General features: G+C 43.5%; 45 protein-coding genes, 21 tRNA genes, 1 rRNA gene, 1 riboswitch and 1 other annotated feature. Of the genes, 19 read left to right on the forward strand and 48 right to left on the reverse strand.

All coding sequences use genetic code 11. The annotated features are described in order from the left end of the window. The 4 genes from ACIQ0C_RS20080 to ACIQ0C_RS20095 form a co-directional block, all read right to left on the reverse strand. The coding region (locus tag ACIQ0C_RS20080; RefSeq protein WP_403063185.1) for a S8 family peptidase at window positions 1-2747 on the reverse strand (2747 nt) is incomplete at its 3' end. A gap of 336 nt (window positions 2748-3083) precedes the next feature. Continuing rightward, a complete protein-coding gene (leuS, locus tag ACIQ0C_RS20085; RefSeq protein WP_402840619.1) occupies window positions 3084-5498 on the reverse strand; it encodes a leucine--tRNA ligase in 2415 nt (804 codons plus the stop codon). Between the two features lie 54 nt (window positions 5499-5552). After that, window positions 5553-5783: a binding site (T-box leader), on the reverse strand. A gap of 153 nt (window positions 5784-5936) precedes the next feature. After that, window positions 5937-6200, reverse strand: coding sequence for a DUF2524 family protein (locus tag ACIQ0C_RS20090; protein ID WP_252278845.1), 264 nt, complete (start codon window positions 6198-6200; stop codon window positions 5937-5939). Between the two features lie 96 nt (window positions 6201-6296). Continuing rightward, entirely contained in the window at window positions 6297-6803 is a 507-nt protein-coding gene (locus tag ACIQ0C_RS20095) for an SMI1/KNR4 family protein (RefSeq protein WP_158226206.1), read from the reverse strand. A gap of 168 nt (window positions 6804-6971) precedes the next feature. On the opposite strand from ACIQ0C_RS20095, the gene mnmL reads away from it, so the two are divergent. The 3 genes from mnmL (at window position 6972) to ACIQ0C_RS20110 (ending at window position 9033) form a co-directional block, all read left to right on the forward strand. Then, a complete protein-coding gene (gene mnmL, locus ACIQ0C_RS20100; protein ID WP_402840625.1) occupies window positions 6972-7931 on the forward strand; it encodes a tRNA modification radical SAM protein MnmL/YtqA in 960 nt (319 codons plus the stop codon). Next, window positions 7928-8500 (forward strand): tRNA 5-(aminomethyl)-2-thiouridylate-methyltransferase MnmM, encoded by a 573-nt coding sequence (gene mnmM / locus ACIQ0C_RS20105; protein ID WP_403063190.1) that lies wholly within the window; start codon window positions 7928-7930, stop codon window positions 8498-8500. Before mnmL ends, mnmM begins: the two co-directional genes overlap by 4 nt. A gap of 137 nt (window positions 8501-8637) precedes the next feature. Continuing rightward, window positions 8638-9033, forward strand: coding sequence for a hypothetical protein (locus tag ACIQ0C_RS20110; protein ID WP_403063193.1), 396 nt, complete (start codon window positions 8638-8640; stop codon window positions 9031-9033). Between the two features lie 66 nt (window positions 9034-9099). Here the strand turns inward: ACIQ0C_RS20110 and ACIQ0C_RS20115 are convergent, their stop codons facing one another. Continuing rightward, complete coding sequence (locus tag ACIQ0C_RS20115; protein WP_403063196.1) at window positions 9100-9903, reverse strand: alpha/beta hydrolase; 804 nt, start codon at window positions 9901-9903, stop codon at window positions 9100-9102. A gap of 210 nt (window positions 9904-10113) precedes the next feature. Between ACIQ0C_RS20115 and ACIQ0C_RS20120 the strand changes: the two genes are divergently transcribed. Next, window positions 10114-10632: a gamma carbonic anhydrase gene (locus ACIQ0C_RS20120; protein WP_403063281.1), complete on the forward strand. Its 519-nt coding sequence runs from the start codon at window positions 10114-10116 to the stop codon at window positions 10630-10632. Between the two features lie 186 nt (window positions 10633-10818). On the opposite strand, the gene metK is transcribed toward ACIQ0C_RS20120, so the two are convergent. After that, window positions 10819-12012, reverse strand: a complete 1194-nt coding sequence (gene metK, locus ACIQ0C_RS20125; protein WP_403063199.1) for a methionine adenosyltransferase — start codon at window positions 12010-12012, stop codon at window positions 10819-10821. A gap of 163 nt (window positions 12013-12175) precedes the next feature. Beyond that, a riboswitch (SAM riboswitch) is annotated at window positions 12176-12337 on the reverse strand. Window positions 12338-12766: 429 nt separating this feature from the next. Between metK and pckA the strand changes: the two genes are divergently transcribed. Beyond that, complete coding sequence (gene pckA / locus ACIQ0C_RS20130) at window positions 12767-14353, forward strand: phosphoenolpyruvate carboxykinase (ATP) (protein WP_253512638.1); 1587 nt, start codon at window positions 12767-12769, stop codon at window positions 14351-14353. Window positions 14354-14821: 468 nt separating this feature from the next. Here pckA and ACIQ0C_RS20135 read toward each other — a convergent pair whose 3' ends face one another. The 3 genes from ACIQ0C_RS20135 to ACIQ0C_RS20145 are packed head-to-tail and all read right to left on the reverse strand — an operon-like array spanning window position 14822 to window position 18710. Then, window positions 14822-16123, reverse strand: a complete 1302-nt coding sequence (locus ACIQ0C_RS20135) for a nucleotide sugar dehydrogenase (RefSeq protein ID WP_403063203.1) — start codon at window positions 16121-16123, stop codon at window positions 14822-14824. 41 nt (window positions 16124-16164) lie between these two features. Beyond that, window positions 16165-17481: a glycosyltransferase gene (locus tag ACIQ0C_RS20140; protein ID WP_403063206.1), complete on the reverse strand. Its 1317-nt coding sequence runs from the start codon at window positions 17479-17481 to the stop codon at window positions 16165-16167. 23 nt (window positions 17482-17504) lie between these two features. After that, on the reverse strand, window positions 17505-18710 hold the full coding sequence (locus ACIQ0C_RS20145) for a glycosyltransferase family 4 protein (RefSeq protein ID WP_402840646.1): 1206 nt from the start codon (window positions 18708-18710) through the stop codon (window positions 17505-17507). A 196-nt stretch (window positions 18711-18906) separates the two neighbouring features. On the opposite strand from ACIQ0C_RS20145, the gene wecB reads away from it, so the two are divergent. The 3 genes from wecB to ACIQ0C_RS20160 all read left to right on the forward strand — a co-directional run bounded on the left by wecB (window position 18907) and on the right by ACIQ0C_RS20160 (window position 20912). Next, window positions 18907-20043, forward strand: coding sequence for a non-hydrolyzing UDP-N-acetylglucosamine 2-epimerase (wecB, locus tag ACIQ0C_RS20150; RefSeq protein WP_403063209.1), 1137 nt, complete (start codon window positions 18907-18909; stop codon window positions 20041-20043). 219 nt (window positions 20044-20262) lie between these two features. Then, a complete protein-coding gene (locus ACIQ0C_RS20155) occupies window positions 20263-20442 on the forward strand; it encodes a Fe3+ hydroxamate ABC transporter substrate-binding protein (protein WP_403063212.1) in 180 nt (59 codons plus the stop codon). Between the two features lie 332 nt (window positions 20443-20774). Continuing rightward, window positions 20775-20912 (forward strand): hypothetical protein, encoded by a 138-nt coding sequence (locus ACIQ0C_RS20160; RefSeq protein ID WP_403063215.1) that lies wholly within the window; start codon window positions 20775-20777, stop codon window positions 20910-20912. A gap of 27 nt (window positions 20913-20939) precedes the next feature. On the opposite strand, the gene ACIQ0C_RS20165 is transcribed toward ACIQ0C_RS20160, so the two are convergent. The 4 genes from ACIQ0C_RS20165 to ACIQ0C_RS20180 all read right to left on the reverse strand — a co-directional run bounded on the left by ACIQ0C_RS20165 (window position 20940) and on the right by ACIQ0C_RS20180 (window position 23533). Further along, window positions 20940-21710: a sulfite exporter TauE/SafE family protein gene (locus tag ACIQ0C_RS20165; protein ID WP_403063218.1), complete on the reverse strand. Its 771-nt coding sequence runs from the start codon at window positions 21708-21710 to the stop codon at window positions 20940-20942. Between the two features lie 42 nt (window positions 21711-21752). After that, window positions 21753-22217, reverse strand: a complete 465-nt coding sequence (locus ACIQ0C_RS20170) for a 2-thiouracil desulfurase family protein (protein WP_402840720.1) — start codon at window positions 22215-22217, stop codon at window positions 21753-21755. Between the two features lie 234 nt (window positions 22218-22451). Then, entirely contained in the window at window positions 22452-22694 is a 243-nt protein-coding gene (locus tag ACIQ0C_RS20175; RefSeq protein WP_101225571.1) for a DUF2584 domain-containing protein, read from the reverse strand. Between the two features lie 50 nt (window positions 22695-22744). Beyond that, window positions 22745-23533, reverse strand: coding sequence for an alpha/beta hydrolase family protein (locus ACIQ0C_RS20180; RefSeq protein ID WP_252267928.1), 789 nt, complete (start codon window positions 23531-23533; stop codon window positions 22745-22747). Between the two features lie 133 nt (window positions 23534-23666). Between ACIQ0C_RS20180 and ACIQ0C_RS20185 the strand changes: the two genes are divergently transcribed. The 3 genes from ACIQ0C_RS20185 to ACIQ0C_RS20195 are packed head-to-tail and all read left to right on the forward strand — an operon-like array spanning window position 23667 to window position 26247. Next, the gene (locus ACIQ0C_RS20185) at window positions 23667-24668 is read left to right on the forward strand and encodes an ABC transporter substrate-binding protein (protein ID WP_403063222.1); all 1002 of its coding nucleotides are present in this window, start codon (window positions 23667-23669) and stop codon (window positions 24666-24668) included. Window positions 24669-24695: 27 nt separating this feature from the next. Continuing rightward, window positions 24696-25466 carry an ABC transporter ATP-binding protein gene (locus ACIQ0C_RS20190; protein ID WP_403063225.1) on the forward strand — a complete coding sequence of 257 codons (771 nt, stop codon included), beginning with the start codon at window positions 24696-24698 and terminating at the stop codon, window positions 25464-25466. Further along, window positions 25456-26247, forward strand: a complete 792-nt coding sequence (locus tag ACIQ0C_RS20195) for an ABC transporter permease (protein ID WP_402840662.1) — start codon at window positions 25456-25458, stop codon at window positions 26245-26247. Before ACIQ0C_RS20190 ends, ACIQ0C_RS20195 begins: the two co-directional genes overlap by 11 nt. Window positions 26248-26303: 56 nt before the next feature. Here ACIQ0C_RS20195 and ACIQ0C_RS20200 read toward each other — a convergent pair whose 3' ends face one another. The 3 genes from ACIQ0C_RS20200 to ACIQ0C_RS20210 all read right to left on the reverse strand — a co-directional run bounded on the left by ACIQ0C_RS20200 (window position 26304) and on the right by ACIQ0C_RS20210 (window position 27382). Next, the gene (locus tag ACIQ0C_RS20200; protein WP_403063228.1) at window positions 26304-26447 is read right to left on the reverse strand and encodes a hypothetical protein; all 144 of its coding nucleotides are present in this window, start codon (window positions 26445-26447) and stop codon (window positions 26304-26306) included. Further along, window positions 26448-26918, reverse strand: a complete 471-nt coding sequence (gene ytkD / locus ACIQ0C_RS20205) for an RNA deprotection pyrophosphohydrolase (protein WP_402840664.1) — start codon at window positions 26916-26918, stop codon at window positions 26448-26450. A 113-nt stretch (window positions 26919-27031) separates the two neighbouring features. Beyond that, complete coding sequence (locus ACIQ0C_RS20210) at window positions 27032-27382, reverse strand: hydrolase (protein ID WP_403063231.1); 351 nt, start codon at window positions 27380-27382, stop codon at window positions 27032-27034. 227 nt (window positions 27383-27609) lie between these two features. On the opposite strand from ACIQ0C_RS20210, the gene ACIQ0C_RS20215 reads away from it, so the two are divergent. Then, the gene (locus ACIQ0C_RS20215; protein WP_370020242.1) at window positions 27610-27876 is read left to right on the forward strand and encodes a DUF6154 family protein; all 267 of its coding nucleotides are present in this window, start codon (window positions 27610-27612) and stop codon (window positions 27874-27876) included. Window positions 27877-27972: 96 nt separating this feature from the next. On the opposite strand, the gene ACIQ0C_RS20220 is transcribed toward ACIQ0C_RS20215, so the two are convergent. Then, window positions 27973-28413: a Dps family protein gene (locus ACIQ0C_RS20220; protein WP_403063234.1), complete on the reverse strand. Its 441-nt coding sequence runs from the start codon at window positions 28411-28413 to the stop codon at window positions 27973-27975. Between the two features lie 124 nt (window positions 28414-28537). Here ACIQ0C_RS20220 and ytzI point away from each other — a divergent pair, with 124 nt between their 5' ends. After that, the gene (gene ytzI, locus ACIQ0C_RS20225; RefSeq protein ID WP_403063237.1) at window positions 28538-28693 is read left to right on the forward strand and encodes a YtzI protein; all 156 of its coding nucleotides are present in this window, start codon (window positions 28538-28540) and stop codon (window positions 28691-28693) included. A 37-nt stretch (window positions 28694-28730) separates the two neighbouring features. Here the strand turns inward: ytzI and ACIQ0C_RS20230 are convergent, their stop codons facing one another. Next, a complete protein-coding gene (locus tag ACIQ0C_RS20230) occupies window positions 28731-29204 on the reverse strand; it encodes an S-ribosylhomocysteine lyase (protein ID WP_137019600.1) in 474 nt (157 codons plus the stop codon). A 208-nt stretch (window positions 29205-29412) separates the two neighbouring features. Between ACIQ0C_RS20230 and yidD the strand changes: the two genes are divergently transcribed. Together yidD and ACIQ0C_RS20240 are read left to right on the forward strand one after the other, a co-directional pair. Next, window positions 29413-29634, forward strand: coding sequence for a membrane protein insertion efficiency factor YidD (yidD, locus tag ACIQ0C_RS20235; RefSeq protein WP_402840723.1), 222 nt, complete (start codon window positions 29413-29415; stop codon window positions 29632-29634). Window positions 29635-29755: 121 nt separating this feature from the next. Further along, a complete protein-coding gene (locus ACIQ0C_RS20240; RefSeq protein WP_403063240.1) occupies window positions 29756-30796 on the forward strand; it encodes a metal ABC transporter solute-binding protein, Zn/Mn family in 1041 nt (346 codons plus the stop codon). Window positions 30797-30844: 48 nt separating this feature from the next. Here the strand turns inward: ACIQ0C_RS20240 and ACIQ0C_RS20245 are convergent, their stop codons facing one another. After that, complete coding sequence (locus ACIQ0C_RS20245) at window positions 30845-31909, reverse strand: DctP family TRAP transporter solute-binding subunit (RefSeq protein ID WP_403063243.1); 1065 nt, start codon at window positions 31907-31909, stop codon at window positions 30845-30847. A gap of 140 nt (window positions 31910-32049) precedes the next feature. Here ACIQ0C_RS20245 and ACIQ0C_RS20250 point away from each other — a divergent pair, with 140 nt between their 5' ends. Further along, window positions 32050-33660 (forward strand): ATP-binding protein, encoded by a 1611-nt coding sequence (locus tag ACIQ0C_RS20250; protein WP_403063246.1) that lies wholly within the window; start codon window positions 32050-32052, stop codon window positions 33658-33660. After that, entirely contained in the window at window positions 33653-34348 is a 696-nt protein-coding gene (locus ACIQ0C_RS20255; protein WP_403063249.1) for a response regulator, read from the forward strand. The genes ACIQ0C_RS20250 and ACIQ0C_RS20255 overlap by 8 nt, the downstream gene beginning before the upstream one ends. 45 nt (window positions 34349-34393) lie before the next feature. On the opposite strand, the gene ACIQ0C_RS20260 is transcribed toward ACIQ0C_RS20255, so the two are convergent. The 7 genes from ACIQ0C_RS20260 to ACIQ0C_RS20290 form a co-directional block, all read right to left on the reverse strand. Next, a complete protein-coding gene (locus ACIQ0C_RS20260; RefSeq protein WP_156319616.1) occupies window positions 34394-34540 on the reverse strand; it encodes a hypothetical protein in 147 nt (48 codons plus the stop codon). 428 nt (window positions 34541-34968) lie between these two features. Further along, a complete protein-coding gene (menC, locus tag ACIQ0C_RS20265; RefSeq protein ID WP_403063284.1) occupies window positions 34969-36072 on the reverse strand; it encodes an o-succinylbenzoate synthase in 1104 nt (367 codons plus the stop codon). Next, window positions 36069-37550, reverse strand: a complete 1482-nt coding sequence (locus tag ACIQ0C_RS20270) for an o-succinylbenzoate--CoA ligase (protein ID WP_402840682.1) — start codon at window positions 37548-37550, stop codon at window positions 36069-36071. Before ACIQ0C_RS20270 ends, menC begins: the two co-directional genes overlap by 4 nt. Window positions 37551-37636: 86 nt before the next feature. Continuing rightward, window positions 37637-38449 (reverse strand): 1,4-dihydroxy-2-naphthoyl-CoA synthase, encoded by an 813-nt coding sequence (menB, locus tag ACIQ0C_RS20275; protein WP_370029151.1) that lies wholly within the window; start codon window positions 38447-38449, stop codon window positions 37637-37639. A gap of 7 nt (window positions 38450-38456) precedes the next feature. Next, window positions 38457-39278, reverse strand: a complete 822-nt coding sequence (menH, locus tag ACIQ0C_RS20280) for a 2-succinyl-6-hydroxy-2,4-cyclohexadiene-1-carboxylate synthase (RefSeq protein ID WP_403063252.1) — start codon at window positions 39276-39278, stop codon at window positions 38457-38459. Beyond that, entirely contained in the window at window positions 39275-41026 is a 1752-nt protein-coding gene (gene menD, locus ACIQ0C_RS20285; RefSeq protein WP_403063256.1) for a 2-succinyl-5-enolpyruvyl-6-hydroxy-3-cyclohexene-1-carboxylic-acid synthase, read from the reverse strand. The genes menH and menD overlap by 4 nt, the downstream gene beginning before the upstream one ends. Next, a complete protein-coding gene (locus ACIQ0C_RS20290) occupies window positions 41019-42428 on the reverse strand; it encodes an isochorismate synthase (protein WP_403063259.1) in 1410 nt (469 codons plus the stop codon). Before ACIQ0C_RS20290 ends, menD begins: the two co-directional genes overlap by 8 nt. A gap of 299 nt (window positions 42429-42727) precedes the next feature. Between ACIQ0C_RS20290 and ACIQ0C_RS20295 the strand changes: the two genes are divergently transcribed. Continuing rightward, the gene (locus ACIQ0C_RS20295; protein ID WP_402840691.1) at window positions 42728-43648 is read left to right on the forward strand and encodes a 1,4-dihydroxy-2-naphthoate polyprenyltransferase; all 921 of its coding nucleotides are present in this window, start codon (window positions 42728-42730) and stop codon (window positions 43646-43648) included. A 145-nt stretch (window positions 43649-43793) separates the two neighbouring features. Next, window positions 43794-44543 carry a TraR/DksA C4-type zinc finger protein gene (locus ACIQ0C_RS20300; RefSeq protein ID WP_403063263.1) on the forward strand — a complete coding sequence of 250 codons (750 nt, stop codon included), beginning with the start codon at window positions 43794-43796 and terminating at the stop codon, window positions 44541-44543. A 62-nt stretch (window positions 44544-44605) separates the two neighbouring features. Here the strand turns inward: ACIQ0C_RS20300 and ACIQ0C_RS20305 are convergent. The 22 genes from ACIQ0C_RS20305 to rrf all read right to left on the reverse strand — a co-directional run. Further along, window positions 44606-44677 (reverse strand) — tRNA-Glu (locus tag ACIQ0C_RS20305). Window positions 44678-44680: 3 nt separating this feature from the next. Continuing rightward, a tRNA-Ser gene (locus tag ACIQ0C_RS20310) sits at window positions 44681-44771 on the reverse strand. Between the two features lies 1 nt (window position 44772). After that, window positions 44773-44847: transfer RNA gene (locus ACIQ0C_RS20315), tRNA-Asn, on the reverse strand. A 12-nt stretch (window positions 44848-44859) separates the two neighbouring features. Beyond that, window positions 44860-44936 (reverse strand) — tRNA-Ile (locus tag ACIQ0C_RS20320). Between the two features lie 5 nt (window positions 44937-44941). Further along, window positions 44942-45015 (reverse strand) — tRNA-Gly (locus tag ACIQ0C_RS20325). A 4-nt stretch (window positions 45016-45019) separates the two neighbouring features. Then, window positions 45020-45095, reverse strand: a tRNA-His gene (locus ACIQ0C_RS20330). 17 nt (window positions 45096-45112) lie between these two features. Beyond that, window positions 45113-45188: transfer RNA gene (locus ACIQ0C_RS20335), tRNA-Phe, on the reverse strand. Window positions 45189-45211: 23 nt separating this feature from the next. After that, a tRNA-Asp gene (locus ACIQ0C_RS20340) sits at window positions 45212-45287 on the reverse strand. 6 nt (window positions 45288-45293) lie between these two features. Continuing rightward, window positions 45294-45367: transfer RNA gene (locus ACIQ0C_RS20345), tRNA-Met, on the reverse strand. Window positions 45368-45470: 103 nt separating this feature from the next. After that, window positions 45471-45563 (reverse strand) — tRNA-Ser (locus ACIQ0C_RS20350). 22 nt (window positions 45564-45585) lie between these two features. Beyond that, window positions 45586-45662: transfer RNA gene (locus ACIQ0C_RS20355), tRNA-Ile, on the reverse strand. Window positions 45663-45672: 10 nt separating this feature from the next. Beyond that, window positions 45673-45749 (reverse strand) — tRNA-Met (locus ACIQ0C_RS20360). A gap of 28 nt (window positions 45750-45777) precedes the next feature. Beyond that, a tRNA-Ala gene (locus ACIQ0C_RS20365) sits at window positions 45778-45853 on the reverse strand. A 17-nt stretch (window positions 45854-45870) separates the two neighbouring features. After that, window positions 45871-45947, reverse strand: a tRNA-Pro gene (locus ACIQ0C_RS20370). 11 nt (window positions 45948-45958) lie between these two features. Next, window positions 45959-46035 (reverse strand) — tRNA-Arg (locus tag ACIQ0C_RS20375). Between the two features lie 10 nt (window positions 46036-46045). Further along, window positions 46046-46134 (reverse strand) — tRNA-Leu (locus ACIQ0C_RS20380). A 12-nt stretch (window positions 46135-46146) separates the two neighbouring features. Next, window positions 46147-46221: transfer RNA gene (locus tag ACIQ0C_RS20385), tRNA-Gly, on the reverse strand. Window positions 46222-46229: 8 nt separating this feature from the next. Beyond that, window positions 46230-46311: transfer RNA gene (locus ACIQ0C_RS20390), tRNA-Leu, on the reverse strand. 7 nt (window positions 46312-46318) lie between these two features. After that, window positions 46319-46394, reverse strand: a tRNA-Lys gene (locus ACIQ0C_RS20395). Window positions 46395-46414: 20 nt separating this feature from the next. Further along, window positions 46415-46490, reverse strand: a tRNA-Thr gene (locus tag ACIQ0C_RS20400). A gap of 10 nt (window positions 46491-46500) precedes the next feature. Next, window positions 46501-46576 (reverse strand) — tRNA-Val (locus tag ACIQ0C_RS20405). Window positions 46577-46587: 11 nt separating this feature from the next. After that, window positions 46588-46691 (reverse strand): 5S ribosomal RNA (gene rrf, locus ACIQ0C_RS20410); the annotation flags it as partial.

Below are 46691 nucleotides of genomic sequence, written 5' to 3' on the forward strand. Positions count from 1 at the left end.
ACGGTTGAACCGATTTCGGCTTTACCTGTTACTTTTGTTGCTTTATCGCTTACTTCATTCACTTTCGGTGCATCCGGGGCTGTTTTATCGAGAACAGTCACGGTTGCCGCCTTGCTTTCACGTTTTGCTAAGTCTGTAGCCGTTACTGAAAGCTTGGTGCCCGCCTTTTGCTTGCTGATTTTCACTTTGAAATTCCCTTTGCTGTCCGTGTTACCTGAACCAATCACTTTTTTGGCACTATTTATGATCGTGATTTTCATGTCCGCTTGCGATTGACCCGTTACATACGTATCTTTGTCACTTAAAGCTTTTACAGTTGGCTTGTTAGGGGTTTCACCCTTATTCACGTATACTTTGATTGAAGATACTGCTAGTTTGGAAGAATCAGAGATCTTCACAGTAAGCAGCTGCTCAGCTTTTTGGACCGGAATGTTAACGGTGAACGTTCCATTAGCTGCCGCCGTTCCTTTACCGAGCGTTTTGTTTCCGCTTTTCACTTCGATTACTGAACCTTTTTTAGCTGAACCAGTCAGTTTTGTTTGCGTATCCATCACAGGATTGACTTTAGCTTGTAAATCCACTGCACTAAGTGCACTGTACGCATTCAGCCTTCCATATCCAGAGACTAAATCTTTTCCGACAGGCAGTTCTTCTTCCGGGATTATGATTTCGCCATCCTCAGGTAGATAGTCCTCATCAGGAACTGCATTATCTTCTTCTTCAAAAGCGACATATTCCGATGTCCCATGAAGGATTTCCCTTACTTCATTCACTTTCAACCCAGGATTTCCGGATAATAACAAGGCTGTAGCTGCCGCAACATGCGGAGCTGCCATTGAAGTACCATCCATGTAGGTAACATTCCCATTAGGTACAAGGCTCGGGATGCCTGTCCCTGGAGCGACCATGTCCAACTTCGATCCATAATTGGAATAATCGGAAACTAAATCAAGGGCATTGGTTGCACCGACGGAAATGGCATATTTAGATGATGCAGGATAAGAAAGACCTTCCGTCCCATCATTACCGCTTGCTACGACAACCATTACATTCTTGGCAGCGGCATGTTTCAAGGCATATTCAATTGTCCTGCTATATCCTCCGCCCAGGCTAAGGTTTATGACCTTTGCACCATGGTCCACGGCATACTTAATGCCTAGTGCAACTTTCTCCATGTCTCCAGATCCTGAAGAATCCAAGACCTTTACAGGCATGATTTTAGCTGCTGGATTGATTCCTTGCATGGAATATCCATTATCGGCTTTGGCAGCGATGATTCCGGATACATGTGTACCATGGCCATTGTCATCGACTGCATCTACTTTCTTATCAATGAAATTCTTGCCTAAGTCCATGCGGACCGTATCTTTCAAATCGGCCAGTGAATCATCGACACCTGTGTCGATAACCGCTACCAATGTATCTTTTAAATTACGTTTCTTAATAAGGTTCTGCAGTTTTTCGTTATCGATGTCCGCTCCCTTTATGCCTTCTTCCCCACCGGCGTTATCTAAAGACCATTGATACGGTGATTGAATGTCGGCAGAAAGTGCTTTGTACGTTTTTACCGCTTCGATATATTCCACTTCTGGAAGGTTTTCAATACTCGATAGAGCTGCTGTGCTCATTTCAGCTTGATTCTTTAACTCTACAACATACATACCATCATACAGAACCTCTTGTTGCTTAGGTACCGATAATGTTCCATATCCCTTTCCGCTTACCTTGGATTGGACAGAGCTTAATGACTTCCCAGGTTTAAGTTTGACGATATATTTGTTCTTTACATTTTTCGAAGCCGGAAGTTCGATTCCCGCTTTGCTTGCGATATCGACGATTCTCTCGCCTGCAAGCTTATCAAGATTGATTTTCTTTGCAATGCCGTTCATATCCTTTTTCAATCCAGCTGGAGCGACGCCTGCCGCCTTGTTGAATAAAGCTTTAATCGCTTCTTGCTGCTTGTTGCTAATGACCGCCGTACTGCTTGCTCCATTTTCATTAAGATCCTCAATAAGCGGCTTAATCTCGACTAAGTGATTATAGACAGCTTCCCTTGCCGTTTTATTACCAGCAAGATGAATGGCCAGGAATGGCGAAGCCTTATAGTATAAAGAAGAAAGGGTGCGTCCCTCAGGCGACTTCGTGAGAACTTCATCTCTAAACACACGGAGTGTTTTCAACATCGATTCTCCCGTTTTCTTATCGTTGACACTTAGTTCAACCGGGCATGATTCGAGGTCCTCCCCTTCGTCCCCAGAAGATGGCGGCAATGTCACTGAATGCGCATTGATGGAGTATTCAGCTACATTTTCCGCATCCGGGATGGGATTTCCCTCATCATCCGTATCGCCGAAATATTCAACTTTAACATAATATGTGCCTTCCCAAGCATATGGGAAATCGATAACAGCTTTTTCATCCGGCTTAGAAGAGACCAAATAATTGCTCTCATCTTTTTCTGCTTTTTCTTTATCTTGATATACGGAGATATTCAAGATTTTGTCCGAATTGACTTCGAACTCAATATGGGAGAACTTTTGTATTTCTTCTGTTGTGGGACTGATTTGGTACCATTGAACATCAGGTTTTTCAAACTTTCCGTCCAGAGTGTCACCATTTTTAATCGTTTTTACATTTTCAATGGGTGTTACAGCTGCAGCTTGAGAATTCAGTGGAACCATCAAGCTGAAAATCAGTGCAAAAATTAGTGCACACGCTGTAATTTGACTCACATTCTTAAATTTCACGGTTTTCCCTCCAATATTTGGTTAAAAAATAACAGTACTATACCAAACTATCACACTGTAAAATTTTATCAACCAATTTTTTCCCTTTTTTATGTCAAATGCTTGATTTATTTGACCATAGAGCCGAAAAATGATTCTCATGTACCAATTAAGCAAGATATTTGCGTTCCGATGGTCCTCTCATGACGATAGTAGATGTCCAATTGGCAGATTGATCGTTAATAGATTTAAATCGGTGAGAATCCTAACATGACCTAATTCCTATGGCCAGCCAATGCCACGAAAAAAAGCTGTCCCAGCAGTAAAAATATGCGGGACAGCTTCAATGATTTTCATTTAGTTTGCGACGATATTGACTAATTTGCCTGGTACGGCAATCACTTTACGAATGGTTTTCCCATCGATTTGTTCTTTGATGGAGTCATCACCCATTGCGATTTCTTCCAGTTTTTCTCTCGTAGTGTCAGTCGGCACCATTAATTTCGCTTTGACTTTCCCGTTGATTTGGATGACGATTTCGACTTCGTTATCCACCAACTTCGCTTCGTCGAAAGCCGGCCATGTTCCGTACGTGATGCTCTCGGAATGGCCCAGTTTAGACCAAAGCTCCTCGGCGATGTGCGGTGCAACTGGTGCAAGCAGCTTTACGAAGCCTTCGATATACACCTTAGGAAGCGAATCCGCTTTATAAGCATCATTAATGAATACCATCAATTGTGAAATCGCCGTATTGAATTTCAATTCCTCATAGTTCTCGGTCACTTTTTTAACCGTTTGATGATAGACTTTTTCGAGCTTGCCCGTGTCATCCGTCTCTGTCATCTTATCTGTGATCGTACCGTCATCGTTGACTAATAAGCGCCAGATACGGTCAAGGAATCTGCGAGAACCGTCCAATCCGTTTGTGGACCAGGCAATCGAAGCATCCAATGGCCCCATGAACATTTCGTACATGCGAAGTGTATCGGCACCATGGCTTTCCACGATATCATCCGGGTTCACGACGTTCCCTTTGGATTTACTCATTTTTTCATTATTCTCACCAAGGATCATTCCTTGGTTAAATAGGTTCTGGAACGGTTCCTTCGTTGGCACGACACCGATATCGTACAGGAATTTATGCCAGAAACGAGCGTAAAGCAAGTGAAGCACCGCATGCTCGGCGCCGCCAATATAAATGTCGACCGGCATCCATTCTTTTAATTTTTCAGGATCTGCAAGTGCTTCTTTGTTATCCGGATCGATATAACGAAGGAAGTACCAGCTGCTGCCTGCCCACTGTGGCATAGTGTTCGTCTCACGGCGTCCTTTTCGTCCGTTTTCATCCGTTACATTCACCCATTCCGCTATGTTCGCAAGTGGTGATTCGCCTGTACCCGAAGGCTTGATGTCCGTAGTTTTCGGTAAAATCAATGGAAGTTCTTCTTCCTTCACTGGAGACATCGTGCCGTCTTCCCAATGGATGATTGGAATCGGTTCACCCCAGTAACGCTGACGGCTGAATAACCAGTCGCGAAGGCGGTATGTTATTTTCTTCGTGCCGATTTCTTTTTCTTCGAGCCATTTGATCATTGTCGAAATGGCTTCTTCCTTATTCAACCCATCAAGGAATTCCGAATTCACATGAAGTCCATCGCCTGTATATGCTTCACTTGTCACGTCTCCGCCAGCTACGACTTCCTTGATCGGCAAGTCGAACTTGACTGCAAATTCATAATCACGCTCATCATGGGCGGGAACGGCCATGATTGCTCCTGTTCCGTAGCTGATCAGCACGTAATCGGCAATCCAGATCGGCATTTTTTCGCCGTTTACCGGGTTAATGGCATAAGCCCCCGTGAACACGCCTGATTTATCCTTTGCCAAGTCCGTTCTTTCCAAGTCGCTTTTATGTTTCACTTCATCTAAATAGGCTTCAACTGCCGCCCTTTGATCATCCGTGGTAATTTTATCGACAAACTGATGTTCAGGTGCCAATACGGCATATGTTGCACCGAATAACGTATCCGGGCGAGTCGTGAACACCGTGAATGTTTCATCAAAGCCATCGATATTGAATGTAACCTCCGCTCCCTCGGAACGGCCAATCCAGTTACGCTGCATATCCTTGATGTTTTCCGGCCAATCCACATCATTCAGATCGTCGATTAAACGGTCTGCATACGCCGTGATGCGAAGCATCCACTGTTTCATTGGGCGGCGCTCAACAGGATGGCCTCCACGCTCACTTTTCCCATCGATGACTTCTTCATTCGCCAATACCGTGCCAAGTGCCGGACACCAGTTAACGGCCACTTCATCAATATATGCAAGGCCCTTTTCATATAATTTCAAGAAGATCCATTGTGTCCATTTGTAATAGTCGGGATCTGTCGTGTTTATTTCACGATCCCAGTCATAAGAAAAACCAAGGGCTTTGATTTGGCGGCGGAACGTGTTGATGTTGTGCTCCGTGAATTCAGCTGGATCATTTCCCGTATCGATCGCATATTGCTCTGCCGGAAGTCCAAAAGCGTCCCAGCCGATCGGATGAAGTACATTATACCCCTGTGCCCGTTTCATCCGTGCCAGGATATCACTTGCCGTATAACCTTCCGGGTGCCCAACATGAAGACCGGCCCCTGAGGGATATGGGAACATATCCAGCGCGTAGAATTTGCGTTTGCCGCTTTCTTCACCCGTTTTGAATGTCTTATTGCCTTCCCAATACTTTTGCCATTTCGTTTCTATGCTTCTATGGTCAAAACTCATATGATTTCCTCCTAATTTCCGTATAAAAAAACAATAAAAAACCCCTCATCCCAAAATAGGGACGAGAGGATTATGTATATCTTCCCGCGGTACCACCCACATTGGCGATAGCTAAAATCCGCCCAGCTTAAAACATCCGTAACATGGATTAAAACGCCAGGCATTACTTATTAATTCACACCCGGGACTCCAAGGCGAGTTCACGACCGTCCCAGGTTGACTCGCACCACCCGTCAACTCTCTTTACTGGTTTAAACCGCTACTATTCCTCATCATAGTCTTTATGAGAATATTGATTTTATTTCATTCTAGTCAATTTCACCGATAATTGCAATAGCCGTACATAAACATTATCGACAGGTTTTTCATTATATATGCGAATTCAGGGAAATTCGTGCAAAAAAGGGAGCTATTCATTCATAGCTCCCTTGCTTCCATTTAATGTCGCAGTAAAATCATTTCATTCCTCAATTGATTCAACTGCTGCTTCATCCGCGAAAGCATTTCCCGTTGCTGGTCATTCGAACTGGCATACAATCGTTCCATATCCGTCAAAGCCTCTTCGATATACCTTTGCGAATTTTGAAATTGTTCATCATCATAATGCTCCTGCCGTGAGGCCTCGTTAAATTCAAACTCTGCAAAATGGAGAGCCCCTTCACATTGCTCTAAAAAATGATCGACGGATTGTCTGGTTGCCATTTCAAACCCTCTCCTTCGCGTCTCATTTGGATGATTCGGAATCATCTTTTCTAGTTTGAGCAAATAACGGGAGGATTATCATTTTTTTTTGAGCAATCAACCTTTATCCCAAAACTTCTCACCTTGATGGGAAATGAACTGATCGATCCATTCGGCAAAGCCCATATGGAGCTTCTCGCCTTCTTCAAAATCATCGATATGGCCTTTTACCATTAAATACTCCTTATCGCCTTTTGCGACGGCTTCCCCATCTATGACGATATTATCTTGATAAATGCAGGCCACTTTATAGCATCCCTCGTAGGAATTTTCATATGTGTAATTAATAATATCATCCAAGCTGTATAAATCGTTTTCCCCGCCCGATTCCACATTATCGAACAGACGGCATCCATTGGTTATTTTTAAAAACTCCTTATAATCCTCAGGCAGAAGCAGTCCGGTTTTCTTTTCAAAGGAATGAATTTGTTCATCCGAAGCAGGTGAATTGAAGGTGCAAGTGGCTTTGTATGTGAACCCATCTTCATTTACTTCGATCACCTGATTATTCTCGGCTAATTTCTTTTTCATTTGTTTGATCGCTTCTTCAACTTGACCGGTCATGTCCATCAGCTCCCGATTGGATATAGTCATTCAAAGATAAACTGGAAATAGCAGCAAAATATTTAGCCTTCAAGTATACAGTATACGCTTATTTTTCAAAAAAAGACCTAGCTGCGAGAATGTTGTATAATATATGTTGCGCTTTATTTTATTTAGGAGGTTGCTGATTTGAATCAAGCAAACCCGTTTATATATGCAACGGATAACAAACGATATCATACATGGAATTACCACCTGAGAGAACATTTTGGACATAAGGTCTTTAAAGTTGCCCTGGATGGCGGTTTTGACTGTCCGAACCGTGATGGCACCGTCGCACATGGCGGCTGTACTTTCTGCAGTGCCTCAGGCTCTGGTGACTTTGCGGGCAGCAGGGTTGAACCCCTTGACGTCCAGTTAAAGAAAATCAGCGAACGGATGCACCATAAATGGAAAGATGGAAAATATATGGCCTATTTCCAAGCATTCACGAATACGCATGCACCCGTGGCAGAGCTTCGCGAGAAATATGAAAGTGTATTGACCCAGGAAGGTGTCGTCGGACTCTCCATCGCGACACGACCGGATTGCCTTCCAGATGATGTAGTCGAGTATTTAGCGGAATTGAACGAACGCACTTACCTTTGGGTGGAGCTGGGTCTCCAGACGGTCCATGAAAAGACCGCGACGATGATCAACCGCGCCCATGACTTCGATTGCTACAAAGAAGGCGTCGATAAACTGCGCAAACACGGCATCCGCGTCTGCTCCCATATCATCAATGGCCTTCCTCAGGAAGATTACGGCATGATGATGGAAACAGCCCGTGCAGTCGCCAAACTCGATGTGCAGGGGATAAAGATCCATTTACTTCATCTATTAAAAGGGACACCGATGGTCAAACAATATGAAAAAGGCCTGCTCGAGTTTCTTGACCGTGACGATTATGTCAGCCTGGTATGTGACCAGCTGGAAATAATCCCTCCAGAAATGATCGTTCACCGCATTACGGGTGACGGTCCGATCGATTTGATGATCGGTCCAATGTGGAGCGTCAATAAATGGGACGTCTTGAATGCCATTGACGCCGAATTGAAACGCCGCAACAGCTGGCAGGGGAAAAACCATCACACGGAGGTACAATCATGAAGCTAGATCGAATTTTGCCATTCGCCAGGATTCTGCTCGAAAAAGCGGTCCATCCCGGGGATATAACCATAGATGGCACGATGGGCAACGGCTTTGATACAGTCTTTCTTGCAGGACTTACAGGTGTAGACGGACATGTGTATAGTTTTGATATTCAGAAAGAAGCGATCGAAACCACAACGGCGAAACTGAACGCCGAGAATTTACAAGAGCGCTGCACCCTCATTCACGATGGGCATGAACATTTAAGCAAATATATCCGGAAAGAACATTCCGGAAAGATCACAGGTGCCATCTTCAACCTGGGCTACCTACCTGGCGGAGACAAATCAATCATCACCCAAGCCGAGACGACGATATCAGCCATTGAACAGCTGTTTGAACTGCTGGCGCCTGAAGGCATCATCATCCTCGTCATTTACCATGGTCATCCAGGGGGATCGGCAGAACGGGATGCCTTGATGGATTATGTAGAGAACTTCCCTCAACAGATAGCACATATCCTGAAATACGGGTTCATCAACCAAGCAAACAATCCGCCATTCATTGTCGCGATTGAAAAGAGATGATGACCATTGACACCGTTCGATATGAACGGTGTTTTTTCAATCCCAACTCGCAGGCAGCAGAATTACCAATCATAACTTTTTGAATTTTTCGTCTATAATGATTATAATGATGGAAAATAGATAAGAGGGTGCAGAAAATGGAACATTTGCCTACTTCACTACTGACGGATATATTGACTGAAAAAATCAAAAGGGATTCAAGTGAGCAATACGGGGATTTTGTCAGCTCGCTCAACTCGTTGACAGAAGAACAAAAAACCATCGAGGACCTCAAACAATTCGATCATCATTTTGATAAGTTCTTGCCACAGCTCGATTTAATGATTTCCACCCAAAACCATGAAGCGATCATGAATATGAAAGCGACGCTTTTGGACCTTTTCGCCAATGACTTGACCTTCAAATCCATTTATCTCATATCCACTGCATTATCCAATAAAAAGGAACTTACACATTTGAAGCAATTTATGTACCCGGTTACTTTCTGGGCACCGGTCATCAAGTCGAACGAATTGCTTAAAAACGCAGGCTGATCCAAAGAAAACTGCCGAAGAGCTAACTTCGGCAGTTTTTAAAATTTATTCTGAAGTATGTACTGATCAAACGACATACCCTAATATCTTTAAACGGTTTTCAACAAAACTCAGCGCATATTGAAATACATCATCACGCTCTGGTTCATTGAAGATTTCATGATAAAGCTTCGGCCATTCCTTATATTGCTTTTCACTGGCCATGTTATAATTAAACCACTCACGAACCGCCTTCTTGTTCACGATTCGGTCATCTCCGCCCTGCATGACCAAAAGCGGCACATCCTGAAATTCAGGAATCTCTTCAAAAGCATCCTTCATAGCCTGTGCAAGCTCGCGATACCAGCGAACTGAAACCTTTGTGATATATAATGTATCGTTTCTATCGGATTCACGAATTTCCGCACTTCTCGTCGCCATTTCAGGTGTCAATCCGGAGTCTACCCTGAACTTAGGCATAACGATGTTCAATCCATGCGAGAGCGTTGTAAGGAACTTCCGCGGCTTCGTCACGAGGCCCAAGCAAGGAGAAGAAAGAATCACCCCTGCAATGTCCCATTCCTCTTCCTGAAGAAGGCGTATCGAAATCAAACCGCCCATGCTGTGTCCAAGTAAAAAGACCGGCAACGAATATTCGTAAGCCTCTTCTATCCAGCTTTTCACTTCGTCCAAATACTCATCAAAGGAATCGATATGTCCCCTGTAGGCGCGAGTAGTCATCCCCTGCCCAGGAAGGTCGCCCATGACGACATGGTATCCAGCTGAAAGCCACATTTGTGTTACCCACTTATAACGTCCGTGATGTTCCATTGCCCCATGAACGATGACAATGACGCCCTTTGCGTCTCCTTCTGTCTCCCATTTCCACATTCGAAATCCCCCTTTCACTTTTCACTTGTTGTGTACGATCCATGATAGTTGAAATAATATATATAAATTATAACCATATTCATGATTTTCGACAAAAAAGAAATCTAACAAGTTGTACATTGCTATTATAAATAGCCAAGTGTATTTGCATACGGTATATTAAAATAATACATAAAAACATTCACTTCGGAAAGGAAATGATTGAAAATGATTATTTATCCGTATAAAGGCAAAGAACCTGAAATTGCTGAAAGCGCTTATATCGCTGAAAATGCTGTCGTCACAGGTGATGTCAAAATCGGCGACGAAACATCAATCTGGTTCAACTCCGTCATTCGCGGTGACGTATCCCCAACCATCATCGGAAAAAAAGTCAGTATACAGGATAACAGCGTCCTGCACCAAAGCCCCAATAATCCATTGATCATCGAGGATGAAGTAACCATTGGCCATCAGGTCATTTTACATAGCTGTAAAATCCGCAAAGGAGCTTTAATCGGCATGGGATCGATCGTACTTGATGAAGCCGAAATCGGCGAAGGGGCTTTCATCGGTGCCGGCAGTCTCGTTCCCCAAGGTAAAGTCATTCCACCGAACATGTTGGCATTCGGACGTCCAGCTAAAGTCATCCGCGAAATCAACGAAGAAGATCGTCAGGATATGGAGCGCATCGTACGCGAATACGCCGAAAAAGGTCAATACTATAAAACGGCGGAACGAGTAAAGTAATGCACGAGTAATTGACTGAAAGTTACGAGTATTCGCTCCTAACTCTCGAGTAAACTGTTCTAACTCACGAGTATGGCCTTTAAGTTTAATTTCTTTGGGATTTCTTGAATTATTCCCGATAGACGGCAAAATTAATCCATAAAAAAAGGTGCCCCGCTAATTGCGAGACACCTTTTTTTATATGAATTACGCTTGCGCTTTTAATGTTTCTGCTTTGTCCGTGCGTTCCCATGGAAGATCGACATCTGTACGGCCGAAGTGTCCGTAGGCAGCCGTTTGTTTGTAGATTGGGCGACGAAGGTCAAGCATTTTGATGATACCAGCTGGACGAAGGTCGAAGTTAGCGCGAACTAGGTCAACAAGGACTTCTTCGCTAACTGTACCAGTTCCGAACGTATCAATGGAGATCGATACAGGCTCTGCCACACCAATCGCGTATGCCAATTGAACTTCCGCTTTGTCGGCAAGGCCGGCTGCCACGATGTTTTTCGCAACGTAACGAGCAGCGTATGCAGCAGAACGGTCAACTTTAGTAGCATCCTTACCAGAGAATGCACCGCCGCCGTGACGAGCGTATCCGCCGTAAGTATCAACGATGATTTTACGTCCAGTAAGACCAGCATCCCCTTGAGGTCCGCCAATTACGAAACGGCCAGTCGGGTTGATGAAATACTTAGTATCTGCATCGATCAACTCGGCTGGAACAACAGCTTTGATCACATGTTCTTTTAGATCGGCTTGAATTTGTTCAAGCGTAATTTCTGCATCATGCTGTGTAGAGATGACGATCGTATCTACACGTACAGGACGGTTATTCTCATCATATTCCACAGTTACCTGTGTTTTACCATCAGGGCGTAGGTAAGCAAGAGTTTCATCTTTACGAACTTGAGACAAGCGGAATGAAAGTTTATGCGCCAATGAAATCGGAAGCGGCATAAGCTCTTCTGTTTCATTACACGCAAATCCGAACATTAGACCTTGGTCCCCTGCACCGATTGCATCGATTTCTTCCTCTGACATGTTTCCTTCACGAGCTTCCAATGCTTTATCGACACCAGCTGCGATATCGGCAGACTGCTCATCGATGGAACTCAACACGGCACAAGTTTCAGCATCGAAACCGTATTTCGCACGTGTGTAGCCAATTCCTTTAATCGTATCACGAACGATACGCGGAATGTCCACGTAAGCTGAAGTTGTAATTTCACCAGCAACAAGCACAAGACCTGTAGTTACACTTGTTTCACACGCAACACGTGCATTTGCATCCTTAGCTAGGATAGCATCTAAAATGGAATCTGAAATCTGATCACAAATTTTGTCCGGATGGCCCTCTGTAACAGATTCAGAAGTAAATAGACGTTTCTTTGACATCATATTTCCTCCTTGGAAGTTAGTATGGTGTAGGCATAAGCCTGATTTTTACGGAACTCGTTTCCCTCATTAGTTTCGACTATAGACACAGAATTACTTATAAAAAACACAAAAACCTTCCCTGGCAAATGAGGAAAGGTTTAAAATTCTGTCTTCTATCCTTTCACTCTTATCGTTCAAGGGTTTTTACCTTGCTCAGGTTAGCACCATCACCACTATTCCTTGAAGACCTTCGCTTTATTTTCGGCGATCGGTCTTGGAGTCAAGTTCAATATGGCAGGTTGCTGGGTTTCAAAGGGCCTGTCCCTCCACCAACTCGGGATAAGAGAATCCGTACAATTTAAGATAATATCGTATTTGGCTGGAATTTGTCAATGCTTTTCTAAAAAGAACATTTCCACCCAGAATGGCGTTCATTTGAAAAATCATGTTGATACAACGTCCTAAAGGGGTTTACAATGCAAAATACGAATAGAAATGTTGCAAATTGCCATTAATAATAAAGTATGGAGCATCGAAAAGGAATGACATCCTGACTTTCCCATTAGACATATATTGCTTACTTACTTCCTATTTAAATAAATTTTTCTTAATGATAGTATATGCGATAATCCTGATTCGGTTCCTGCCGGATTAAAATGATTAATGCGTCCAGCTGAAAATAATCACAAATTAAAAGAAATAGTATAGACTAATTGAATGAATGTGTTATACTAATTGTAATCTAAAAACTCAAACAAAGGAAGGTACCTCATATATGAATTCTGTAGATGTTTCTAATGAGTTACACCAATTATTAACAGGAAACAATGTGCAAACTCAACTATCAGTTCCTCAATTGGTCGAAAAAGTACTAAGCAGAAATGAAGGCGTTTTAACATCAACCGGCGCGGTTAAAGCTGAAACTGGCAAATATACTGGTCGTTCACCTAAAGATAAGTTTATCGTGGAAGAAGCATCAGTTAAAGATAAAATCGATTGGGGTCCCGTGAACCAGCCGATTTCCGAAGATGTGTTCAATAAACTATATAATAAAGTAGTTGACTACCTAAAAGCAAAAGAAGAGATTTTTGTTTTTAAAGGTTTCGCTGGTGCAGACGAATCATCACGTCTTCCCATCCGTGTTGTTAATGAATATGCTTGGCATAACCTATTCGCCCATACTTTGTTCATCCGTCCAAACGAAGAGGAACTGAGAGGTCACGAAGCTGAATTCACGATCCTTTCTGCACCTAACTTCAAAGCGGACCCAGAAGTGGACGGAACCACATCCGAAACTTTCATCATCGTTTCATTTGAACGCCGTACCATCTTGATCGGCGGAACGGAATATGCAGGAGAAATGAAAAAATCGATCTTCTCGATCATGAACTACTTACTTCCAGAGGCTGGAATCCTTCCAATGCATTGCTCTGCTAACGTAGGACGTGAAGGGGACGTCGCTTTATTCTTCGGACTGTCCGGTACAGGCAAAACAACTTTATCAGCAGACACTAGCCGTAAACTGATTGGTGATGACGAGCATGGCTGGTCTTCTAACGGCGTATTCAACATCGAAGGCGGCTGCTATGCGAAAACGATCAACCTTTCACGTGAAAAAGAACCACAAATTTTCGATGCGATCCGTTTTGGTGCTGTATTGGAAAATGTTGTTGTTGATCCGGATACACGTGAAGCGAACTATGATGACAGTTCATTGACTGAAAACACTCGTGCCGCTTACCAAATGCAAGCGATCGATAACATCGTGAACCCAAGTATTGCAGGACACCCAAATACAATCATTTTCTTAACAGCTGATGCTTCAGGCGTTCTGCCTCCAATCAGCAAGCTTTCCAAAGAACAGGCAATGTTCCACTTCCTAAGCGGATACACTAGTAAATTGGCTGGTACTGAAAGGGGCGTAACTTCACCGGAAGCTACATTCTCCACTTGCTTCGGCTCACCATTCTTACCGCTTCCAGCTACACGTTATGCCGAGATGCTTGGTGATAAAATTGACGAGCACAATGCAAAGGTATACCTTGTCAACACAGGATGGACTGGCGGTGCATATGGAACTGGAAGCCGTATGAAACTTGCTTACACTCGTGCAATGGTACAAGCGGCACTTGAAGGTGAATTAGCGAACATCGAAACGATCAAAGATGATATCTTCGGTTTGGATATCCCGCTTCATGTTCCTGGTGTTCCTGATGAAGTGCTTCAACCAATCAAGACATGGGCAGATCCTGCCGCTTATAAAGAAGCAGCAACAGACCTTGCCGCACAATTCCGTGCAAATTTCAAGAAATTCAAAAGCGTTCCAAGTGAAATCGAAGAACTTGGCGGACCGACAGCTTAATAAATTGTACAAAAAAGGACCAAGCTCTTGCTTGGTCCTTTCAGTTTGTCGACAAGAAATGTCTCTTCCCGAACCATGATTACGGTTTACTTTATTAAGTGCCATGGAAGGCGAAATATGGCGTTTACCATCTGCGGTCGAATAAATCTGCCGGATAGGGCTAAATATGGCGTCTACACGGTCGAATAAAGTACCAGGTAACCCGAAATACGGCGGCTGCGGTCGAATTTACTACCATTAGCCCGATTTACCGCATATACGGTCGAATAACTGGCTAGCCGAGATCCTGCTAGAACTTGCGGCGAGGAGGCTTGGCGGAAAGGAAGCGGATTTCTGAAACCAACTGGATCGTTTCCACGGTCTGAATGGACCAAGCTCTTGCATGGCCATTTTCTTCATTGGAAAAAGGGGACTGTGATAGTCAGCGCCCCCTTAATCGTTATTCCATTATCAATGTTGTCCAAGTTTTTAGATGATCGCTTTATTCCTAGCTTTTTTCATGGACACTGTTTTGTATTGATATATATTGCCCAAGTTTGCCACCGGGACATCTGTTTTAGTTGCATCAATGCAATTGCGTGTATCCAGAATCAATTTATTGTTCATGAGATTCGATAGCTTATCATAATCCATCTGTTTAAATTCATCATGGTCAGTCAGGATAAGTATCAAGTCGGCATCATTTACAGCGTCTTCCACTGATACGACTGGCATCTTTCCAGATTGGACATGCGGGTCATGCAAGGCTACATCCACGTTTTCCATCCCCATCAAGATATTGACGACATCAATGGCGGGACTTTCACGAATATCATCTACATTTCCTTTGTAAGCAAGACCGAAAACAGCTACTTTTGGCTTCCGGATCCCCTCCAGCATCATCCTTACGGAATTAACGATGTAATAAGGCATCGATACGTTGGTATCACGGGCCAATTTAATGATTCTCGCATACTCTGGTGCCTTTGCAACGACGAAATACGGATCAACCGCTAAACAATGGCCGCCAACTCCTGGTCCTGGTTGGTGAATATTGACACGAGGGTGTTTGTTTGCCATCGATATGACATCCAAAACATTGATGTCCAGCTCGAAACAGACTTTCGTCAGCTCATTCGCAAGGGCGATATTGACATCCCTGAAGGTGTTTTCCATCAGTTTGGACATTTCAGCCGTTTTCGCATCCGTCTGAATGATCTCCCCTTGAACGAAGGTTTTGTAAACAAGACTTCCTTTATATGAGCATGTTTCCGTGATGCCCCCGACGATACGGTTATTATGAACCAACTCTTCAAGAATCCTTCCAGGTAAAACGCGTTCCGGACAATGAACGAGGAAAATGTCTTTTCCGATGGTAAGGCCCGTCCTCTCGATCATCGGTTTAATATGATCATCCATGCTTCTTGGCGCTATCGTCGATTCGATAATGATGACATTCCCTTTTTTGATAAAAGGAAGAATGTTTGAGGTTGCATCCATGACATGTGTTAAATCACAGGATTGATGCATGTCCTTTTTATTTGGAGTAGGCACCGCGATGATGAAAACATCCGCATGTTCCGGGCTTAACGCAGCCCGAAACTTATTGGAAGTAAGCACTTCTTGCAATACCTCCTCCAATCCAGGTTCTTCGATATGGAGCCTGCCGCTATTCAAATTGGAAATAATCTCAGGATGGATATCCACGCCGACGACATCGACACCGTGTTTCGCAAACATTAAAGAAGTTGGAAGTCCTATATAACCAAGTCCGATTGTACAAAGTTTCATATAAACCACTCCTATCTATTTTTCTGCTACACTCAAATTTGTTAGGCTGTTTGATAGATTTCGATAAAGATTTCCTTCTCTTGTTTCCAATTGTATTTTTGTCGCGCCTTCAGGCAGTTTTGGCTCATTTCCGCCCTTTTTTCAGGATGCTTCAATAAGTAATTGACACCTTCGGCAATTGATTTTGGATCATGTGAATCGACACACACACCGATTTTTTCCGTATCGACAACCTTTTGAATTTCAGGAAAGCTGCAGGCAACCACTGGCACACCGCTCATCATATATTCAAACAATTTATTTGAAGATGCGGAGTAGTGATTAAAGCAGACATTATTCAATATCTGAAAACCTAAATACGCATTTTTGGTATAATGGAGCAGCTCGTCGACCGGAACCTTCGGCAGGAACTTCACACGATGCTCCAGATTCATGTCGCTTACTTTTTTCATTAATTCATCCTTGATCCTTCCATCCCCGATAAAAACCACCGTTCCGCCCTCGATCATCGGTACAGCATCAACCAATTGCTCTAACCCTCTTCCCATTTGAACGCCGCCTTGGTATAACAATATCGGTTCATTCTCTGGCAAATCGAGCAGCTCATGCAAATTCACGGCCGTACTTTCCTCCGGATTGGTTGGAATCGGGTAGTTATGGACCACCTTGGGATACAGACCATATAAGTCTTCGTTATACTTAGCTCTCGTATGGTTTTCGGCAATCATTTCATCGACGAACATTAATAGGAATTTCTCCATCATCCCGTAAATTCGGCTATTATATCCCGTTCTGCTCGTTTGTACTTCATGCGAGTCATAAATCAGCTTTTTCCTTCTCAACCATTTACTGCTGATCGCTCCCTGCATGAGCGTATTCAAGTCATTTGAATGATAAAAATCATATTTCCTTTTCCGGCCATGATAGATCATTTGACCAAAAATGTAGCTCCTCGTTAACAGTGTCGGCAGCTTTGTTTTAGTGATGATCAGGGTGCCCATCGCAAGTAGTGCAAATGAACCGAACAGTATTCCCGATCCCATCCAGCCATTGATTAAGTTCAAATTCCACAACGTATTCCAGACCAATAAGGCCAATAGAACAATTTCAAACTTCTTTTTCTTCAATTTGCCAACGATCCTGAGAATTTTATGAAGCGCCTCCCAGCGGTTATTCACCCTAGTGACCGAGAAACCATTTTGGTGTTTCTCCTTTTTGGCCAAACCCTCGATTTTCCAGTTATGAATGGCAATTAAATCGACTTCATAACCCGCTTCAGTGAGTGCTGTGCATTCTCTTAGAACCCTCGCATCGTTCGTAAAGTGATTCCACACGAACATACATACTTTCTTCGCCATGTTGTCCTCCACTTCCGGATTTTTCAGCCTGACGCTTCCATCACGTTGATGAGACCTTTAATATTTTTAGACCATTGAAAATGTTGTTTAGCATACCGATGACCGTTTTCCCCCAGTTCTTCACGAAGGGCTGGATCTGCGGCCATTGTCAGTATATGCTGACAGATTTCATCAACATTTCTGCTCTCTGCCACCAACCCGCATTTCGCCTCAGAGAGCATCTTTTTCGCCCTGCCGTCCACATCACCGACAATAGGTTTTCCGACACACATATAATCGATGATTTTACCAGGCAGGACCTTATTGAAGACTTCTTTTTCAACCAAGCTCACATAGGCAATATGGGATGTTGAAACTTCATGAAGAGTCACTCTTCGATTCATCGCATTAATCATCTTAATGTTAGTCAGCCCTCTAGAGCTTATCTCCTTCTCCACTTCGGATATCCGATATCCATATCCAATCATCGAGAACTCGATTTGTTTATGTTCCCTTAGCTTTTCAGCTACGGCTATCAGTTTTTTCAAGTCCTGGGCCAGTCCGATATTCCCCGCATAAACGACCTTGATTACCTTTTCCGATACGGGTGTAAGCAAATTCTTTAACGTCAGCTCATCCGCTGTCAGCGAATTAGGGATGAATTGTATGGCCTCTTCCTTGACTCCCTTTGCAACGATATAATCCCTGAAACCAGGACTATTGATGATAATAAAATCTGAATGCCGATATAGCTTCCTTTCCAGGAAGAAAGCGACTTTCAAAACCCACTTATTATTAAATACTCCTACTCCTATCAACGATTCCGGCCATAAATCCCTGACATCGGTAATGAGTTTCGCCTTCATCTTTTTCTTGGCGATCAACGCCGCCAAAGTCGGGAAGATCGGCGGGGTCGTAGCAAACACATAATCATATTTTTTTTCGAGACGGATGATTGTATAAATGAAAAGCCACATCGCTTCAAGATAATGAAGCAAGCGCTTCCCCATATTGCTTGTATACCTCTTCACTTTGTCCGGCTTAATCCTGATGACATCTTCTTCAATGCTATCTTCATCCCAAAACTTTGTATCTTGATATAAACTTTGATTAGGATAACTCGGCTTCAATGTGATGACCGTTACCTCGAATCCGTTTCTTTTCAAATGGAGATATATATTTTTCATTCTATTTCCCGCACTTCCGATTTCCGGATAAAAGTTTTGCACGATCATCAGGACGCTTTTCATATTCGCCTATCACCTCTATTCTGCTTAGCTATACTTCCTGCTTTATATTGTAAATGCCAGATATTAACTTAAGGTTAAAGAAATATAAAGTCCTCATTAATATTGTAAAAATTCTGTTAATAATTGTATCGTTTTTAAATTTCCCATGAACTTCCCGTTATAATGGGAGAGACATTCAGAAGGGGAGGAAATGAGCATGCCTAAACAACGTATTAAGGTCATGACCGTATTTGGTACAAGACCAGAGGCTATCAAAATGGCACCAGTCGTTTTGGAACTGAAAAAGCATCCAGAAGAAATAGAAACCATCGTGGTGGTCACCGCCCAGCATAGGGAAATGCTCGACCAAGTCTTGCAATGTTTTCAAATTAAGCCAGATCACGATTTGGATATGATGAAGGATAGACAAACATTAGAAGAAATTACAACTCGAGGGCTTGAAAAATTGAGTTCGCTCATGAATGATATAAAACCGGATATCGTCCTCGTGCATGGGGATACAACGACAACTTTCATCGCAAGCTTGGCGGCTTTCTATAATAAGATACAGATTGGTCACGTTGAAGCTGGTCTGCGGACTGGTAATAAGTATTCTCCATATCCTGAAGAGATGAATAGGCAGTTGACAGGCGTCTTGGCTGATTTGCACTTTGCGCCAACAAATCAGGCGGCAGAGAATCTACTTTTGGAAAATAAAAAGAGTGATTGTATCCATATTACTGGCAATACGGCTATCGATGCTTTGAAAACAACAGTAAGGAAAGACTATGAACATCCGATTCTATCTGGTTTAAATGGAGATCGTATGATATTGATGACAGCGCACAGACGGGAAAACATCGGAAAACCAATGGAAGAAATATTCCGTTCCGTCAAACGCCTGCTTGAAGATTACACGGATATCCAAGTTGTTTTCCCGCTTCATAAAAACCCGGTTGTCCGTGAAATTGCTTACCGGATTTTTGGTGAAACGGAAAGGCTTCATTTAATAGAACCGCTTGAAGTGCTTGATTTTCATAATTTTGCGGCGCACGCCCATCTAATATTGACAGATTCCGGAGGGGTGCAAGAAGAAGCTCCCTCACTTGGCGTTCCCGTCCTTGTGTTACGCGATACAACAGAACGTCCGGAAGGAATCGATGCTGGTACCCTTTTATTGGCAGGAATTGAGGAAGAACGAATTTACCAATTAGCCTCAGACTTACTTACAAATGAAGAAACCTATAAAAAAATGGCGACAGCTTCCAACCCATATGGAGATGGATTCGCTTCAAAGCGGATTGTCGAAATCCTATTAACGCATTGCGGAATGAAATCACCCCTTCCATTATAAAAAATAAAATAGTGAGAAAAGCCTGTCACGTAAGCGGCAGGCTTTTTTCTATTCAGTCAGATTTTGAAACGGCTGCTCCCATTTTCATTTGCCCTTTCATGAGCGCCGGATTAAAGGAAAGAGTGGATAACTAATTTAAATTTGAAAATGTTAAATACATATGTGATAGTTTGGGTAGATCAATGTTTCAAGATTGAAAGCCTGTTTGGAGGCGTTGTAATGTTCGGGAAAGATCCTAAGTGCGTCAAATGTGGTAAAGAAATTAAGGGGGACGAAGTCGTTCTTGTAAAAATTCGTTATCCAAAGCGGAAAGGGATGACTGAAATAAAAGCATATATGAAGGAAGTTTCACTTGCGAAGCTTGTTTTGATACGAAAATTTGATTTTAATTTTTTTTGATGCGGAACTGAAGAAAATGCAGCTAAGCCACCAGTACCTTTTCTCAGTGAAGATAAAGGAGTATAAGATATCCCTGTCGAATTGATAGTCAACACGAAACAGGAGATTACCTAACTGCAAACCTATGGGGAAGCTGATTTCCCAACACCTGAAGAAGCGAATGACCTTGTTTTGCATGCAAAAATCAAAAAAGGCGATATGTTGATCATGGTATCCGATACGTTTCCAGGCAATCCGCTTGAAGTCGGGAATAACGTAGCATTGGTCCTCGAATGTGAAAGCGACTCGGAAATCCGGCATTTGAGGCTATGTGTGAAAAAGGATTATCCTTAATGGAGCTGCAAGATACATTTTGGGGAGCTAAGTATGGTAAGGTCAAGGATCAAATTTGGCATTCACTGGGACTTGAATTTCACAAAATGAATGTAAAGATGGCCGAAAATACGCCTTGTATCCCCAGCCATTTTTAATAGGAATTCATTCGCCTGAACACTCCATCAAAAAATATGAAAATGATTAAGGACATTTTTTCCAATCAATAAAATCGTGACGCAAATGAATAATATACGGACATAGGAAGCACCTTTCTTAATTGCGAAGTTCGTTCCTACCAATGCTCCCGCGACCATTGCAAGTCCCCTCGGGATTCCATAGGCAAAATTGACGGTCCCCATAGATAAAAAAATGATAAGTGCGGCAATATTGCTTCCAAAATTCAATATTCTTGCATTCCCGGCAGCCTGGACAAAATCAAACCCAATGATCAAAAATGAAAATAATAAAAAGGAGCCTGTGCCTGGCCCAAGAAAACCATCATAAAAACCAATCGCAAATATTATGACAATCAAAAGAATCATTTTCTTCCTTGTCAGCCCTTTATACTTTGCATCTTTACCCCAATCCTTTTTTACCAACGTATAAATCGCGACAATGACCAGCAAGATCATAATGAGGGGCTTCAGTACCTCTGCGGAAACGAAATGTACAACGTATGCTCCTAACGCCGCTCCAATCAAGGTAATCGGAAACAGCTTGATGACGAATTTGAAATCCACTTTTCCAGCCCGAATGAATGAAATCGTACTCGTTAAAGATCCCATTGTACCTGCCAGCTTGTTAGTGGCAAGTGCCGCTGAAGGCGAAATCCCCGTGAACAATAAAGCCGGAATCGAAATTAAACCGCCGCCGCCTACAACGGAATCGATGAATGCGGCAATAAAGCCCGCAAGTACTAAAAATAGCAAAGTATAGTGATTGATATCCTCCATGTACTCCCCTTCTTTCAAAAACACTATCTAAAATGCCATTACTCATTTTTCATCCAGATAATCGAATAACCTTTCTTCTGAAATGACCGTGAATCCATGTCGCCTAAGCAAAGCCGCGGTCACTCCATTCCCGACCTTCTTCTCCCCCTTGAATTCCCCATTATAAATCGTGGCACTCCCACAGGATGGACTATTTTCTTTTAAAACGACTAACGTCGCCCCTACTTCCTGGGCTTTCAATAACGTAAGATTCGCTCCCTTTATGTACAATTCCGTTACATCCCTGCCCGACTTTTCGATGATCTTCGCTTTTCCATCAAGGACATCCCCACCTTCACCGCCAACTATCTCAGCAGGTTCCCTCGGTGTCGAAAAACCCCCAAGCAACTCAGGACAAACCGCTATAGCCTTTTTCTCCCTCATCAAATCCATAATTCCATCATTCAAGCTGTGCGTACCATTGTATCTTACCTCAAGACCCGCTAAACAAGAACTCACCAAAATCATCAAATCACCCCGCCTCATGCGCTTTACACCATTTTACCACTCTTTTAGTGACAATCATTTCGAAGATTGAATATTCACCAGGGTTTTTGCGCTGATATAATGCCGGTGGGATTATGGATTTGTGTGGGTCGAATTATTTTCACACTGGCTGAATTTTCCGCGCATCTGCCGAATTCTGCAAAACAATAAAAAAGCGCTTGCAGCGAAGGCGATTCCCGGCAAGCGCTTGTCTATTTAGTTGGTTGAATTCAGTGATAGCAGTTGGTACGTAATGATGGTCTTTTCACTGGTCCATTCAATTTTTTGGATAACGGCTGTTCCGCTTGAATCAGATTGAATCGTTTTGCGGACATCGATTGGAATATCGATAGGATATAACCTGTAACCAGCTTTCGACAGCCGGAAAATGTTTTCTTCTTCACGGGTTTCGTTCCCTTTTGTAACGATCATGGTATTTAGCTCCATAGGCATGCCCATGTGTATCTCCTCCTCTTGCCAATATGCTTAGTATATACTTCATTCTATCATTATTCGGTTTTACTTTTCATCCAAGATGTTAAATCTTCGACTACTTTTCTGTTCACGGCAGGTGGGAAATAATGCGTGAATTGAGGGAAATACCAGCTCTCGACCTCTTTGTCATGCATTTTCAACCTTTTTTCCAACCGGTACGCATGTTCTATGGCGACATTGTCATCTTTTTCACCATGTATGATCAGGACGGGTACATTCAAATCTTCAATCGCAAACAATGGTGTACGGTATTCATATTGATCGGGGCATTTTTTAGGTGTACCGCCGATGACCCGCTTCATCATCCGACGCATATCCACCCGTTCGACATATGTTAAGAACATATCCGACACACCTCCCCATGTGACGATCGACGCTGCATTCCTACAGTAAATCCCAGTCCAAAGGGCCATGATCCCGCCACGGGAAAATCCGAGGATATGAATGTGATCCTTGTTCACTCGGGGGTGCTGTTCAAGAAGATTGAATCCTGATATCGCATCGAATCGATCTTCGCCGCCAAAATCCTCATCTCCCTCCCCGCCTTGATTTCCACGGTAAAAAGGGGCAAAAACGATGAAACCTTCTACAGCATACTGCACGATCCTTGCGGGCCTCACCTTGCCGACATTTTTAATCCCGCCGCGTAAATATAAGAAGGCATCATGTATTTCGCCATCAACCGGTTCAGCCAGCAACCCCTTTACCTTCAGGCCTTGTGATATGTACGTAACTGAATAAAGATGGATTCGTGGATGCGGTGATGGAAACCGCTGCTTTGAAATAATCGTTCCGTTCTCCAATTTCCACTCTCCTTTCTTTATTCTTATTGTAAAACATCCGCTTGTTTTTATCCCCTGAGAGGCATTCACATTTTTTTCTTCCGTTCATACGATAATGAAGGCAAAATACCCATATATCAAGGAGGAAGGAATTTTGAAAAAATGGTGTAAAGCAGGTGTCGTATTTTTACTTCTGTGCATGTTGGTAATCCCGCTTGGCGCATGCGGCAAAAAAGAACAGGAAACAACGAAGGTCAGGATTGCCGAAGTAACCCGCTCCCTTTTCTATACACCGCAATATGTAGCGATCGAAAAAGGTTTTTTTAAAGATGAGGGTCTCAGCATTGATTTGAAAACGACGGCAGGCGGCGACAAGACGATGACCACGCTTCTGTCCGATGGGGCGGATATTGCTCTCGTTGGCTCCGAAACATCGATTTACGTTCAGGCACAAGGTTCGAACGACCCCGTCATCAACTTCGCTCAATTAACACAGACGGATGGAACGTTTCTTGTTTCACGTGAAAAAATTGACAACTTCAATTGGAATATGCTGAAAAACTCTACATTCCTAGGCCAGCGAAAAGGCGGGATGCCGCAAATGGCCGGCGAGTTCGTATTGAAAAAACATAACATAGACCCGAAAAAAGATTTGAACCTCATCCAGAACATTGATTTTGCGAATGTCGCAACTGCCTTCGCTTCCGGAACCGGCGATTTCGTTCAACTGTTCGAACCAACGGCCAGTGTGTTTGAAAAAGAAGGAAAAGGCTATATCGTCGCTTCTTTCGGCACCGAGTCCGGGCATCTTCCATATACAGTTTATATGGCTAAGGAAAGCTATTTGAAAGAAGACAAGGAGACTGTCGAAAAATTCACGAGAGCATTGAAGAAAGCACAAGATTGGGTTCAGGAAAACGATGCTGCCGAAATCGCCAAAGTCATTCAGCCGTATTTTGAAGATACCAATATCGAGACGATGGAAACAGTTATCAACCGCTACAAAGAACAAGGATCCTTTGCAACCGACCCCATTCTTGATGAAGAAGAATGGAACAATCTGCAAAACATCATGGATGAAGCAGGCGAGCTTCCTTCACGTATTAGCCATGAAGAGCTGGTCAATACCGACTTTGCTGAAGAAGTCACAAAATAACATAGCAAAAGGTAAGGAGGATGTCCGATGAGCTTTTTAAAAATCCAAGACATTCACCATACTTATTTTTCAAATCAGACGGCAGCGACCGCACTAGCGGACATTTCCCTCGACATTGAAAAAGGTGAATTCGTCTCTTTTCTAGGTCCGAGCGGCTGCGGAAAAACCACCCTGCTTTCCATCATCGCCGGGCTATTTCCCCCCACTTCAGGAAAGATCCTGCTCGAAAACAAACCGCTGAAGGCCAACAGTGACCTTTCAATCGGCTATATGCTGCAGCAGGATTATCTATTTCCATGGAAGACGATAGAAGAAAATATATTATTAGGATTAAAACTGATTAAAAAAGATGAAGGACTTGAGAGAATAAAAACGCTGAAGCTTTTAAGCGACGTTGGATTAGGAGACACCGGAAAATTGTATCCGCGCGAACTATCGGGAGGAATGAGGCAAAGGGCTGCACTGGCACGGACACTGGCGGTCGACCCAAAAATCCTTTTGCTTGATGAACCGTTTTCTGCTCTTGATTACCAAACGAAGTTGAAGCTGGAAGACCTTGTTTTTGAAACACTGAAATCCTTCGGAAAGACAGCCGTGCTCGTCACCCATGATATCGGTGAAGCCATTGCAATGAGTGACCGCATCTTTCTGTTTTCCGCGAACCCGGGAAGGGTGCACAAAACCTTCAAGGTGCCCGATGAATTGCGTGAACTCACGCCTTTCCATGCACGCAACCATCCGCAGTATCCGATGCTATTCCAAACGATCTGGAAGGAGTTTGAGAGCCTTGAATATTGAACAGCTTCATAACCAATATAAAACCTCATTGAAAAAAGAAAACAGGCTCATTCGCTTTTATCAGATCCTGATTTTCATCATTTTTTTCGGCAGTTGGGAACTTTTATCCAGGAAGGAACTGATCGATCCGCTCATCTTCAGCTCACCAACTAAAGTGTGGCATCTTTTCATACAGAAATTGGGTGATGGAACCCTGCTATCCCATTCCGGAGTGACGCTATTCGAGACCGTTCTCGGCTTTATCATAGGGACACTGCTTGGAACGATCCTGGCATCCCTGCTTTGGTGGTCGCCCAGACTATCCAAAACACTTGACCCCTATCTCGTCATTTTAAATGCCATGCCGAAAGTGGCGCTCGGCCCCATCATCATCGTTGCATTCGGCCCTGGTTTTCCATCCATCATCTCGATGGGGGCGATCATTTCCATCATCATCACCACCATCGTCGTCTACACCGCATTTCGTGAAGTGGACCCGAACTACCTGAAAGTACTCCAAACTTTTGGCGCAACAAAAACACAAGCTTTTCGGGAAGCCATATTACCCTCATCCTTCCCAACGATCATCTCGACATTGAAAGTGAATGTCGGCCTCTCCTGGGTCGGCGTCATCGTCGGGGAATTCCTAGTTTCGGCCAAAGGGCTCGGCTACCTAATCATCTATGGCTTTCAAGTCTTCAACTTCACCCTCGTAATGCTTGCCTTGATGATCATTGCCGTCTTTGCCACAATCATGTATCAACTAGTCGAACTGCTCGAGCGAAAATTAATCAAAGACTAACCAAACTGCCGATAACCCTCGGCAGTTTTTCACTCATGCAAAGCTAAAACATGATTTTAGTTGAATTCCGGCAGTTTACTCGTGAGTTTCCGCCATTTACTCGTGAATTCCTGCCATTTACTCGTGAATTCCTGCCATTTACTCGTGAATTCCGCCAGTTTACTCGTGAATTCCTGCCATTTACTCGTGAGTTCCGCCATTCACTCGTTTCTTTGCAAAATGCCATCATCCAGTCTCGATAAGCTCAACGGTACAATCTCATCTTTCATGATGAAGCTAAACTCCTCACCGAGTACATCCGGCAATGATTCCATAAAGATCGGGCCTTCCGTTTCCAGGTAATTCTCTTTCTTCTCTACTTCACGTAATTCGGCATAGTATATTGATTTAACGAATGGCTTCATTGGATCATGTACTTTATATTGTCCCAAAAATTGCAGTTGGCCCACTAAGCCTCCTGTTTCTTCATAAACTTCCCGTATGGCCGTTTCTTCAATCGATTCCCCTGCTTCCCGTTTACCACCAGGGAATTCCAATCCCCGTTCTCTGTGTTTGGTCAATACCCACCTGCCCTTATATCGGCTAAGCACAAAAACATGCCAAGGCTCTCCAAAGACAGGATTCTCGGAGAATTCGACCTTATATCCGTTCTTATCAAGAAATCGTTTCATTTTTCCCCTTCTCTCCGTATAAGAAATGGTGCTATGCCCCTTGTTTCATTATATGGGTAAAAAAAACCACTATCCAGCGAGAATCTGCATCACATCAAAAAAACGATGGACCCTCAATATTCGAGGCCATCGTCTGTTGGTTTTGCCTGCAGTATCCCCATGCTTTCTATATGCCGTCTTCCTTCTTCAGTACCCAGGGCGTAAATCATCTCGTAAATTTTTTGGAGAGTGATATCCTGTTTATCATTTTCACGGTCAAAATGATATTGAAGGTATGGGACATGTGCCCGGTAAAAATTTTCTTCCCCTACTGAATAATTATAATCAAATAATTCACGTAATTTAATGATTTCATTATCTGTCGCCTCGATTTCAAAATTCCATGGAGAACTTTCCCTATCTTGTGTGATCTGCCCATTCGGAAGCCAAATGTAATATTTTTTCCTGTTTTCAGACACATTCATCCACCCTTTCCATATATCCTACGCTTATTTTTCACGTATTTCCCCACTTCATACAATGGAAAATTTTGTTTAAAGAAGAACAAAGATGTTAAATAATAGATTAAAGTATCTTTCAAAGGGTAAAACATATAATAAGCCCAAGCATCCCTTAAGATTTTTATATGCACCCAGAGGTTTTTTTGATAACCTAAATATAAAGAGATAAACGGATTTCTAATAAATGTGAGGTGAAAGTTTTGAAGTTAATTGAAGAATTATACAATATGTACCGTGATAAGATGACTGGTGATGAAGAAGATATTGATATGCTTACTTTTGCGGTTCTGGAACAGCTTGACCGCAAGGAAATTTTCGAATTGCTTCAAGAGATGGATGATCAAGAACTAACCAATTTAATGGGCCTTTACATTATTGAAACGTTAAAAGGGAAGTTCGCTCAAAATAGTATGAGCGACACGAAACCTACACATTTTCCGCCTAGGAATATTCATTAAATACATACCATGTCAGGTGTCCCTCTTTTGATGGATGCCTTTTTTATTGTTTTAACCCAAAAAAAAGCCCTACCAAAGTAGAGCTTTTCCTAAATCTTAATGTCCTAAATACGCACGCAGCATCCAAGCATGTTTGTTTAAACTTTTCTTCATGCCTGTCAGCATATCGGCCGTAACCGGATCTTCTTCTTCGGCAACTTCGATGATTTCCAGGAACTCTTCGGAAAGCTTCTCAAAATCACTGATGACGCTTTGAACCATATCTTCTGTATTTTCATTACCTGTCGCTTCTTCGATCGTCGTTAATTCCATGTACTCTTTAAGGGTAGCAACCGGCTTTTCACCAATGGCCAATAATCTTTCAGCCATTTCGTCATAGTTGGATGTCACTTCTTTATATAACTCTTCCAATTTTTGGTGAAGCTCAAAGAAGTGCGGTCCATTCACGAACCAGTGGTAATTATGAATTTTCGTATAAAGAACACTGAAGTTTGCAATTTCCTTATTCACTAAAGTTCCTAATTTTTTCTGAGCCATAAATATCTACCTCCGTAAGTTGGTTATACCTTTATAATTCCCTCTATTCGAAAATTGAAACATTAACTGACTGGGTTCTTATGCTAAAATGAATCTAAATTGTGAACGTTAGGAGCTGTAAAGTATGATTACGGTTTTAGTTATCTCCATTATTGTGATTCTGATTGTATTGGCATTATCGGTCTTAACAATCGGAAAAGGTTACAGCTACAAGCATACAGTGGATCCTGTCGATCCTTTGCCTAAGGATGAGGAAAAAAAAGAAGAACCTGAAAAATGAAAAAAGTTCCTGTCGCAAATGGACAGGAACTTTTTTATTAACCGAAAACTTTATGAAGATCTTCTTTATCTTGTGCAAGCCAGAAATTCATTAATTTCTTGGCTCCTTCAAGATCATGCAATTTTGCTTGGCCGCATTGTTTTTCGTTTGCAGCAGGAATTTCGGTAATTGTAACAGCATCCTTGAATGTATCTTCAAGAACATCGATGATTTCCGTGACTGTCGGCTCGCCGCTGACCACAAGGTAATATCCTGTTTGACATCCCATTGGCGAAATGTCGATAATATCAAAGTGATCGTAGCGCTCGGAATGCTTACGGATATTGAATGCAAGCAAGTGTTCCAGGGTATGGATCGTGTCCGGCTTCATCGCTTGTTTATTCGGCTGGCAAAAACGGATATCAAATTTATTAACAACACCGTCTGTTCCTACCTTATGGACACCGCAATGTCTAACATATGGAGCTTTAACAGCGTTATGATCTAATTCAAAGCTTTCGACTGAAGGCATTTAATTCACTCCTTAATTGTATGTCATCTCTATTTTACCTTGAATAATAATATATTTCATCCTTTAAAATTAATTCTCATTATATCAATCAGATTACCAATATGCTTATTCCTTTTTTATCCTTATTGGAAATTTAGAAAATATGCTATAATTGAGGGTAGTCATTTTATCGAAAAGAGATGAAAGCATCGTGTTGAAAAAAATATTAATGGGAATCATCCGTTTTTACCAAGTTGCTATTTCTCCATTAAAACCTCCCACCTGCCGTTTTTATCCAACTTGTTCCCATTATGGTTTGGAAGCGGTCAATCGTTTCGGACCTATAAAAGGAAGCTGGTTAGCACTCATCCGGATTCTTAAATGTCATCCGTTTCATCCAGGGGGCATTGACCTTGTTCCCGAAAAAAAAGAAAAAGGTGAGGAACAATAGAAAAAACCCTTGCTTTCTTTTGCAATCTTTTGTATCATACAGAAGTCAAATCGTAATCATTTCGTTTTTACCACATAAAATTCAAATCGTAATCAATACGAATTATAAAGGAGCATTTCATATGAAAATTCGAGCATTGCTCTCACTTTTCCTTGTTACTGCGGTATTTCTGTCAGCCTGCGGCAACTCAACGGGAGAATCGAGTAAGGAAGATACCAAGGATGCCTTGGATATATATACGACGGTTTACCCTTTACAATACTTCACTGAGGCCATTGGCGGGGAGTACGTGAATGTCGAGACTGTTTATCCTCCCGGAACGGATGAACACACATTCGAACCCTCTCAAAAAGATATTGTAAAAATGGCTGAATCAGACCTATTTTTCTATATTGGCTATAATCTTGAAGGCTTTGTAACCAAGGCTGAACCAATTTTAAGCAAAGAAGGCGTCAGCACAATTGCGGTGGGAGAAACGGTTCATCTTGATGAAGAAGAACATGCACATGAAGAGGAACATGCACATGAAGAAGAACATGCACATGAAGAGGAACATGCACATGAAGAGGAACATGCACATGAAGAGGAACATGCACATGAAGAGGAACATGCACATGAAGAAGATGGTCATGACCATGGCGGCGTTAATCCGCATTTGTGGTTAGATCCCGTCTATTCCATTGACATGGCTAAAACCATCAAGGACGAATTAACAAAAAAAATGCCGGAACAGGAAGAATATTTCAACAGCCAATTCAATGAGCTTTCCGAAAAGCTTGAGGCACTTGATGAAAAATTCGCGACGACGATCGAATCGGGCCGAACCAATAAGATCATCGTTTCCCATTCTGCATATGGTTATTGGGAGGAACGCTACGGATTGGAACAAATTGGCGTCACAGGACTAACGTCTTCAAATGAACCTTCTCAAAAGGAACTCGGGAAAATTGTAACCATGGCTAAAGAAGAAGACTTGAACTACGTCATCTTCGAGCAGAATATCAGTTCTAAACTAACCGAAATCATCCAAAAGGAAATGGGAGCGAAATCACTCGAGCTTCATAACCTTTCCGTATTGACGGATAAAGATATCGAAGCCGGCGAAGATTACTTCAGTTTAATGGAAAAAAATATCAAGACACTGCAAACTGCATTGAAATAGAAAAAAAGCGGGCCCTTTGGGGTCCGCTCTTTTTTTCCCATCATTTAGTCATTCCTTTAAATGCTTCTCACGGATCTTTTCCATTTTCGTCATCAATTCGGTTCCAATCGTTGATTCGAATTCCGGATAGATGACGGTCATCTCATCCATCCATTCTTTCTTTTCTTCATCAGACAGTGTATAGATGTCGATATTCGATTTTTGCTGGATTTCCCTTAGCTGTTCCTGATTCAATTCATTTGATTTGATCCATAGCCATTTCGTCGTATCATCCATCGCCCGTTGGATTTGCTGCTGAATATCCAACGGGAGTTTGTTCCAAAACTGCTTGTTTATCATGACTACATATCCTAAATAGCCATGGTCACTGATCGTTAAATATTTTTGCACCTCATATAATTTTTTGGAATAGATATTCGAAATCGTATTTTCCTGGCTGTCCGTTTCTTTGATTTCAAGGCTTTTAAACGTTTCATTAAACTCCAGAACTGAAGTTGTCGCCCCAAAATGCTTGAATTGCCTTTCCAGGACTGCACTTGGCATGATTCTGAAATTCTTTCCTGCAAAATCACTTGGATGCCGTATCGGTTTACTGCTTGTAATCTGTTTATAGTTATTCGACCAAAATGCGAGTCCTTCGATATCGATGATATTCAGCTGCTTAAGCAGTTCTTCCCCCACTTCCCCATTCAAGGCTTCCTGCAAGGCAGCGTCCGTTGGAAAGACGTAAGGGAGGTCCAATAGCATCCATTTCTTTGATATGCTCGTAATTTTAGATGCAGTCGGTGCAATCATCTGCACCTTGTTTTCTTGTAATGCTTCGATTTCTTCATGATCACTATATAATGACTGATTTGGATAAACTTCTATTTTGACACGATGATCTGTATATTCATCGACAAGTTGGGCAAATCGGTTTGCAGCTAGACCTTTAGGTGTATTTTCGGCAACGACATGACTGAACTTAATCACGATTTGATCCTTCATCCCTACCTGCTCCTCATCCTTCGGCAAATTGAAACCGAAGCTAGTAAAGAACGATTGGAACGATATATACACTGCTATCAACAGTCCCAAGCCAATTAATAAGAAGTACCCCCATAATGCACGCATACCGACAACTCCTCACCGCTCACTTCACATTATCACTATTCTATCACAGCTTTTTGCTGTCGTAATACAATGCGCGAAAAATAGCGAAAAGTGATAGAAATTCTGTTACTATTAAGTATAGAAGTAATGGAGGAAAACCAATGGATAAATCCTTTCATATGCCCATACAAATTAAAATCACCCTGCTATCATTCGTAATCGTCGCTTTTTCGATACTAATAGGCGGGATTTTTATATTCGGAAATATCGTTTCGGTCAGGGAAGACGAAATCGGCAAACGATCCATGATCACTGCCCATACCATTGCCGAACTCCCTGAAGTACAAAAATTGGTTCGTGAGCCTGAAGGATGGACGCAGCTTAATCCGATTATAGAAAACTTAAGGAAAATCCATCAAGCGGATTATATAGTTGTACTCAACAATCAGCATATACGCTATTCCCACCCGGTGTTCAGCCAATTGGGGACCCCATCCAGCAGCAGCGATGAAAGCGCTGCGTTCGCTGAACACGAATACCTTTCAAAGGCTGCTGGCGAACTTGGCATTTCCGTCCGCGCCTTTGTCCCTATCCTTGATGGAGATAGAGAGCAAATCGGCGTCGTACTGGTTGGGAATATCTTGCCTACGATACCGGAATTAATCAAGGACCTTAAAGGCGAAATCGCGATTATCCTGGTCCTTACACTCCTATTCGGTGTATGCGGCTCATGGCTCATGGCAAAAAGGATAAAAAAAGAGACCTTCCAACTTGAACCCCATGAAATTTCACGGATGTTGGTTGAAAGGACAGCCGCTTTCAATGCCATGCATGAAGGGGTCATCGCCATAGATAATAATCAGGCAATCACGATTTTCAATGAAAAGGCTAAGCAGATATTCAATATCAACGGTGCGGTCATAGGCAAGAATATCAATGATATTATACACGATACCCGTCTTCCGGAAGTGCTCGACCGGACATCTCCCATCTTCAATCAGGAAATCTCCGTTCAAAACCGGAATATTGTAAGCAACCGGGTACCGATAAAGATTGCGGATAAAACGATCGGTGCCGTCGCCATTTTCCAGGATCGCACCGATGTGACGAAGCTAGCTGAAGAGTTGACTAGTGTCAAAGCATTCGTTGAAGCCCTGCGCGTTCAAAACCATGAACATATGAACAAACTTCATACGATAGCAGGATTGATCCAGCTAGGTAATCTAGACGAAGCTCTGCATTACATTTTTCAGATCACGGAAGAACAAGAGGAATTGACCAGGTTTTTAACGAAGCACATTCACGATGATAATTTAGTGGGGCTGATATTAAGTAAGATCTCCTTGGGACGGGAACTCGGGATCGAGCTCATCATGGACAAGTACACGAAATTGGACCGCTTCCCCGCTGATTTGGATCATCACGATTTTGTTTTGATAATCGGAAACCTGATCGAAAACTCATTCGCAGCGCTAAAGCATTGTTCAGAGGAAACCAAACAGGTTTATCTATCCATCTACCAGGATGAACGTCATTGTCAAATCGTGCTTGAGGATAATGGACCCGGCATTCCCGAGGACATTCATAAGGATATATTCGAGTATGGTTTTACAACAAAAGGTGCGGAAGGATCAGGAATTGGTCTTTATCTAATAGACCAAATTGTAAAAAAAGCGAATGGCGAAATGAAATTCACGACACGCCATAATGAAGGAACAAGCTTTTTTCTTTCTTTTCCGATGCATGATATAGAGGAGAACCAAAATGACTAACGAAATTCGTGTACTTTTAATTGAAGATGACCCAATGGTCCAAGAGGTCAACAAACAGTTCATAGAGCGCCTGCCTGCCTTTAAAGTAGTTGATACAGCTTCAAATGGGCTTGAAGGTCTGGAAAAAATCAGGCAGTCTAAACCCGACCTTGTCATTTTGGACATCTTCATGCCATCTTTAAACGGGGTTGATACACTTTATCAAATCAGAAAAAAGCAAATTGATGTGGATGTCATCATCATTTCAGCGGCAAATGATCAGAAAACGATTCGAAAAATGATACAGAACGGGGCTTTTGACTATTTAATCAAGCCATTTAAATTCGATAGGTTAAAACATACGCTGGAACAATACTTTGCTTTTCGGATGGAGGTTGAACCTGACCATCAAATTTCGCAAAATCAGCTCGACCGGATTCTCTTTCAAAATAAAACAAATTCTGAAGCGAGTCCGAAATATGATGTTCCGAAAGGATTGAATGGCGCGACTCTTGAGCAAGTGACGAAGTTCATAAAGACCCAGCCTGGATCACTATCTGCAGAAGAAGTGGCTGATGGGATTGGAATCGCCAGAGTTACAGCAAGGCGCTATCTTGAATACTTGCATGGTGAAGAAGTACTTCAGCTTGACGTACAATATGGCAGCATAGGCCGTCCAGTCAATAGGTACCGGCTTAAAAAACCTTAACGCATGGGGACCGGCTCGAAACGGTTCCCTTTTTACTTTTAATCTTTACGCACCTGTCTTCCGGTCATACAGGCCCCACTTTCTCTTCAAAAGAAACAGCTCGCACTCCTCCAAAGCCGTCACTTCTTTTATGACATAGTCAGGCATGCCTCTTCTTAGTAGAATTTCCGCAATAAGGTACGGTTTTTTCATACACTCTCCCCTCCTTTTCCCTTTGGTCGCCATTCTTTTAATCTCATTATACAAAATAATCCAGTTAGGGAAAAATAGACAAAGCCCCATTTTCCGAAAAAAATTATGATTTATCCGTCATTTAAATGATTTTTCTAAAAATCTGCAGACAAATTAAAAATGTTCCTGGTTGATTTCAGTCATACATTCCCTTTCCGCCGACTGTCTGGCCAAGCCTCATTAAAACAAGCATATAGCGGGATCTTGGCTAGCAAGTCAGGAAAAACAATGAACTGATTTGTTAGTATCCTATTAAAATCATTTTCCAAAAGGGTGAGGATTCCGTCCAATAAAGTACTAATTGGGTGAGTTACAAAGACCGTGGGAGTAATAGGCGATAGGATCAATATTTAATCAAAAGAGGTGGGCCGTGCACCTCCTTTGATGTTTCACTTGTACAGTTTACTAAATGTAGTCAATTCCTTTAGCCGCTTTTCATTGATGGCAAAACCGATTCCAGCTTTATCGGGAACTTGGATCATGCCGTTTTCGACGATGACTTCAGGATCGATTATATCTTCATCCCAATAACGTGCTGAAGATGATATATCCCCTGGAATCGTGAACCCTTTTAATGTGGCAAGTGCAATATTATGTGCACGTGAAATGCCAAATTCAATCATACCGCCGCACCAAACGGGCACATCATTTCCCAGGCATAGATAATGAATCCTTACAGCTTCCATCCAGCCGCCGACTTTAGCCATCTTAATGTTGATAACCCCACAGCTCTGGAGCGACAGTGCACTTTCGGCATCATGAAAAGAATTTATACTTTCATCAAGGCAAATGGGTGTCTGCAGCTGTTTCTGCAAAAATGAATGTTCCACAATGTCATCATGCCCAAGCGGCTGCTCAATCATCATCAGCTTAAAGTCATCAAGTTTCTGAAGATGCGGGATGTCATCAAGAGTGTACGCTGAATTGGCATCTGCCATTAGCGGGATATCGGGATAGGCCCGACGGATTTCCGCCAAAAACTCCAAATCATTTTGAGGATTTATTTTTATTTTATAACGCTGATAACCAGATCCTGAAAAATCCTCGATCTGGCGCATCGCATCTTCTATATCATTCGATGCAACGACTACGCCAGCGGCCACTTCACTTCTTTCGCCGCCAAACAGCCGTCCAAGGTAGACTCCTTTCTGCTTCGCATACAAATCGAGGATTGCCTGCTCTAAAGCTGACTTCGCCATCGCATTCCTCCTGATTCCGCTCCATAAGTTCTGCAGCTCATCAGGATGCCTGATCTGGCTGGCCAATGTCAGCGGGATTAAGAAGTCATCCAACATATGAAAGCATGTTTTGATCGTTTCCTCGGTATACCAAGGACTTGTAAAAGGGACAGCTTCCCCGTATCCAATCAATCCGTCTTCATCCATGGCTTCGACTATTATCACTTCCCGGTCGTTTACCGTTTCGAGATGTGTCTTGAATGGCCGCTTTAAAGGGGCCTTAATGAGCTTTAGTGAAATGGAGGATAACTTCAGTGCCATTCCCCCATCTCCTTCTTCAGTTCCCGTCTCAGAAGCTTGCTTGCGCCATTCCGGGGGAGCTCCTTACAAAAAATCACGTTCCGGGGAATTTTATAAGATGCCAAATATCCCCTGCAATATTCCAGCAGTTCGCTCTCACCTAGCTCTGCACCTTGATGCAGGACAACAAAAGCAAGCGGGACCTGCCCCCATTTTTCATCGTCTGTCCCCGTCACTCCCGCTTCGAAAACATCAGGATGCTTACTAAGGACATTTTCAATCTCGGCCGGGTAGACATTTTCACCTCCGGAAATGATTAAATCCGACCGTCGGTCAAGTACATATAAAAAGCCTTCCTCATCGAGATAACCAAGGTCCCCAGTATAAAGCCATCCATCGGTAATGGCCTGCTGTGTAGCATCCATCCGATTAAAATAGCCTTTCGTCACATTCGGACCCGAAACCACGATTTCCCCCACTTCACCCGGTTCACACATCGTGCCGTCTTTCTCTATCCGTAACTGCGAAGGAAACAAAGGCTTTCCTGCTGAGCCGATTTTTGTCATGCTATATTCCGGTGCCAGTGTCACAATCTGTGAAGACGTTTCGGTCATCCCATATGTTTGATAGACGGGAATCCCTTTCTCCTTACATACTTCAAGCAAATGGACGGGAGCAGGGCCGCCGCCCAACAGGAAACAGCGTAAGGTTTTTGGATAGCTTGTTTCCTTCATATCCTGTACCATCCTATTCAGCATAGCCGTCACGACCGAAATGATCGTCACGCCATTTTCCTGAATGCTCCGGTTTGCTTCCCGTTCATCGAAACGTTCCGCCAAAACGACTTTCATGCCATAAATCACATTTTTCATCAAGATGGATAAACCGCTAATATGAAAGATCGGAACCGCACAATACCAAGAGTCCTCCTCATGCAATCCAAGGTTCAGAACAGACCCTACAGCACTCCACCAATGGTTGCCGAATGTTTGGATCACCCCTTTTGGATTTCCTGTCGTACCGGATGTATACATGATCGTAGCGGTATCCTCAAGGTAAAACTCTTGAAGTATCCCTGCCGTGCCTTCATCCGGCAATTCTTCCATTAAATGAAGGTTCAAATCCGGGAGAATCTCACAAATATCAGAGAGTTTGCCGGAGAAGGATCCTTCTGAAACCAAATAGGCCGTTCCGCTATCCTCGATCTGCCAGGACAGCTCTTTTGCCGTTAGCTTATTATTCAGCATCACAATCTTCACACCGAGATAAAATAGTGCATGGATAACGACAACACCATCAATATGGTTACGGAGCAAAACCGCGCATGAATCGCCAGCGCCCAGACCAATGCTTGCCAGCTTACCAGCCATCTTCTCCGATAATGTATGAAGTTCAAGAAAGCTATACGTATGACCTTCAAACTCAATTGCCGGGCGATCCGGTGAAAGATGCGCCCGATTTTTCAGCCAGTTCGGCAACTTTTCTTCTGCCATTGCTGCTTACCCTCTTCCTTTTTGATATAGAAAACAGCCCGGCGATTTTCCGCCAAGCTGTCAGTCTCATCGATTCACGCGTTTCATTAAGGGAAACGAGGGAATTGCCCAAAGTCCGGAGTGCGTTTTTCTTTGAATGCATCGCGGCCTTCTTTTGCTTCTTCTGTTGTATAGTATAAAAGTGTAGCGTCACCAGCCAATTGTTGAAGACCTGCAAGGCCATCAGTATCAGCGTTCATTGCCGCTTTCAAGAAACGAAGTGCAGTCGGGCTCTTCTCAAGCATCTCTTCACACCATTTAACCGTTTCCGCTTCCAATTGGTCTAATGGCACGACCGTGTTGACCAATCCCATATCCAATGCTTCCTGTGCATTGTATTGACGGCATAGGTACCAGATTTCACGCGCCTTTTTATGACCCACGATACGTGCAAGGTAGCCAGAACCATAACCAGCATCAAAGCTTCCTACATTCGGTCCAGTTTGTCCGAAAATTGCATTGTCAGCAGCAATCGTCAAGTCACATACCACGTTCAAGACATTTCCTCCACCAATTGCATATCCTGCCACCATGGCTACGACTGGTTTTGGAATTACGCGAATCAAACGTTGCAAATCAAGAACATTTAAACGCGGAATGTTATCTTCACCCACATATCCGCCATTTCCGCGGACCTTTTGGTCTCCGCCTGAACAGAATGCTTTGCCGCCTACACCTGTTAAAATAATGACACCAATGCTGGAATCATCGCGCGCCCTTGCGAATGCATCAATCATTTCAGCAGTCGTTTTTGGCGTGAATGCATTATGTACATGCGGTCGATTGATGGATACTTTCGCAATCCCGTTATATTTTTCATACAAAATTTCATCATACTCACGTATTGTTTCCCATTGAATCGTCACCTTAATTCCTCCTTTTATTACGCTTTAAAAACTCACTTATTATTTTACCAAACTTTTCTCCAACTTCCACATGAATCGCATGTCCCGCATCATTTATTATTTTCCATTCGGCCCGCTTCAGCCTTTTCTTCATCGAGTCCGCAATGTCACAAAACTTACTGTCGAGTTCACCTGTTACAAGGAGCACCGGGAAATCAAGAGTTTGCAGTTGCTCCCAGTATGAAGCCTGACTGCCGGTCCCCATACCAAGAAGGCTATTGGAAAGGCCGGCAGGGTCATTTGCCAACCGCTGCTCCCGAATGGCCGTCCTGGTTTTGGCCGACAACCGTTTTTGACTTTCAAACAGCGGGATGTTTTCCCATTGATCCACAAACGCTTCCATGCCATTTACAAGAATCCGTTCGGCAAGCTTTCCATCATTTCCCCTACGGATTTCCCGTTCCTCTTCTGTTAAAAGGCCTGGTGAAGCACTCTCAAGTATCAATGTATCAACATACTCAGGATACAAACAGGCAAATCCCAATCCGAGCCTTCCTCCCATCGAGTATCCAAGGATATGGGCCTTCGGGAAATGTAACACATCCAAAATATACTTGATATCCTCAGCCACTTTCTCCAGCTCATACCTTCGATGATCGGCTGGTGATGCAGACATGCCATGTCCGATGATGTCGACCATGATCAACGTATACCTGTCACTCAGTAGCGGGATGAGGAATTTCCATGTATCCCGATTTCCCGTAAATCCATGTAAAAGTACAAGAGGATCTCCATTTCCCGTTATTTCAACAGCATAATTGACATCCTTGCTGACAATATTCATGATATTTCCCTATCTAACACCATTTTTATTTCCTGGGAAACAAAGCTCCACAAATTTCGATGCTTTTGTAAATTGGACTCTCTTTCTGTCGGTACTTCGATGATTTTCAAACCTTGAATTTCGAATGACTCTGTAAATACCTTCTCGAACTCATCCCAATTTTGCACCTTGTTGTATTTACCGCCATAAAGCTGGGCAGTATGGGAAAAATCAAGCCCATGAGGCGTGCCGAATAGCGTTTCGAAATGTTCCCTCTCATTCGCCTGCGGCAAGAAGGAAAAAATGCCGCCGCCATCATTATTAACCAGCAATATCGTGATATTTTGTTTTTGAAGTTTTGCTGCAAGCAAGCCATTCATATCATGGAAAAAGCTTAAATCCCCGATTGCCAGCACTGTATTTTTCGATACTGTGCTTACGCCAAGTGCAGTGGAAACGACACCATCGATGCCATTAGCCCCGCGATTAGCAATGGTTTTGATTCCTTTTCCATTATTCAAAAAGAAAGTATCCAAATCACGTATAGGCATACTATTCCCGACAAACAATGTCGACTCCAATGGCATCATATCAGCAAGCAGGGCGAAAAGCTTGCCTTCGCTTAACTCCGCTTCATCCCTGACGGAGGCTAAGGCATCCTTCGTCGCTCCGTTGACGGTTTGCCATAAGCGAAGCCATTCATCATCAGGGGAAGAAGTAATGCTTTCAGCAATTCGCAGACAAAATTCTTTCTCTTCGCTGTAAATCATATTCGTTGCCAATCCGGCTGGTTCTCGCCAGCCTGCTCCGCCATCGACGACCAAGGTGATTGCCTGTTTTTGTTTTTTCATGAATAACAATAACGGTTTGGAAACAGGCATTGCCCCGAATCGCAAGATCACTTCCGGCCTGAAAGCCGCTTTTGCCGTTTCATCGCGCAGAAACGTATCGTACGCATCAATGATGACGGCTTTGTCATGACTTCCGCTCCTTAATTGTGAAAGGGGATCAGCCAGTACCGGAAAAGCAAGTTTTTCCGCTAATTTGACGATGGCTTCCTTCATCTCTGGATACGGTAACTCGCCACATATAATCATACCTTGCTTAGCTTTTGACAATGTAGTTGCAACAGCTTCTATTTGTGATGCTGACAATGACCGTTCTCCACTGTCAATCAACACTGCAGGCGTCCTATTATTTTGCCTGTACTCCTTTGCTTGGTCCAGGTCCGGAATCAATGGTTCCCGAAGCGGGAAATTCAAATGTACAGGCCCTGCCGGTTCAGCTGCAGCTGAAGCCACTGCCCTTGCACCGACCGTTCTGGCATAACGCATCATCCCATCCGTGCTTTCAGGAAGTGCCATTTCGACAAACCATTTTACATGTCTCCCGTAAAGATGTATCTGATCGATTGCCTGCGGTGCTCCGACATCACGTAATTCATGCGGGCGGTCAGCGGTAAGTACAATAAGCGGCACTCTTGAATAGAAAGCCTCGATGACGGCTGGGTAATAGTTTGCAGCGGCTGTACCGGACGTACAAAGAAGTCCGACAGGTTCTTTTAAGGCCTTAGCCAAACCAAGGGCAAAAAAAGCAGCCGAACGCTCATCCACATTAATATGAATTTCGATATCAGGATGTTCCACTAGCAACAAAGCTAGGGGCGTGGATCGTGAACCTGGGCTCACCACCACATGCTTCACCTCATTTTGTGCCAGCTCATCGACGAATGAAGCAGCATACGCTGTCAATGCATCTCGGTCATTCATTAAGGTTTCCTCCTAAAGCACTTAACATCGGATTGAATTTAATCCCCGTTTCCCGGAATTCACTTTCGGGAGTCGAATCTTCCACTACTCCGCATCCGGCAAAGAGCGATGCCTCGTTGTTCTGTATTAGGGCAGAACGTATCCCTACAGCGAATTCCCCGTTTCCATACGTATCCACCCAGCCTAAAGGACCCGCATAAAAGCCGCGTTCCAGACCTTCCATTTCCCGAATTCGGACAATAGCCTTTTCTTTTGGAAGTCCGCCCATAGCAGGTGTAGGATGGAGGTTCTCGACGAATTCAAAAATCGTGACACCTTCTTTGGATGTACCGCGAACCGGTGTGTACAAATGCTGGATATGACGGTTTTTCATAAGTGTCGGTCCGGCCGGGACCATCACCTTTTCACATACAGAATCAAAAGCATTGGATATCATCGACACGACATATTGATGCTCTTGTAAATTCTTTTGGTCATGAAGCAATTCTTCACCAAGACAAACATCTTCTTGCTCATCTTTACCTCGCCGCATCGATCCAGCAAGACAGGTAGAAAAAACTTCATTTCCCTGTTTCTTAATCAAACGTTCGGGAGTGGCACCGACAAAACAGTCACCACCAGCCTCCAAACTGAAAATATAACTCAATGGCTGCTCAGCAATCAATTGTTCAAGCACTTTCCCTGAATCGATGGAACGTTCAAAACCAAGTCGAAGCTCCCTTGCCAAAACGATCTTGTCGAGATCTGTCGTCTTGATTTCCTCAACAGCCTCTGCGACCGTCCGCTTCCATTTCTCAGGTTCGACTTCCCTCTGCATAACAAGGGAATTCGCACCCAATCCATTGCCATCCAAGCTTTCGAAAAGGAAAGCTTCCCGTTCATTTATCATATCTATGAAGAGTTTTTCTGAATCATCAGGCGAACAAAGTAAGTTTGTCGTTAAGTAAGCTTGTTTCCCCACTATTGACAGCATGAAGGCAGGTATATAAAACAGGTTGTCCCCGAACTGATTCCAAAGGAGCGTACTGTCAGTTTCATAATCAAAAGAAAAGCCCCCAAACAGTAAAGGACCTGTCGCTTCTACATCGGTCACTCCTGTTTTGACAGCATTATTCTGCAGTTTGATCCAGCTCTTTTCGACTTCTCTATAACGTTCGGCATTCGATGCCGCTTTGAGTTTCTTAACATTGCCTAAACCGGTGATGGTTATTTCCTTTGCAGGGTCCTCCCAGAAAAAGCGTTCACCCGCATACCGTTCTCTTCCAGCTTGATAAAATGAAAGGGGGTTGTTGCATTTAATCTTCTTAATATGACTGAATAGAACTTGATCATTCAAGTCCTTCGCCTTTTGTATAGCTGAAGCCAGTCCCTGAAACTGTTCAGTTTCCTCTGAGATAGCCAAAAAAATCCCCCCAAATGTACATTTTAAAAGCTATTTAACCTATTTAAAGATACACCTCCCTTGAACCTCATGTCAATAAAACGCCCCTTTACCGAACGATTCTCCCCTGCTTTTTTCCTTATTATATGAATCTTAGCGAATGTAGAGAAATACCCTTGATTTTGGAAATGAATCATCGTTGAATTCCAATTATCATCCTTACCCACTTTTCCTGCATTTATTAGGATAACCTTTTGTGCAACATTTCAATATTTGTTATAATTTCGAGAGAACCAATAATGATTTTGAGGAGAGAAATAATGCAAACAGAATACGACGGACTTCCCCTTAAACGGACCTGGAAGATTTGGTGGGAGTTAATTCGTCCACATACACTAACCGCAGCTTTTGTCCCAGTCTTACTTGGAACTGTGATTGCACTTTTGGAAGATGGAGTGAATTGGTTACTTTTCGCTGCCATGATGATTGCAAGTATCCTGATTCAAGCTGCAACCAATTTATTCAATGAATACTATGATTTCAAGAGAGGCTTGGATACGGAGGAATCCGTAGGCATCGGCGGCGGGATCGTCCGTCATGGGATGACCCCCAGACTAATCATGACCTTGGCCCTTGGCATGTATGCCATCGCCTTGATAATTGGAATCTATATCTGTGCCGCATCATCTTGGTGGCTTGCTGCAGTGGGACTGGTTTGCATGCTTGTAGGCTATCTTTATACAGGCGGTCCCCTGCCCATTTCATATACACCATTCGGGGAACTTTTTTCTGGATTGTTCATGGGCTTTTTGATAATCCTGATCGCCTTTTTCATTCAAACCGGTGATGTTTCTTCAACAGCCATCTTAATTGCCATCCCAAGTGGGATACTGGTCGGGCTGATCAACTTATCCAATAACCTCCGTGACCATGATGGTGATAAGGCACATGGCCGCAAAACGATGCCAGTAGTGATGGGCAGGAAAAACGCCCTGACATTCATGGCAATCATGTTCGCTTTCTCTTATCTATGGCTTGTTGGGCTAGTTCTTACCGGAAGCGTAACGGCGTGGATTCTCCTTGCCTTCCTTAGCATACCGAAGGCCATGGCCGCAATCAAAGGCTTCGTGGGTAAAACGCAGCCGATCACGATGGTGCCAGCAATGAAAGCCACGGCCCAAACGAACACATTCTTTGGCTTACTCATGGCCATTGGATTATTCATCAGCTATCTTATATAATCTCCGAGGACTGAGCTCATCCGCTCAGTCCTTTTTTCTATCTTCCGTTCCATATTGTTTTCCGATACTCCGATTCGGGTAATAGATAATACAACCATCTTACCAATATAAAAAGAGATTTGACTTTAGAAGGAGTGAATCGGATATGGTAACTAAACAACAAACACAAAAATTCAAAAAAGAACTGCTTCAGGAAAAAAATGAGCTATGTAATAGAATTCAAAATGATGAACAATCCGTTCTGGATAAAAGCCAGACGGAATCCGTAGGTGAATTATCATCCTATGATAATCATCCTGCTGACCTAGGAACCGAATTATTCGAGATGGAACGGAATCAAGCACTCGATGAGCATGCACAATCCGAAATGGAGAAAATCGATGAAGCTTTGAAAGCCATGGAAGAAGGATCGTATGGCCATTGTAAAACCTGCAATATGGAAATCCCCATCGAGAGGCTTGAAGCTATCCCAAGCACCCTCTACTGTGTCGAGCATGCCCCAGAACGGCCACCTTCACAAGACCGGCCAGCGGAAGAGGATATACTGATTCCATCCAAGGGTGACCATTTTGAAAACCGTCATGGAATCGAAATGGCGGATAAAGAAGATAGCTTTGGTGAAGTGGCCAAATTCGGTACATCAGAAACGCCATCTGATTATACCGGCGATCACGACAATTATAATGATCTTTATAAAAACGAGGTTGAAACGGGTGGATTTCCTGAAGACTATGAAGGATTTGCCGCAAATGATATCGAAGGTAAAACTAGAGTGGATATACCGAACAAAAAGCAAAAGGAATATGAAGATATCCTGGAAGAAGAAAATATAGAATCCAACCTTGGAGACATTCCCTATAAACAAAAAGATGGTTATATTAATGAAAAGAAATGAAAAATTAATGAAAAGAAATGAAAAAAAGAAGCATACATGAATGTATGCTTCCCTTTTTGTTATGACCCGTACGGGATTCGAACCCGTGTTACCGCCGTGAAAGGGCGGTGTCTTAACCGCTTGACCAACGGGCCAACTGGCGGAGAAGGAGGGATTTGAACCCTCGCGCCGCTCGCGCGACCTACACCCTTAGCAGGGGCGCCTCTTCAGCCTCTTGAGTACTTCCCCATGGCTCCGCAGGTAGGACTCGAACCTACGACCGTTCGGTTAACAGCCGAATGCTCTACCACTGAGCTACTGCGGAACAATATGAATATGGTGGGCCTAAATGGACTCGAACCATCGACCTCACGCTTATCAGGCGTGCGCTCTAACCAGCTGAGCTATAGGCCCATATTTGGAGCGGGTGAAGGGAATCGAACCCTCATCATCAGCTTGGAAGGCTGAGGTTTTACCACTAAACTACACCCGCGAAATGGGGCGACTGATGGGAATCGAACCCACGAATGCCTGAACCACAATCAGGTGCGTTAACCACTTCGCCACAATCGCCATAATTTTTTAAGATATGGTGGCTCAGGACGGAATCGAACCGCCGACACAAGGATTTTCAGTCCTTTGCTCTACCGACTGAGCTACTGAGCCACATATGTATTCATTTTAAAGAATGGCGGTCCCGACGGGAATCGAACCCGCGATCTCCTGCGTGACAGGCAGGCATGTTAACCGCTACACCACGGGACCTAATAATTGCGGGGACAGGATTTGAACCTGCGACCTTCGGGTTATGAGCCCGACGAGCTACCGGACTGCTCCACCCCGCGACGGTAATAATGAAACGATTTGCATCAAGTTTTCGTGTATATTGTTTCGTCCGCATCCTTTATGTAAGGTTGTTTTAAAACAACTTGCTGCTTTTAGAAAAAATGGAGGAGGTAGAGGGATTCGAACCCCCGCGGGATTTGACTCCCCTGTCGGTTTTCAAGACCGATCCCTTCAGCCGAACTTGGGTATACCTCCACGGCTTTAATAAAAATGAATATGGTGGACCTTGTAGGACTCGAACCTACGACCGGACGGTTATGAGCCGTCTGCTCTAACCAGCTGAGCTAAAGGTCCTTATATTTATTGGTAGCGGCGGAGGGGATCGAACCCCCGACCTCACGGGTATGAACCGTACGCTCTAGCCAGCTGAGCTACACCGCCAATATAATATAAGTATCTGATTGAAAAATGGTGGAGCCTAGCGGGATCGAACCGCTGACCTCCTGCGTGCAAGGCAGGCGCTCTCCCAGCTGAGCTAAGGCCCCATTCATTAAAAATCACGTGGTCGGGAAGACAGGATTCGAACCTGCGACCCCTTGGTCCCAAACCAAGTGCTCTACCAAGCTGAGCTACTTCCCGCAATAAAAACATGGTGCGCCCGGCGGGAGTCGAACCTACAACCTTCTGATTCGTAGTCAGATGCTCTATCCAATTGAGCTACGGGCGCATATTTATGATGGTGCCGAGGACCGGAATCGAACCGGTACGGTAGTCACCTACCGCAGGATTTTAAGTCCTGTGCGTCTGCCAGTTCCGCCACCCCGGCACATACGAAAAGTGGAGCGGAAGACGGGATTCGAACCCGCGACCCCAACCTTGGCAAGGTTGTATTCTACCACTGAACTACTTCCGCATGAAAGATGCGGGTGAAGGGACTTGAACCCCCACGCCTTGCGGCGCCAGATCCTAAGTCTGGTGCGTCTGCCAATTCCGCCACACCCGCATATAAATGGTGAGCCATGAAGGATTCGAACCTTCGACCCTCTGATTAAAAGTCAGATGCTCTACCAACTGAGCTAATGGCTCGTGCTTGTACTATCTTAAAATGGTGCCGGCAAGAGGACTTGAACCCCCAACCTACTGATTACAAGTCAGTTGCTCTACCAGTTGAGCTACACCGGCAGGTGTAAAATGGTGGAGGATGACGGGATCGAACCGCCGACCCTCTGCTTGTAAGGCAGATGCTCTCCCAGCTGAGCTAATCCTCCATATGAAACCTGCTTGGCGACGTCCTACTCTCACAGGGGGAAACCCCCAACTACCATCGGCGCTGAAGAGCTTAACTGCCGTGTTCGGAATGGGAACGGGTGTGACCTCTTCGCT

This window comes from Peribacillus sp. NPDC096448, assembly GCF_044762675.1.
Classification (GTDB): Bacteria; Bacillota; Bacilli; order Bacillales; family DSM-1321; genus Peribacillus; species Peribacillus frigoritolerans_B.

Coding starts and splice junctions, on each gene's coding strand:
- leuS (WP_402840619.1), bottom strand. CDS start 5,498: ATGAGTTTTGACCATAGAAGCATAGAAACGAAATGGCAAAAGTATTGG.
- ACIQ0C_RS20090 (WP_252278845.1), bottom strand. CDS start 6,200: ATGGCAACCAGACAATCCGTCGATCATTTTTTAGAGCAATGTGAAGGG.
- ACIQ0C_RS20095 (WP_158226206.1), bottom strand. CDS start 6,803: ATGACCGGTCAAGTTGAAGAAGCGATCAAACAAATGAAAAAGAAATTA.
- mnmM (WP_403063190.1), top strand. CDS start 7,928: ATGAAGCTAGATCGAATTTTGCCATTCGCCAGGATTCTGCTCGAAAAA.
- ACIQ0C_RS20110 (WP_403063193.1), top strand. CDS start 8,638: ATGGAACATTTGCCTACTTCACTACTGACGGATATATTGACTGAAAAA.
- ACIQ0C_RS20115 (WP_403063196.1), bottom strand. CDS start 9,903: ATGTGGAAATGGGAGACAGAAGGAGACGCAAAGGGCGTCATTGTCATC.
- metK (WP_403063199.1), bottom strand. CDS start 12,012: ATGATGTCAAAGAAACGTCTATTTACTTCTGAATCTGTTACAGAGGGC.
- pckA (WP_253512638.1), top strand. CDS start 12,767: ATGAATTCTGTAGATGTTTCTAATGAGTTACACCAATTATTAACAGGA.
- ACIQ0C_RS20135 (WP_403063203.1), bottom strand. CDS start 16,123: ATGAAACTTTGTACAATCGGACTTGGTTATATAGGACTTCCAACTTCT.
- ACIQ0C_RS20140 (WP_403063206.1), bottom strand. CDS start 17,481: ATGGCGAAGAAAGTATGTATGTTCGTGTGGAATCACTTTACGAACGAT.
- ACIQ0C_RS20145 (WP_402840646.1), bottom strand. CDS start 18,710: ATGAAAAGCGTCCTGATGATCGTGCAAAACTTTTATCCGGAAATCGGA.
- wecB (WP_403063209.1), top strand. CDS start 18,907: ATGCCTAAACAACGTATTAAGGTCATGACCGTATTTGGTACAAGACCA.
- ACIQ0C_RS20155 (WP_403063212.1), top strand. CDS start 20,263: ATGTTCGGGAAAGATCCTAAGTGCGTCAAATGTGGTAAAGAAATTAAG.
- ACIQ0C_RS20160 (WP_403063215.1), top strand. CDS start 20,775: ATGGAGCTGCAAGATACATTTTGGGGAGCTAAGTATGGTAAGGTCAAG.
- ACIQ0C_RS20165 (WP_403063218.1), bottom strand. CDS start 21,710: ATGGAGGATATCAATCACTATACTTTGCTATTTTTAGTACTTGCGGGC.
- ACIQ0C_RS20170 (WP_402840720.1), bottom strand. CDS start 22,217: ATGATTTTGGTGAGTTCTTGTTTAGCGGGTCTTGAGGTAAGATACAAT.
- ACIQ0C_RS20175 (WP_101225571.1), bottom strand. CDS start 22,694: ATGGGCATGCCTATGGAGCTAAATACCATGATCGTTACAAAAGGGAAC.
- ACIQ0C_RS20190 (WP_403063225.1), top strand. CDS start 24,696: ATGAGCTTTTTAAAAATCCAAGACATTCACCATACTTATTTTTCAAAT.
- ACIQ0C_RS20200 (WP_403063228.1), bottom strand. CDS start 26,447: ATGGCGGAACTCACGAGTAAATGGCAGGAATTCACGAGTAAACTGGCG.
- ytkD (WP_402840664.1), bottom strand. CDS start 26,918: ATGAAACGATTTCTTGATAAGAACGGATATAAGGTCGAATTCTCCGAG.
- ACIQ0C_RS20210 (WP_403063231.1), bottom strand. CDS start 27,382: ATGAATGTGTCTGAAAACAGGAAAAAATATTACATTTGGCTTCCGAAT.
- ACIQ0C_RS20220 (WP_403063234.1), bottom strand. CDS start 28,413: ATGGCTCAGAAAAAATTAGGAACTTTAGTGAATAAGGAAATTGCAAAC.
- ytzI (WP_403063237.1), top strand. CDS start 28,538: ATGATTACGGTTTTAGTTATCTCCATTATTGTGATTCTGATTGTATTG.
- ACIQ0C_RS20230 (WP_137019600.1), bottom strand. CDS start 29,204: ATGCCTTCAGTCGAAAGCTTTGAATTAGATCATAACGCTGTTAAAGCT.
- yidD (WP_402840723.1), top strand. CDS start 29,413: ATGGGAATCATCCGTTTTTACCAAGTTGCTATTTCTCCATTAAAACCT.
- ACIQ0C_RS20240 (WP_403063240.1), top strand. CDS start 29,756: ATGAAAATTCGAGCATTGCTCTCACTTTTCCTTGTTACTGCGGTATTT.
- ACIQ0C_RS20245 (WP_403063243.1), bottom strand. CDS start 31,909: ATGCGTGCATTATGGGGGTACTTCTTATTAATTGGCTTGGGACTGTTG.
- ACIQ0C_RS20250 (WP_403063246.1), top strand. CDS start 32,050: ATGGATAAATCCTTTCATATGCCCATACAAATTAAAATCACCCTGCTA.
- ACIQ0C_RS20255 (WP_403063249.1), top strand. CDS start 33,653: ATGACTAACGAAATTCGTGTACTTTTAATTGAAGATGACCCAATGGTC.
- ACIQ0C_RS20260 (WP_156319616.1), bottom strand. CDS start 34,540: ATGAAAAAACCGTACCTTATTGCGGAAATTCTACTAAGAAGAGGCATG.
- ACIQ0C_RS20270 (WP_402840682.1), bottom strand. CDS start 37,550: ATGGCAGAAGAAAAGTTGCCGAACTGGCTGAAAAATCGGGCGCATCTT.
- menH (WP_403063252.1), bottom strand. CDS start 39,278: ATGAATATTGTCAGCAAGGATGTCAATTATGCTGTTGAAATAACGGGA.
- menD (WP_403063256.1), bottom strand. CDS start 41,026: ATGAATGACCGAGATGCATTGACAGCGTATGCTGCTTCATTCGTCGAT.
- ACIQ0C_RS20295 (WP_402840691.1), top strand. CDS start 42,728: ATGCAAACAGAATACGACGGACTTCCCCTTAAACGGACCTGGAAGATT.
- ACIQ0C_RS20300 (WP_403063263.1), top strand. CDS start 43,794: ATGGTAACTAAACAACAAACACAAAAATTCAAAAAAGAACTGCTTCAG.